The organism is Cerasibacillus terrae (assembly GCF_008039555.1).
Classification (GTDB): domain Bacteria; phylum Bacillota; class Bacilli; order Bacillales; family Amphibacillaceae; genus Cerasibacillus; species Cerasibacillus terrae.
This window is the reverse complement of record NZ_VDUW01000002.1, coordinates 57,672-115,342: the sequence shown is the minus strand read 5'-3', so window position 1 is coordinate 115,342 and position 57,671 is coordinate 57,672. Positions and strand designations below refer to the sequence as shown.

Annotated in this window: 52 protein-coding genes (2 of these 52 cut by a window edge); 24 read left to right on the top strand and 28 right to left on the bottom strand. The window is 35.7% G+C overall.

Features of this window, described 5'->3' with window-relative positions; genetic code table 11:
- The 5 genes from FHP05_RS04025 to FHP05_RS04005 form a co-directional block, all read left to right on the top strand.
- A protein-coding gene (locus FHP05_RS04025; protein ID WP_147665960.1) for a peptide ABC transporter substrate-binding protein crosses the window boundary here: on the top strand, positions 1–624 show its 3' end. Its footprint begins 1,074 nt before the window's first position; the window shows 624 of its 1,698 coding nt (coding positions 1,075–1,698); its start codon lies off the left edge, out of view; its stop codon occupies positions 622–624.
- A 136-nt stretch (positions 625–760) separates the two neighbouring features.
- Positions 761–1,696 (top strand): oligopeptide ABC transporter permease, encoded by a 936-nt coding sequence (gene opp3b, locus FHP05_RS04020; protein WP_147665959.1) that lies wholly within the window; start codon positions 761–763, stop codon positions 1,694–1,696.
- A complete protein-coding gene (gene opp3C, locus FHP05_RS04015) occupies positions 1,689–2,708 on the top strand; it encodes an oligopeptide ABC transporter permease (protein WP_147665958.1) in 1,020 nt (339 codons plus the stop codon). Before opp3b ends, opp3C begins: the two co-directional genes overlap by 8 nt.
- Before the next feature lie 18 nt (positions 2,709–2,726).
- Entirely contained in the window at positions 2,727–3,767 is a 1,041-nt protein-coding gene (locus FHP05_RS04010) for an ABC transporter ATP-binding protein (protein ID WP_147665957.1), read from the top strand.
- A 1-nt stretch (position 3,768) separates the two neighbouring features.
- Positions 3,769–4,713 (top strand): ABC transporter ATP-binding protein, encoded by a 945-nt coding sequence (locus FHP05_RS04005; protein ID WP_147665956.1) that lies wholly within the window; start codon positions 3,769–3,771, stop codon positions 4,711–4,713.
- 565 nt (positions 4,714–5,278) lie between these two features.
- Here the strand turns inward: FHP05_RS04005 and opp4C are convergent.
- From opp4C to FHP05_RS03975, 6 genes are all read right to left on the bottom strand, one after another.
- On the bottom strand, positions 5,279–6,184 hold the full coding sequence (gene opp4C / locus FHP05_RS04000) for an oligopeptide ABC transporter permease (protein WP_147665955.1): 906 nt from the start codon (positions 6,182–6,184) through the stop codon (positions 5,279–5,281).
- A gap of 11 nt (positions 6,185–6,195) precedes the next feature.
- The gene (opp4B, locus tag FHP05_RS03995) at positions 6,196–7,158 is read right to left on the bottom strand and encodes an oligopeptide ABC transporter permease (RefSeq protein WP_147665954.1); all 963 of its coding nucleotides are present in this window, start codon (positions 7,156–7,158) and stop codon (positions 6,196–6,198) included.
- Between the two features lie 57 nt (positions 7,159–7,215).
- Complete coding sequence (gene opp4A, locus FHP05_RS03990; RefSeq protein WP_230973917.1) at positions 7,216–8,946, bottom strand: oligopeptide ABC transporter substrate-binding protein; 1,731 nt, start codon at positions 8,944–8,946, stop codon at positions 7,216–7,218.
- Between the two features lie 32 nt (positions 8,947–8,978).
- Entirely contained in the window at positions 8,979–9,998 is a 1,020-nt protein-coding gene (locus FHP05_RS03985; RefSeq protein WP_147665953.1) for an ABC transporter ATP-binding protein, read from the bottom strand.
- Complete coding sequence (locus FHP05_RS03980) at positions 9,995–11,032, bottom strand: ABC transporter ATP-binding protein (RefSeq protein WP_147665952.1); 1,038 nt, start codon at positions 11,030–11,032, stop codon at positions 9,995–9,997. Before FHP05_RS03980 ends, FHP05_RS03985 begins: the two co-directional genes overlap by 4 nt.
- 323 nt (positions 11,033–11,355) lie before the next feature.
- A complete protein-coding gene (locus FHP05_RS03975; protein WP_147665951.1) occupies positions 11,356–12,879 on the bottom strand; it encodes an MFS transporter in 1,524 nt (507 codons plus the stop codon).
- Positions 12,880–13,277: 398 nt separating this feature from the next.
- Between FHP05_RS03975 and FHP05_RS03970 the strand changes: the two genes are divergently transcribed.
- Together FHP05_RS03970 and FHP05_RS03965 are read left to right on the top strand one after the other, a co-directional pair.
- Positions 13,278–14,498, top strand: coding sequence for an MFS transporter (locus FHP05_RS03970; protein WP_191126226.1), 1,221 nt, complete (start codon positions 13,278–13,280; stop codon positions 14,496–14,498).
- Positions 14,499–14,714: 216 nt separating this feature from the next.
- Positions 14,715–15,002 carry a DUF1450 domain-containing protein gene (locus FHP05_RS03965; protein WP_147666257.1) on the top strand — a complete coding sequence of 96 codons (288 nt, stop codon included), beginning with the start codon at positions 14,715–14,717 and terminating at the stop codon, positions 15,000–15,002.
- A 62-nt stretch (positions 15,003–15,064) separates the two neighbouring features.
- On the opposite strand, the gene FHP05_RS03960 is transcribed toward FHP05_RS03965, so the two are convergent.
- The 4 genes from FHP05_RS03960 to FHP05_RS03945 all read right to left on the bottom strand — a co-directional run bounded on the left by FHP05_RS03960 (position 15,065) and on the right by FHP05_RS03945 (position 19,393).
- Complete coding sequence (locus FHP05_RS03960; protein ID WP_147665950.1) at positions 15,065–15,439, bottom strand: RidA family protein; 375 nt, start codon at positions 15,437–15,439, stop codon at positions 15,065–15,067.
- 305 nt (positions 15,440–15,744) lie between these two features.
- Positions 15,745–17,763: a TRAP transporter permease gene (locus FHP05_RS03955; RefSeq protein ID WP_147665949.1), complete on the bottom strand. Its 2,019-nt coding sequence runs from the start codon at positions 17,761–17,763 to the stop codon at positions 15,745–15,747.
- Entirely contained in the window at positions 17,747–18,316 is a 570-nt protein-coding gene (locus FHP05_RS03950; RefSeq protein ID WP_230973916.1) for a DUF1850 domain-containing protein, read from the bottom strand. The genes FHP05_RS03955 and FHP05_RS03950 overlap by 17 nt, the downstream gene beginning before the upstream one ends.
- 90 nt (positions 18,317–18,406) lie before the next feature.
- Positions 18,407–19,393 (bottom strand): TAXI family TRAP transporter solute-binding subunit, encoded by a 987-nt coding sequence (locus tag FHP05_RS03945; protein WP_147665947.1) that lies wholly within the window; start codon positions 19,391–19,393, stop codon positions 18,407–18,409.
- A 260-nt stretch (positions 19,394–19,653) separates the two neighbouring features.
- On the opposite strand from FHP05_RS03945, the gene FHP05_RS03940 reads away from it, so the two are divergent.
- The gene (locus FHP05_RS03940) at positions 19,654–21,264 is read left to right on the top strand and encodes a long-chain fatty acid--CoA ligase (RefSeq protein WP_147665946.1); all 1,611 of its coding nucleotides are present in this window, start codon (positions 19,654–19,656) and stop codon (positions 21,262–21,264) included.
- 10 nt (positions 21,265–21,274) lie between these two features.
- Here the strand turns inward: FHP05_RS03940 and FHP05_RS03935 are convergent, their stop codons facing one another.
- Positions 21,275–22,330: an NAD(P)H-dependent flavin oxidoreductase gene (locus tag FHP05_RS03935; protein ID WP_147665945.1), complete on the bottom strand. Its 1,056-nt coding sequence runs from the start codon at positions 22,328–22,330 to the stop codon at positions 21,275–21,277.
- Between the two features lie 187 nt (positions 22,331–22,517).
- On the opposite strand from FHP05_RS03935, the gene FHP05_RS03930 reads away from it, so the two are divergent.
- Positions 22,518–23,786, top strand: a complete 1,269-nt coding sequence (locus FHP05_RS03930) for a hypothetical protein (RefSeq protein ID WP_147665944.1) — start codon at positions 22,518–22,520, stop codon at positions 23,784–23,786.
- Positions 23,787–23,821: 35 nt separating this feature from the next.
- Here the strand turns inward: FHP05_RS03930 and FHP05_RS03925 are convergent, their stop codons facing one another.
- The 3 genes from FHP05_RS03925 to FHP05_RS03915 all read right to left on the bottom strand — a co-directional run bounded on the left by FHP05_RS03925 (position 23,822) and on the right by FHP05_RS03915 (position 29,979).
- Positions 23,822–26,995 carry a DEAD/DEAH box helicase gene (locus FHP05_RS03925; protein ID WP_147665943.1) on the bottom strand — a complete coding sequence of 1,058 codons (3,174 nt, stop codon included), beginning with the start codon at positions 26,993–26,995 and terminating at the stop codon, positions 23,822–23,824.
- 150 nt (positions 26,996–27,145) lie between these two features.
- Positions 27,146–28,348, bottom strand: a complete 1,203-nt coding sequence (locus FHP05_RS03920; protein ID WP_147665942.1) for an MFS transporter — start codon at positions 28,346–28,348, stop codon at positions 27,146–27,148.
- Between the two features lie 1,040 nt (positions 28,349–29,388).
- Positions 29,389–29,979 (bottom strand): superoxide dismutase family protein, encoded by a 591-nt coding sequence (locus FHP05_RS03915; RefSeq protein WP_147666256.1) that lies wholly within the window; start codon positions 29,977–29,979, stop codon positions 29,389–29,391.
- 185 nt (positions 29,980–30,164) lie between these two features.
- On the opposite strand from FHP05_RS03915, the gene FHP05_RS03910 reads away from it, so the two are divergent.
- The 7 genes from FHP05_RS03910 (at position 30,165) to FHP05_RS15645 (ending at position 35,470) form a co-directional block, all read left to right on the top strand.
- The gene (locus tag FHP05_RS03910; RefSeq protein WP_147665941.1) at positions 30,165–30,899 is read left to right on the top strand and encodes a hypothetical protein; all 735 of its coding nucleotides are present in this window, start codon (positions 30,165–30,167) and stop codon (positions 30,897–30,899) included.
- A 26-nt stretch (positions 30,900–30,925) separates the two neighbouring features.
- Positions 30,926–31,327 (top strand): GntR family transcriptional regulator, encoded by a 402-nt coding sequence (locus tag FHP05_RS03905; RefSeq protein ID WP_147665940.1) that lies wholly within the window; start codon positions 30,926–30,928, stop codon positions 31,325–31,327.
- Complete coding sequence (locus FHP05_RS03900) at positions 31,324–32,172, top strand: ATP-binding cassette domain-containing protein (protein ID WP_147665939.1); 849 nt, start codon at positions 31,324–31,326, stop codon at positions 32,170–32,172. Before FHP05_RS03905 ends, FHP05_RS03900 begins: the two co-directional genes overlap by 4 nt.
- Before the next feature lie 63 nt (positions 32,173–32,235).
- Entirely contained in the window at positions 32,236–33,153 is a 918-nt protein-coding gene (locus FHP05_RS03895; RefSeq protein ID WP_147665938.1) for a M23 family metallopeptidase, read from the top strand.
- Between the two features lie 13 nt (positions 33,154–33,166).
- Positions 33,167–34,090: an ABC transporter ATP-binding protein gene (locus FHP05_RS03890; protein ID WP_147665937.1), complete on the top strand. Its 924-nt coding sequence runs from the start codon at positions 33,167–33,169 to the stop codon at positions 34,088–34,090.
- A complete protein-coding gene (locus FHP05_RS03885) occupies positions 34,083–35,318 on the top strand; it encodes an ABC transporter permease (RefSeq protein WP_147665936.1) in 1,236 nt (411 codons plus the stop codon). Before FHP05_RS03890 ends, FHP05_RS03885 begins: the two co-directional genes overlap by 8 nt.
- Before the next feature lie 17 nt (positions 35,319–35,335).
- Positions 35,336–35,470 carry a hypothetical protein gene (locus FHP05_RS15645; RefSeq protein WP_269144269.1) on the top strand — a complete coding sequence of 45 codons (135 nt, stop codon included), beginning with the start codon at positions 35,336–35,338 and terminating at the stop codon, positions 35,468–35,470.
- Between the two features lie 46 nt (positions 35,471–35,516).
- Here FHP05_RS15645 and eutH read toward each other — a convergent pair whose 3' ends face one another.
- Positions 35,517–36,599: an ethanolamine utilization protein EutH gene (gene eutH, locus FHP05_RS03880; protein ID WP_147665935.1), complete on the bottom strand. Its 1,083-nt coding sequence runs from the start codon at positions 36,597–36,599 to the stop codon at positions 35,517–35,519.
- 141 nt (positions 36,600–36,740) lie between these two features.
- Between eutH and FHP05_RS03875 the strand changes: the two genes are divergently transcribed.
- The 3 genes from FHP05_RS03875 (at position 36,741) to FHP05_RS03865 (ending at position 40,475) form a co-directional block, all read left to right on the top strand.
- Entirely contained in the window at positions 36,741–37,916 is a 1,176-nt protein-coding gene (locus tag FHP05_RS03875; protein ID WP_147665934.1) for an N-acetylmuramoyl-L-alanine amidase, read from the top strand.
- A 123-nt stretch (positions 37,917–38,039) separates the two neighbouring features.
- Positions 38,040–39,092, top strand: coding sequence for a C45 family autoproteolytic acyltransferase/hydolase (locus FHP05_RS03870; protein WP_147665933.1), 1,053 nt, complete (start codon positions 38,040–38,042; stop codon positions 39,090–39,092).
- A gap of 111 nt (positions 39,093–39,203) precedes the next feature.
- A complete protein-coding gene (locus FHP05_RS03865) occupies positions 39,204–40,475 on the top strand; it encodes a hypothetical protein (protein WP_147665932.1) in 1,272 nt (423 codons plus the stop codon).
- Positions 40,476–40,581: 106 nt separating this feature from the next.
- On the opposite strand, the gene FHP05_RS03860 is transcribed toward FHP05_RS03865, so the two are convergent.
- The 4 genes from FHP05_RS03860 to FHP05_RS03845 all read right to left on the bottom strand — a co-directional run bounded on the left by FHP05_RS03860 (position 40,582) and on the right by FHP05_RS03845 (position 45,639).
- Entirely contained in the window at positions 40,582–41,625 is a 1,044-nt protein-coding gene (locus tag FHP05_RS03860) for a ribonucleotide-diphosphate reductase subunit beta (RefSeq protein WP_147665931.1), read from the bottom strand.
- Complete coding sequence (locus FHP05_RS03855) at positions 41,606–42,040, bottom strand: flavodoxin (protein WP_191126225.1); 435 nt, start codon at positions 42,038–42,040, stop codon at positions 41,606–41,608. Before FHP05_RS03855 ends, FHP05_RS03860 begins: the two co-directional genes overlap by 20 nt.
- Positions 42,037–44,271 (bottom strand): ribonucleoside-diphosphate reductase subunit alpha, encoded by a 2,235-nt coding sequence (locus FHP05_RS03850; protein ID WP_147665929.1) that lies wholly within the window; start codon positions 44,269–44,271, stop codon positions 42,037–42,039. Before FHP05_RS03850 ends, FHP05_RS03855 begins: the two co-directional genes overlap by 4 nt.
- Before the next feature lie 447 nt (positions 44,272–44,718).
- Positions 44,719–45,639 (bottom strand): LysR family transcriptional regulator, encoded by a 921-nt coding sequence (locus tag FHP05_RS03845; protein WP_147665928.1) that lies wholly within the window; start codon positions 45,637–45,639, stop codon positions 44,719–44,721.
- A gap of 224 nt (positions 45,640–45,863) precedes the next feature.
- On the opposite strand from FHP05_RS03845, the gene gdhA reads away from it, so the two are divergent.
- Both gdhA and FHP05_RS03835 read left to right on the top strand, forming a co-directional pair.
- Positions 45,864–47,255, top strand: a complete 1,392-nt coding sequence (gene gdhA, locus FHP05_RS03840) for an NADP-specific glutamate dehydrogenase (protein WP_147665927.1) — start codon at positions 45,864–45,866, stop codon at positions 47,253–47,255.
- A 106-nt stretch (positions 47,256–47,361) separates the two neighbouring features.
- On the top strand, positions 47,362–48,081 hold the full coding sequence (locus tag FHP05_RS03835; RefSeq protein WP_147665926.1) for an NAD-dependent protein deacylase: 720 nt from the start codon (positions 47,362–47,364) through the stop codon (positions 48,079–48,081).
- Positions 48,082–48,168: 87 nt separating this feature from the next.
- On the opposite strand, the gene FHP05_RS03830 is transcribed toward FHP05_RS03835, so the two are convergent.
- The 3 genes from FHP05_RS03830 to FHP05_RS03820 all read right to left on the bottom strand — a co-directional run bounded on the left by FHP05_RS03830 (position 48,169) and on the right by FHP05_RS03820 (position 50,516).
- Positions 48,169–49,716: a PH domain-containing protein gene (locus tag FHP05_RS03830; protein WP_147665925.1), complete on the bottom strand. Its 1,548-nt coding sequence runs from the start codon at positions 49,714–49,716 to the stop codon at positions 48,169–48,171.
- Between the two features lie 2 nt (positions 49,717–49,718).
- Positions 49,719–50,210 (bottom strand): PH domain-containing protein, encoded by a 492-nt coding sequence (locus FHP05_RS03825; protein WP_147665924.1) that lies wholly within the window; start codon positions 50,208–50,210, stop codon positions 49,719–49,721.
- Between the two features lie 120 nt (positions 50,211–50,330).
- Positions 50,331–50,516 carry a hypothetical protein gene (locus FHP05_RS03820; protein ID WP_147665923.1) on the bottom strand — a complete coding sequence of 62 codons (186 nt, stop codon included), beginning with the start codon at positions 50,514–50,516 and terminating at the stop codon, positions 50,331–50,333.
- 208 nt (positions 50,517–50,724) lie between these two features.
- Between FHP05_RS03820 and FHP05_RS03815 the strand changes: the two genes are divergently transcribed.
- Positions 50,725–50,913 carry a hypothetical protein gene (locus FHP05_RS03815; protein WP_147665922.1) on the top strand — a complete coding sequence of 63 codons (189 nt, stop codon included), beginning with the start codon at positions 50,725–50,727 and terminating at the stop codon, positions 50,911–50,913.
- Between the two features lie 102 nt (positions 50,914–51,015).
- Positions 51,016–52,116 (top strand): mechanosensitive ion channel family protein, encoded by a 1,101-nt coding sequence (locus tag FHP05_RS03810; protein ID WP_147665921.1) that lies wholly within the window; start codon positions 51,016–51,018, stop codon positions 52,114–52,116.
- Positions 52,117–52,185: 69 nt separating this feature from the next.
- Here the strand turns inward: FHP05_RS03810 and FHP05_RS03805 are convergent, their stop codons facing one another.
- The 3 genes from FHP05_RS03805 to rlmN form a co-directional block, all read right to left on the bottom strand.
- Positions 52,186–52,986: a DUF4097 family beta strand repeat-containing protein gene (locus tag FHP05_RS03805; RefSeq protein WP_147665920.1), complete on the bottom strand. Its 801-nt coding sequence runs from the start codon at positions 52,984–52,986 to the stop codon at positions 52,186–52,188.
- On the bottom strand, positions 52,983–53,525 hold the full coding sequence (locus tag FHP05_RS03800; RefSeq protein ID WP_191126224.1) for a DUF1700 domain-containing protein: 543 nt from the start codon (positions 53,523–53,525) through the stop codon (positions 52,983–52,985). Before FHP05_RS03800 ends, FHP05_RS03805 begins: the two co-directional genes overlap by 4 nt.
- 378 nt (positions 53,526–53,903) lie before the next feature.
- Positions 53,904–54,980 carry a 23S rRNA (adenine(2503)-C(2))-methyltransferase RlmN gene (gene rlmN, locus FHP05_RS03795; RefSeq protein ID WP_147665918.1) on the bottom strand — a complete coding sequence of 359 codons (1,077 nt, stop codon included), beginning with the start codon at positions 54,978–54,980 and terminating at the stop codon, positions 53,904–53,906.
- Between the two features lie 216 nt (positions 54,981–55,196).
- Between rlmN and FHP05_RS03790 the strand changes: the two genes are divergently transcribed.
- Positions 55,197–56,216 (top strand): LLM class flavin-dependent oxidoreductase, encoded by a 1,020-nt coding sequence (locus FHP05_RS03790; protein WP_407923415.1) that lies wholly within the window; start codon positions 55,197–55,199, stop codon positions 56,214–56,216.
- Between the two features lie 71 nt (positions 56,217–56,287).
- On the opposite strand, the gene FHP05_RS03785 is transcribed toward FHP05_RS03790, so the two are convergent.
- The 3 genes from FHP05_RS03785 to FHP05_RS03775 form a co-directional block, all read right to left on the bottom strand.
- Complete coding sequence (locus FHP05_RS03785) at positions 56,288–56,602, bottom strand: DMT family transporter (protein WP_147665917.1); 315 nt, start codon at positions 56,600–56,602, stop codon at positions 56,288–56,290.
- Positions 56,602–56,991, bottom strand: coding sequence for a DMT family transporter (locus tag FHP05_RS03780; protein ID WP_147665916.1), 390 nt, complete (start codon positions 56,989–56,991; stop codon positions 56,602–56,604). The genes FHP05_RS03785 and FHP05_RS03780 overlap by 1 nt, the downstream gene beginning before the upstream one ends.
- A 115-nt stretch (positions 56,992–57,106) precedes the next feature.
- A protein-coding gene (locus tag FHP05_RS03775; protein ID WP_147665915.1) for a TetR family transcriptional regulator crosses the window boundary here: on the bottom strand, positions 57,107–57,671 show its 3' portion. The gene runs 20 nt beyond the window's last position; only the last 565 of its 585 coding nucleotides appear in the window; its start codon lies off the right edge, out of view; its stop codon occupies positions 57,107–57,109.

Here is a 57,671-nt window from a genome sequence, read left to right as displayed (position 1 = left end):
GTACCTGAAGGTCTTGCTAAAAACCCGGAAACAGATAAAGATTTCCGTGAAGAGAGTGGAGATTTAATCTCTTACGATGTAGAAAAAGCACAAGAATATTGGAAAAAAGGGTTAGAAGAATTGGGTGTTGAAGAGATTAAACTTGATTATCTTAGTGATGACACAGAAAACGCTAAGAAAACTGGGGAATATTTCCAAAACCAATTAGAAACAAATTTAGAAGGATTAAAAATTGAACTTACTAACGTTCCTTTTAAGGTTCGTTTAAAGAAAACAACAGATCAAGACTATGATATCGTTATGCATGGTTGGGGACCTGATTACTTGGACCCAATGACATTCCTTGACTTGTACCTTACAGATGGTACAAATAACAACACTGGTTATTCAAGTGAAGAATTTGACAAGTTAATTGACGATGCGAAAGTTAAATATGCAAATGATCCACAAAAACGTTGGGAGGCTATGCTGGAGGCTGAAAAATTATTAATTCAAGAAGATACAGTTATAGCACCAATTTATCAAAGAGGTCGCTTAGTTTTAATCAAACCGTATGTTAAGAACTTCCATGAACATTTATTTGGACCTGATTATTCTTTAAAATATGTAAAAATCGAAAAATAAATTAACGTACAAAAAAAGAATAAGTTAAAAAATTTAATTAAATTAATAGAAAGAGAGTATATATACTCTCTTTCTAGCTTTTTACATATATCTTTTTTGAATATTTATATAAATTAGTCAACAAGGAGGAAGCAAGATGGCGAAATATTTAACGCAACGAATTATTTATATGATAATCACGTTGTTTATCATTGCTTCATTGACCTTTTTTTTAATGAAATTTTTGCCAGGAACCCCTTTTCAAAATGAAGAAAAATTAACGGAAGAACAGAGAATTATTTTAGATGAAAAATATGGGTTAGATGACCCATTGCCTGTTCAATATGCAAATTATATGATAAATATCGCAAAAGGTGATTTAGGTGTTTCTTTTCAATACGATAACCAACCTGTTTCATCATTATTATTAAAACGAATCGGACCTTCACTCACCTTAGGGTTTCAAGCGATGTTTATAGGTACAATTATTGGGATTATGCTTGGTGTACTCGCAGCTCTATTCCAAAATACATGGATTGACTATGGAAGTACATTTTTAGCTGTGCTCGGAAAATCTATACCATCTTTTGTTTTTGCAGCTCTATTACAATACTATATTGGTGTAAAATTAGAATGGCTCCCTGTAGCTTCCTGGAACGGGTTCAGCTATTCAATTATGCCAACAATAGCATTAGCCATTTTCCCAATTGCAACTGCAGCCAGGTTTATGAGAACTGAATTAATTGAAGTATTTAGTTCAGACTATATTACACTTGCAAAAGCAAAAGGGAATTCTCGTACGGAAGTAGCTATCAAACATGCGATACGAAATGCGTTAATTCCGCTTATAACCGTATTGGGACCAATGGCTGTTAGTTTAATGACCGGTTCAATGGTAATAGAGCAAATTTTTTCCATTCCTGGAATTGGTGAGCAATTTGTAAAATCAATTCAAACGAATGACTTTCCAATTATAATGGGAACAACAATTTTCTTTGCTTTCCTATTAGTGGTAATCATTTTAATCGTAGATATACTATACGGTATCATTGACCCTAGAATTCGATTGGCGGGAGGGGATAAACATGAGTAATTCAACAGAAAATCTTCCCAAGGAACTTTTTGAACCTGTTTCAACTGATCATATGAATAATGAAGTAATTGCAAAGCCACAGCTTTCGTTTGCAAAAGATGCTTGGCTTCGAGTACGTAAAAACAAAGGTGCCATTATTAGTGCTGTTATTTTATTATTTATCTTTATAATGGCAATTATTGGGCCCTATCTTTCACAATATGATCCATATGCTCAAGATGTGACAAAAGCAAATCTTCCACCTAAAATACCAGTAATTGAAAACTTAGGAATATTTGACGGTACACAAGACATTAATGGTGAGAAAAGCGATATATACAAAAATAAAAATGTACAAGAATATTATTGGTTTGGCACGGACAGCCTTGGACGTGATTTGTTCTCACGTGTATGGCTTGGAACAAGAGTATCCCTATACATCGCTTTATTAGCTGCACTTATTGATATGATTATTGGTGTTGCTTATGGATTGGTTTCCGGATTTAAAGGTGGCCGAGTGGATAATGTGATGCAACGTATACTAGAAATTATTTCTGGTATTCCGAATTTAATTGTCGTTATTTTAATGTTATTAATATTAAAACCTGGAATCATGTCGATAACAATTGCAATGGTTATAACCGGTTGGATTGGTATGGCAAGGGTTGTACGGGGACAAGTTTTGAAACTGAAAGACCAAGAATATATACTGGCCTCTAAAACATTAGGTGCTAGAAACATACGATTATTAATTAAACACCTACTCCCTAACTTATCTGGAGTAATCATTATTAATACTATGTTTACGATACCTAGTGCTATATTTTTCGAAGCATTTCTTAGTTTTATCGGGATAGGTCTACAAGCTCCTGAGGCTTCCTTAGGTACACTTATCGAAGATGGTTATCAGACCTTTCAGTTCTTGCCCCATTTGATGATCATACCGTGTATTGTGATCTGTATCATACTAATATCCTTTAACTTGATTGGTGATGGAATCAGAGATGCATTTGACCCTAAAATGCGTGATTAACAGATGAGGTGAAAACAAATGGGAAAAAAAATACTTGAAGTAAACGATCTTCATATATCTTTTCATACATTTGCTGGGGAAGTTCAAGCAATCCGTGGTGTGGATTTTGATTTATATGAAGGGGAAACACTTGCAATTGTGGGTGAGTCTGGTTCAGGTAAGTCTGTAACTACAAAATCTATTATGAAGCTTCTACCTAAGCATAATTCAGAAATAAAGTCAGGTAAAATTATTTTTCAAGATAAAGATATCGTGCAAGCAACTGAGAAACAAATGCAAAAAATTCGGGGTAAAGATATATCAATGATTTTTCAAGATCCGATGACATCATTAAATCCTACCATGACAATTGGTAAACAAATTATGGAACCATTGATTAAACATGGGAATTTTAAAAAATCTGAAGCAAGAAAACAAACACTTAAATTATTAGATTTAGTCGGAATTCCTAAACCAAAGATTAGAATCAAGCAATATCCCCACCAGTTTTCCGGTGGGATGAGACAACGTGTAGTGATAGCTATAGCACTGGCATGTGCACCAAAAATTTTAATTGCTGATGAGCCTACAACTGCTTTAGACGTGACAATTCAGGGACAAATATTAGAATTAATGAAGGATTTACAACAACAAATTGAAACATCGATTATTTTTATTACGCATGATTTAGGTGTTGTAGCAAATGTTGCAGATCGTGTTGCAGTCATGTATGGTGGAAAAATTGTTGAAGTTGGAACAGTTGATGAGATTTTTTATAATCCACAACATCCTTATACATGGGGATTAATTAGCTCCATGCCTAGTTTAGATGGAATGGATGATGAACTATATGTTATTCCTGGGTCGCCTCCAGATTTATTAAAACCACCTAAAGGAGACGCCTTTGCACCGAGAAATCGTTATGCAATGCAAATTGATTTAGAAAAAGAACCACCCATGTTTAAAGTATCAGATACACATTATGCTGCTACATGGTTGTTACATCCAAATGCTCCCAAAGTAGAACCACCTCAAAACATTCAAGATAGAATGCAGAAGTTTTCAAAGGGGGCATATTGAATTGGCTGAGAAAGAAAAATTATTAGAAGTAAAGAATTTAAAACAATATTTTAATATTGGAAAATCAAATGAAGTGAAAGCTGTTAATGATATTAGTTTTGACATTTATAAGGGAGAGACATTTGGATTAGTCGGTGAATCAGGATGTGGGAAATCTACAACAGGTAGAACCATTATACGTTTATATAATGCAACAGGAGGTTCTGTTTTATATCGCGGACAAGATGTTCATGAAAAAAAGACAAAATCTGAGTTAAAGGATCTTCACCAAAAAATGCAAATGATTTACCAGGATCCTTATGCTTCACTAAACCCTCGTATGAAAGTGAATGATATCATTGCAGAAGGAATTGATATCCATGAACTTGTTAAATCGAAAAAGGAACGTAAAGATAAAGTACAAGAATTGTTAGAAACAGTTGGTCTTAATCGTGACCATGCGAACCGCTATCCACATGAATTCTCTGGTGGCCAAAGACAACGAATAGGAATTGCACGAGCACTAGCGGTAAATCCAGAATTTATAATAGCAGATGAGCCAATTTCGGCTTTAGATGTCTCGATTCAAGCACAAGTAGTTAATTTACTAAAAAAACTACAACGTGAAAAAGATTTAACATATTTATTTATTGCACATGATTTGTCAATGGTAAAATATATTAGTGATCGTATTGGTGTTATGTATCAAGGTAAGTTAGTCGAAGTGGCAACTTCAGACGATTTATACCTCAATCCAATGCATCCATATACGCAGTCATTACTGTCTGCAATCCCGTTACCAGACCCTAGTTATGAAAGAACACGCAGAAGAATATCATATGATCCTACTTCACATGGTTATGAAGAAGGAGAAGAGGTCTATATGCGTGAGGTTGCACCCAATCACTATGTTAATTGTTCAGAAAAGGAATATAAGCAATACCAATCAAACTATAATCCTAAATAGTCTAAAACCGGATAAACGTGCATACAAAGAGGAGAGGATAGAACATAACTAACTCCCTCAAAGGTTTAAAGTGGTTCCAATCATCGTTTTGATGTTTGGAACCATCTTTTTAATTGTTCTCCATTACACCTATTTTTATCGATATAAACGTAAATCCTAGTCCATTTTAACCTTTTATTTATTGTTTCTGGTATTGATTAGTATTCTCATGCACGCTTACCCCCTTAACATTATCTATTATCCCTAAATATAATTATTCTGGTTTCTTTAACACCCCTGACATTATATGGTGTTCTATAGTGTGATTATCCTATATTCACTATTCTTCCAATAATTGAGCATGTTTATCCCCATGCCTTTACAAGACTGTTGAAAATCTATTACAAGGATTACCATATTCGTAGTTTTTATTACATGATTAATAGGTATTTTTTTGGAGTGTAAAAAAACAATAATCATTATTTATATTGGTTTGTAAAAAATGCATCCAAAAAGACGGCCCTTGATTCATATCAAAAACCGCCTAATTAATTAGGTAATATGTCAGCTTTATTTCTTCATATAATTATTTTGTAGTCTTAGGATCAAAAGCATCTTTCAAGCCTTCACCTACAAAATTAATGGAAAGAATTGTTAGTGTGATACACACTGCTGGTGGTACCCAAATCCATGGCTTATTTTGCAAAACATCTGTTTGTCTTGCTTCCATTAACATATTACCCCAGCTTGGGATTTCAACTGGAACACCAATCCCAATAAAGCTAAGTCCTGCTTCTGCAACAATATATGCAGCTAAAAGTAGAGTAGCTTGTACGATAATTGTTGTCATAACATTAGGGAGTAAGTGTTTAATAATTGTCTGGGATGGTCTACATCCAATTGACCTAGCAGCTAATACATATTCATTTTCCTTTTCCGAAAGTATCTTTCCACGAACAATACGTGCTACACCACCCCATCCTAATAAGCTAAATACAATGATCAAACTCCACATCCCTGTCACTTTCCCCATACCAATAAGAATAGCATTTAACACAATTACAAATACCATAAAAGGTAATGTTAAAATAAAATCAGTAAAACGCATAAGCAAATTATCTACCCATCCACCATAGTAACCCGCAATTGATCCTACGGTAGAACCAATTAAGGTAACAAAGAACATAGAGGTTAATCCGATAGTTAATGACACTCGTCCCCCATAAAGTGTTCTTGTAAATACATCTCTACCATTTCTATCTGTTCCAAGCCAATGTTCACTGGACGGTTCTTGGTTTATATTCTGCATATCAATTCGAGTGACATCGTCTGATGTAACATAAGGTGCAATAAATGATACAAAGATAATGAATAATAAAAACCCTAAGCTAATCATGGCTAATTTTCGTTTCATAAACTTTTTACGAGCTATTGTCCAAGTGGAATCAAATTTTTGTTGTTTTTTTATATTAGTCTGTACTGTAGGTTCCATTTAAACCCTCCTTAATAACGGATCCTAGGATCCACTACACCATACAATAGATCCGCGATTAGATTCCCGAATAAAGTAAGAAACGAAAATAATAAGGTAAGCGACATAACTACTGCATAGTCCCTTGTATCAATTGCATTAATAAATAACATACCAATACCTGGATAAGTGAAAATTGTTTCGGTAATAATTGCTCCCCCAATTAGGGTTGCTAAGTCAAATCCAAAGAATGTTACAAGAGGAATAATTGAATTTCTAAGAATATGTTTATTGTATATTGCTGATTCACTAGTTCCTCTAGCTCTTGCGCTTCGAACATAATCCATCTGGCTATTTTGGACAATATCATTTCGTAAAAATTGTGTATACGATGCAGTAGAAAACAATCCTAGTGTCATGGCTGGTAAAACAACATGATGAATCCTATCCATCCAAAATTCCCATGTTCCCTGTTCAAGACCAGGAGTTATGGAGCCATTGGATGGAAACCAACCCAATTTAAAAGAAAAAAAGTAAATTGCAACAATTGCAATAATATACTGCGGTATCGCAATACCTCCATAGTTGAATGTAGCAATCACATTGTCTCCTAACGTATATGGTTTTCTACCAGAATACATTCCAAGTGTAAAAGCCAGAATATATGTAATGATTAATGACGTGATTGCTAAAAATATAGTATTGGGCAATCGCTCCAAAATTACATCCATGACAGGCTTCTTATATGTTGTAGATTTTCCCAAATCTCCCTGAGCGAGATTTGTAACCCATCTTTGATATTGTACTGGTATTGGATCATTATAACCAAGGTTCTCCCTCATCTCCTCAATATACTCCACACTAGTATTGTTTGGATCTATCTCCCCCGAAAAGGGGTCCCCTGGCATTAGTTTTGCCAGGGAAAAAACAACAATAGAGATAAGGATTAACAATGGTATCATTCCAAGTAGTCTGCGAAGTGTGTAACTAATCATGAGCATTTCTCCTCATCTGGCAATTAAATTTTGATGCATGCTTTCAGCTGATTATCTTTATTTTTCTATATACCACTCGTGGAATTCACGTGGTCCAGTAGCATCAATTGTTACACCTTGTATGTGGTTGTTAATACCATACAAATCAAGGTTCTCCCAAAGTGGTAATCCAGGAAGTTCCTCATTATAAAGCTTTTGCCAATCAATATAAACTTGTTTACGGTAATCTTGTTCAAAAGACTTTTCGCTTAGTCCTTCTTCTAGTAATTTATCAGATTCTTCATTTACCCAACGGCCATAGTTCCATTCAGATGTACTATGCCATAAGCCAGATGGGTCAGGGTCAGAACCTACACTCCATGCTCCGAAGAATACCTCTAAATTTTCATCATCATTATCTTTCATTTCATTATACGTATTAAATTCTACTAATTGACCTGTTGCAAGTTCTGTTTTAATCCCAACATCTTCCCAGTTTTGCATAATTGCTTGCGTACGACCTTCAAATGCTGCAGGTCCAGCATAATGTCCGAATTTCACAACAAATTTTTCACCATCTGGGTCTTCAACAAAGCCATCTCCATCAACATCTTTATATCCAGCTTTATCAAGCAGTTCTTTTGCCTTTTCTGGATCGTAATCATACTGTGTTAATTCAGATTCATCCGCAACAATCCAATGAACGGATGGGATTGGTGTATTCACAATTGTTGCTTTTCCATTTAAGTAAGAGTCTACAAGTGATTCACGATCTAATGCATAAAACATGGCTTGCCTTAGTTCTTTGCTCTTGAATTTATCATAATCTGCTACAGCAGTCCTGTTTTCTTTATCATAATGACCGAAACGGAATCCAATATAAGAATATCCTAAACCTTCTTGTTCCTCAATTCTGACATGATCTAATGTTTCCAATTCTTCTACATCATCTGGGCGAATTTCCATAAAATCAATTTCACCATTTTGTAATGCACCGATCGTCAATGATGGGTCAATTACTTTAATAAGAACTTCCGATAACTTAGGTTCTCCTTGCCAGTAATCATCGAAACGTTCTAGACTCACATATTCCCCTTCGACCACTTCTTTTACTTTAAAGGGACCAAAACCTACTGAATTTTCTCTCACTTCTGGTGCTGAAGATAAATCTGCTACAGGTATATCTTCTAATTCAGCTTTTGGCATTGGATTTGTCCACAGGTTCTCTAAATTATTTACTTTTGCTTCATTAAATGTGATAACTGCAGTATAGTCATCCTTCACTTCAAATCCTTTAACCGTATCTGCATCACCTTTACGGAATTCCTCCGCACCTTCGATTTCCTTTACATAATCAAAGCGAGGTCCATCATAATCAGGATGAGCTAATACCTCAATGGCAAATTGCCAATCTTCCATTGTCAATTCTTCTCCATTATGCCATTTAACTCCTTCTTTCAATTTGAAAGTAAACACTTTATTGTCTTCTGTTTCCCACTCAGCAACATGAGGAGTATACTCCATATTTTCATTCGCGGAAATCAACGAATCATGAATAAGATCATTTATTCTTGAATCAATGATACTGCCCGCAAATCCTGGTACAAATAGTCCTTCTGGAGCTGTGTCTACTGCATATGTCAACTGACCTTCCTCACTAGACGCATCAGATCCTTTTTCATCATTACTTTTTTCTTCTGTGGTATCCTTTTCTTCTTTATCCTCTCCAGAAGTATCCCCTGAGCATGCAGCCATAACAAAAACAACAGCTAAAATCAATACAAATAAAAACGAAAATTTCTTTTTCAATGAAAGTCCCCCTTTTTTAAATTTTGAATAAATTAATCATATAAAAGACATGCGACCTTATGCTTAGACCTCACCTCCTTCAATTGTGGTATTACTTTCTTACACTCCGGCATTGCTGCTGGACATCTAGTATGAAACACACAACCAGAAGGCGGATTCTGCGGGCTTGGCACATCTCCCTCTAAAATAATTCGTTCTTTTTTCTTTAACGGATCAGGTTCTGGTATTGCGGACGTCAAGGCCTTTGTATAAGGATGAAGCGGCTCTTTATAAATAGCATTATTATCTCCAACTTCAACCATATTCCCTAGATACATGACTCCAATTCTGTCACTCATATGTTTAACCACACTTAAATCGTGGGCAATAAATAAATAAGTTAATTCGAATTCAGTTTGCATTTCTTTCAATAAATTTAATACCTGTGATTGAATCGATACATCTAATGCACTAACAGGTTCATCCGCAATTACTAATTTCGGCTGTAATGCTAATGCTCGAGCTATTCCAATTCGTTGACGTTGACCACCTGAAAATTCATGTGGGTACTTATAATAATCTTCTTCACGAAGCCCTACTTTTGATAGTAATGCTTTTACCTCTGGTTCTAATTCCTTACTAGTCTGACGAGTAAAATTACGAATAGGTTCGTCTACAATACGACCTACCATCATTTTCGAATTTAATGATGCGTACGGATCTTGGAAAACCATCTGGATGTTTCTTCGGAATTTACGAAGGCTCGATCCTTTTAATTTTGTTATATCCTTGCCCTCAAATAAAATTTGTCCGTCAGTGGCATCAGTTAATCGTAAAATCGTTCTACCTGTTGTAGATTTCCCACAACCCGATTCACCTACTAAACCAAAAGTCTCCCCTCTTTTTAAGGTGATTGAAATATCATCAACAGCCTTTACATCCCCTACTTTTCTTTTAAAAAAACCTGCTGTTACTGGATAGTATTTTTTTAAGTTCTTTACTTCAAGAAGTATATTGTCCTTAGCACTTACATTACTTTTCTGCTCTTGCTCTATTTTTACCTGTTCACTCATAAACTGATTTCCTCCTTTTCTTCGCTGTAGTCACTTGGATAGCACTTTTCATAAAGGAGACATCTTGCTAAATGCTGATCACCATTTACATTTCCAAGCTGTGGTGATACCTTTTTACAGCTGTCAAAAGCTTTATGGCACCTATCAACAAATCGACATCCAACTTCAGGCATATTTGTTATGGGAGGGACGACTCCTTGAATTGTATTTAATTTATCAGTTACCTCTTCCATTCGAGGAATGCTCTTTAATAGCGCTTCTGTATATGGATGTTTTGGTTTGGTAAACAGGTCTACTACTTTTGCCTCCTCCACAATTTGCCCTGCATACATTACAATAACTCTGTCTGCTATATCGGCAACCACGCCTAAATCATGTGTTATAAGCATAATTGCCATATCTTCTTTTTCTTGAATATCTTTTAATAGCTCTAAAATTTGCGCCTGTACGGTAACATCTAAAGCAGTTGTCGGTTCATCAGCAATCAATAATTTAGGATGTAATGCGATTGCAATCGCAATCATAACACGTTGTCGCATTCCACCTGATAATTGATGTGGATATTCATCTATTATTTTTTCCGCTCTAGGGATACCAACTTCTCGTAATAATTCGATTGCTCTTTTTCTTGCATCTTTCTTATTGATATTAGAATGATTGAACAGAACTTCCTGCAACTGATACCCTATCGTAAAAACTGGATTTAGGGCGGTCATAGGCTCTTGGAAAATCATAGCGATGTCACGGCCACGTACTTTATTCATCTCTTTTTCCGTTTTTTTCGCTAAGTCTTCTCCATTAAATAAAATTTCACCATCACTAATTTTAGATATACCTTTAGGTAATAATTGCATAATTGATAACGACATGACACTTTTCCCACAACCTGATTCACCTACGACACAAACAACTTCTTTTGGTTTTACCTCTAAATTAATATCTTCTATTGCATGATGGAACTTTCCCTCAATATAAAAACCCGTATGTAATTTTTTTACTTTTAGTAAGTCTTTTTCTTGCTGTTTATATGTCAAAAGACCCTCTCCCCTTTCTGGTTGAGACTTTTCGGCCAGTTTTTTTATTTTTCAAATTGTAATACAAACGTAATATTTAGATTTCTTAAATTATATACCATTTAAATAATTTAGACAAGTGGATTTTTTAAAAACATGCAACTTTTCAAAAAATTTGGTGTAAATAGCCTTTTGTTAGCACTATATTTCTATCTTTATCGATATATGTTTTTACCTTTTTTCAATATATATCGATGAAACTTTACTATCTTCATCATTTTTACGTGTAATCAAAATACAAAAAAACCATTACTTCGCAAAACAGAATGTAATGGTTTTTGTATTTATTTTCTTTTATTTAAATATGCACCAATTATGAATGTAATGACTGCTAATATCGCAGCAGTTATAAACATTTTAGAAAATCCTGATTCTAACGTCTGCGAAATCATCTTTAAAACTTCTTGTTGCTTTGACACATCTGCTATTTTTTCTACTTGCTCCATCAGATCTCCGTAATTATTCGCATCAGCAAAAATAAACGGTAAGTTAGTCATTTCATCTAAAGTATTATTTAATTTCGTATATGCTCCTGTGATCAAACCAGCATAGAGGGTCGGAAAAAGTGCTAAACCAATTTGACGAATTAATGATAATGTCCCCAATGCCGTTCCTTGTTGCCCTTTTTGTGCACTTTCCCCTACAAGAACATTTAATGGTGCACCTAATAAAAAGCCAAGACCAATTCCCGCAAGAATACTAGCAATGAGATATGTAAAAAAACCATTTACCCAAATCGGAAATAAAATGAAACCAATAAATCCGACAACTCCAGCAATCATCAATGTTTTTCTAGCACCAATCCGATCTGTTAACACCCCACCAAGACCTGCACCAATTCCAGATGCTAATGCCATTGGGGTTAACCAATAACCAGCTTGCTCAACTGGAATATGGAGTACTTGTTGCACATATGCTGGTATAAAAATAATTCCTGCTAAAAATCCCCCAGAAAGTAAGCCAACTAATAATGTCATACGAAACAAGCGCTTTTGAATTAAAGAGTACGGAATAATGGGATCTTTCCCTTTTTCTTCTATTGATTTTTCATATTTAATTAGAATAAGAAAGGAGATTATTCCAACAATGAGATAGGGAAATACATTTTCACTGAGTAAACTAGATATCCAAGACGTACTATCAAGGTTTGTTAACCCATACATTAATGCAAGAATCCCCATGCTTAATATAATCGAACCCAACATGTCTAGGGATTCTGTTTGCGGTGCCTTTGTTTCATGTATTTTAGTAAAACCAAATACAATTAAAAAGATAACAATCGGGATATTAATTAAAAACATCCACTGCCATTGACCGGTCAATTGCAAAATGAATGCTCCCAAATTTGGTCCAATAACAGCTGAAAGTCCATGCATTCCACCGAAAACCCCGAGTGCCTTTCCTTGCTTTTCCTTTGGTAATGTAGCAAGAATATGAGAGCTTCCTATGACAAAAATACCCCCACCACCAATTGCTTGAATGAATCGAGATACTAATAAGAAGGTGAAATTTGGGCTTAATGCAACGAGTAAAGAACCAATACCGAATAGCGTAATTTCCACAAGAAATAGCTTTTTCCGCCCATATCGATCTGATAATTTCCCAATAATTGGCACACTGATTGCGATTCCGAATGTATAAATGGTTACAGACCAAGTTCCCCAAGAAGGTGAAACATGGAAAGAGTCACCAATCGTTGTTAATGCCGTACTTATAATACCGTTATCAAGACCAGACATAAATACAGCAATCGTAAATAAGATAATTGCCCACGTTTGCGAGGACTTTTTTTCCATTTCCTTTTGCATATCTTCAGCTCCAATAATTTACTAATATATTGTTAAAAATCCCGTGGGAAAATTGATAAAGTGAAACTTCAATCAGTGGGAGTTTTATTCTTCTCTCACTGACTGTAGGTTGAACGAATCGGGCCTTTACTGCCTGTTGATCCTCCACTTATCATTCCTGAGTATCTTGAATTCTTGAAGTGGAGGTCTTACAGCCAGTTAATCTGCGATAAAGTAGTATTTCCAACATATCCATTTTACAGTGTCATAAACATTTAACCAACTAATTACTTTAAAAAGATGGATATTGCCATTCATTCTTATGAGCAGATAACTTTCATTTTCTAATCCCTTCCTTATAATATATATTTAGAGTATCGAAATATATATGGAGGAAGTGTATTTTTATCAACTATCCAATGCGAGATGTTAAGCGTAATTTGGGAATTATGTGGATCGCAAACTTTTTTACTGCTGGAAGTATGACAATGGTACTACCATTCATTTCATTGTATGTAGATTCTATGGGGAATTTCTCAGATAGTTATGTACAAAGCTGGTCTGGATGGATTTTTGGAATAACCTTTGTCACAGCTTTTATTTTTTCGCCAATTTGGGGACGCTTTGGTGATGTACATGGACGAAAAAAAATATTAGTCTTTTTTGCTCTCGGGATGAGTCTGTCTGTCTTTTTAATGGGTTTTGCTACAAATGAATGGCAGCTGTTTTTCCTACGATTCTTCATGGGAATTTTCACTGGATTTGTATCAATGTCCCAAGCATTGATTGCTACACAAACTCCGACAAAAATTGCAGGAAAAGTCTTAGGGACACTCCAAACAGGTAGTATTACTGGTGCATTATTAGGTCCAATGATTGGTGGAGTTTTTGCAGATATGTTTGGCTATGCAGCCACATTTAAATGGACAGCACTTAGTTTATTATTATCTGCCATCATCGTCTCATTTGGGGTAAAAGAAATCCAAATGAAGATTACGAGTCAGGAAAAAGACTCTTATTCCAGTAAAGAAGTTATCTTACACATTGTGAAACATCCTGTGCTACTAATCGTCATACTAATGTCAGCGGTTGTTCAAATAGCACATTTCAGTATACAACCAATCCTTCCACTATATGTTGCAGAAATAAATGGTCCTGCTAATATTGCCTTTATTTCAGGTGTTACCTTTTCAGCTGCTGGACTTGGAAATTTATTAATGTCACGCAGATGGGGGAATTTAGGGGATCGTATCGGATATATGAAAATTTTAATTGTCTTGTTATTCGTTGCTGGAATAGTTTACTTACCAGGGGCCTTTGTCACAAGTATTTGGCAATTAGTTGTTTTACGGTTTTTACTTGGAATCTCTCTAGGGGGGATTGTCCCACTTCGAATTGCCTATATCAGACAAGAAGCACCATTATCGATGCAAGGTGAGGTATTGGGCTATAATACGAGCTTACGGTTTTTTGGAAATATGACAGGTCCTGCCCTTGGAGGAGTTCTTGCAGGGCTATTTGGATTCTCTGCTGTATTTTTTGTTACAAGTGGAATCCTTATTTTAGGTGGGATTATTACACTATTTGTTTGGCATAAATATGAATACGAAGGAAAACACTCTCACTCTTTTACAAGATAAACTTCATAAAAAAGGGGTGGGATATAGATAAAACGATTAGCTTAATAGATAAACAATATGTAACTTAAGGCATTAGCTTTTACAACATGTTATGATAAGTTAAATAGATACATTTAACTTAATAGATTTTTCACAGGTATGCTTGCATTTAGCTTTTCAGCTAAGGAAAACATGCTCCTACTACTTGTATAAAGTAGGGTTAAATCTTCATGATATATAAAGAACGAGGTAAATTCATTACAGAAAAGAAGTGATCGCGATGGGATAGTCATCGTTGAAGTTTGTGATGCAAATGCAATCACCTCATTAGATATAGAATCCATTCTAGAAGAGGAATTTCCAGAAGTTGCTGTATTAGTAAATGACTGCTTATCATTCTGTGGATTATGTCGCGTAAAGCCATATGCCATTGTAAATAATAAGCGGGTATTTGCTGATACACCTGAACAATGTTTAGATAAAATAAGAAAACAAATCAAAGAAGAACTTGCTAAATATGAATAATAGCAAGTTCTTCTTTTCATATATCCAATTTTTCGACAAAATTTCCTAGGAAATAGTTATAACTATTTTTTATAGGCGATAACATCCATTTCCACTAAACCATCCTTTGGTAAACGGCTTATTTCTATTGTCGCTCTTGCAGGATATGGTTCTTCTAAGTAACTTCCATAAATTTCATTAATTGTACCAAAATCATCCATGGATGTTGTATAAATAGTGAATTTAACCACTTGTGAAAAGTCACTACCTGCTTCTGAAAGGATTGCTTTTAAGTTTTCTAGCACTTGTTTCGTTTGTGCCTCTACGCCTGAAGCAAGTTCCCCAGTAGTAGGATCAATTCCTAGTTGACCAGATACAAAAATGAAATCACCTGCTTGAATGGCCTGTGAATATGGTCCAATTGCTGCTGGTGCTTTTTCTGAATGAATAGCTTTCACGAATGATTCCCCTTCCTATATTAAAAAGTACATTCCTATTATAACATGATAAATGTATTTTCTGAATGTTTACGATGGGTTATTAAGGTTTATTTATCCCCAAACTTACTCACATATTCCTGTTGTATCCCTCTTTCATTCCTACCACATCTTGATTTTTTAATAAAATGATACAAAATATGGAGTTATCCTCAATGTTATGCACATGCTGTGGATATATAAAGAAACATTAATACACATATCCACAATTAATATGCATAGACAGTAAAAAAAGATGAAGAAGTTTTTCTTCATCTTTTTAGCGTCTATGCATTCATTTTCTCTAATTGTTTTTGGTTATCTTCCTGATTATCCTGTTTATTCTTTACAACAAATTGTAAAACAAGCATGAAGATGAATGCCCCTAAACCAATAAGATCCGTATACCCTTCCGGATAAACGAGCATGAGACCAACAATCGCTACTAAAATTCTTTCGAACCAATAGAGTTTTCGGTACCAATATCCAATTAACCCGGCTCCTATAGCAATCATTCCGGTAATAGCTGTTAAAATAATCCAGAGTACGCCTTTTAATGTTGTATCAATCATTAATAATTCTGGTTGTAAAACAAACATGTACGGAATAATATACGCAGCAATTGCAAGTTTGGAAGCGTTAATTCCGGTTCGAATTGGTTCCCCACCAGATATTCCTGTTGCCGCAAAGGCTGCTAAGGCTACTGGTGGTGTAATATCGGCTACAATTCCGAAGTAAAAGACGAACATATGTGCAGCTAGAACTGGAATCGCAAACTCTATTTGATCATTTAAAGCAATAATTGCTGGTAATGCAATTGTTGATGTAATAATATAGTTCGCTGTCGTTGGTGAACCCATTCCTAATATTAAGGAAGCAATCATTGTGAAAAATAGTGTTAATAACAGTAACATTTTTGGCGATGATGTAATGGATTCAGCCATGCCAACTAAACCATTTCCTAGCTTTAAACCTAAACCTGTTTTAGTCACTACACCAACGATAATACCAGCAGCAGCTGTTGCTGCAGCAACCCCTAGTGCTGTTCTGGCACCAGATGTTAGCGCTTCAATAAATTTCCTTGGTGTAATTCGTGTCTCCTTTAAGAACAGACTGACAATAATCGTTGCTAAAATTCCATATAAAGCGGTTCGTTCAATACTAAACCCACGATATAAAAACCATATAATCGCCAAAATAGGAAGTAGTAAATGAATTTTCTTGAATACTTCCTTCTTTGGAGGAATATCCTTTTCTGGTAATCCTAATAAACCTAGTTTTTTCGCTTCTAAATGTGTCATAATCCAAATTCCTGAAAAATAAAGAATGGCAGGAATCAGTGCTGCTTTAGCAATTTCCCAGTAACCAACACCGGCAAATTCGATCATTAGAAATGCTGCAGCTCCCATAATTGGTGGCATGATTTGACCACCGGTTGAAGAGGCTGCTTCTACTGCTCCAGCGAAGTTCTTCTTATAACCAAGCCGTTTCATCAATGGTATTGTATAGGAACCTGTTGTTACCGTGTTTGCAACAGAGCTACCAGAAATAGTCCCTTGTAATGCACTAGAAAATATGGCTACTTTCGCAGGCCCACCTGTACGTCTTCCAGCAAGCGAGATGGCTAAATCATTAAAATAGTTTCCTACTCCTGTTTGAACAAGAAAAGCCCCAAATAGTAAGAATAAGAATATATATGTGGATGATACTTGTAATGGTGTACCTAAAATCCCTTCCGTTGTAAAATACATGGAATGAATTAGTTGTTCTAGATTTAACCCCCTATGGGCAAGTTCTCCTGGCATATACGGGCCAAATAAAGCATACATTAAAAAAGCTATCGCAATGATGGTAATTGGTAATCCGACAGCACGTCGTGTTGCTTCTAAGACAAGTAGAATCGCTAAGCCCCCAATGACCATTTGGGCTTCTGTAATACCACCAAATTGTTGGACAAGTGTTTCATAAAATACAGGCCAATAGCCTGTTACAATAATCGATAATAATATTAAAATATAATCATACCAGGCAACTTTTCGTTTAGAACCAGTCTTCCTAGCCGGATATAAAAAGAAGATCAACACTAACGCAAATCCTAAGTGAATGGTTCGTTGAAGATAGGCAGTTAATTGTCCGAAAGCCCCTGTGTATAATTGAAATAAGGAAAATGCGATTAAGATTCCAAAGATAACCCAAGCAACAATACCAGACAAATTCCTTGTATTTGATTCAGCATCATATTTCTGTAATAATTTTTCTTGTTCTTCTTGTGAAAGTTCTTGATGATGATCATTTTCTTTTGTCATCAATTTTCACTCCTTTCCACATATTCCATATAGATAAATCGTCTACCTTAACCGTAAAATAGTCTCCAGGGTTAAAATAATCATTAAATAATACAAGATACTCCTTATGATCGCCCCAGACAAGACGATGCTTAGATACTGTTTTTCCATTTCGCAAATGAATGGATGGAAAGATTCGCTCCATATTTTTAATATGATATTTCCCATCTTCATAAACGAATTCTTCATTACCGACAGCATTTGCAGGCATTCCTATACCATATTGTTCATAAACGGTTTCATATTGTTTTATATCGTGATTAGAACTAATTTGATATTTATCGACAACATCTGATAAATGGATGGAATGTGTATAAATAATTTGAAAGGTATCCCCTTCTTGAAGCGGTAAATATGCTTCCATTTTATCTGTGTTCTCTTTGTAAAATACAAGTGCTGTACGAAAAGGGATATGGATGGACAAGATACAGATGAATAAACAAAGAAGAATAATAATAATCCATTTTTTCATCATGTTCACCAAACTATTAGAATGTAGTAATCGTAATATCATGCAATTCAACCTAGTAATCTAATTTTATAACTTAAAAGAAAGGCCAGTGGCAAATCAGCTGGCCTTTTTCTACTACACCCTATATATTCTTTACTCCATTAAACCTTGTTCTTTAAAGTACTTTTCTGCACCCGGATGTAAATCCATACCTATTCCATCTAAAGCTGTATCTAAGGTAATTGACTTTCCTCTATCATGTGCGATTTTATCTGCATTCTCATAAAGCGCTTTCGTTAATTCATAAACAGTGTCCTCAGATAATGAATCAACTACTGCTACCATTGCTAAAACAGCTACTGTTTCAACATCTTCCTCTAATTTATATGTTCCTTCTTCAATCGTCTCGGCTGCATAGAATGGATACTTCTCAACAAGCTCATCTATTTTATCTTTAGCAATCGGTACAATTGTTACATCATTTGTGGCTGTTAAGCCTTCTACAGAACCTGTTGGTGTACCTGCTGTAATAAATGCAGCATCAATATTTCCATCTTGAATTCCACCAGTTGATTCATCAAAGTCTAGATTCTGTGCGTCAATATCATCCATTGTCATACCGTGAATTTCAAGAATTTGTTCGGCATTAATATATGTTCCAGAACCTGGAGCACCAACTGAAACAGTTTTCCCCTTCAAATCTTCAACAGATTTAATACCTGAATCTGCAGTTGTTACGATTTGAATTGCCTCCGGATAAAGTGACCCAAGTGCAAGAACATTATCCACTTTTTTGTCTTCAAAAGCATGGACTCCCTCTATTGCATAGGACAATACATCTGTTTGAACAAAAGCAAGTTCAGCACCCTTTTTTGATAACTCTACAACGTTATCAGCAGAAGCATTTGAAGATATAGCGTCTGCACTGATTCCTGCTTCATCAGAAAATACCTTTGCAATAGCTCCACCTAATGGATAGTAGGTTCCTCCTGTTCCACCGGTTAAAAATTTCATAAATTCTGGATCCTCTTTTTTATTTTTTCCAGCATCTACTTCTTTATCATTACCACCACAAGCTACTAGAACAAGTGAAACAATAAATAGCATTAGAACGGAAATTAGAATACTCCTCTTTTTCATACTTATCCCCCTTATTATTAAAATTATAAAAATTATAAGTATAAACATTTTACATAATAACTAACAGTTATGTCAAACGCTTACATGTCACAATAAACTGAAAATAATGCAATGTAAAACATGATAAGCCTTATGATGTATAGACTATAAGCATGCTTAATTACTTTTGAAAATTATAATGAAATTTCTAAAACATATTTACGGAATTTTTTTAATATACTATACTAATTGTATAAAACTAAAAGTTGAGGTGATTAAGCATGATGAACAGTCCTTTATTAGTTGGCTCTTTATTAGAACATGCAGAAAAATTTTTTCCAAAGAAAAAAGTAATTTCTCAAACCCATGATAAAATCCATCAATTTTCCTATCGTGAAATTGGAAAACGAACAAGACGACTCATGAGTGTATTAGAACGTCTCGGAATTCAAAAAGGAGACCGTGTCGGTACACTTGCTTGGAATCATCATCGCCATTTGGAAGTATATTTTGCTGCCCCCGGAACTGGTGCTGTCTTACATACAATAAATTTCCGTCTGTCACCAGAGCATATTATTTACATTATCAACCATGCAGAAGATAAAGTACTCTTTATTGATGAAGATGTTTTACCTCTTGTTGAAAAAATAAAAGATCATTTACATTCTGTGGAAGCTTTTATTATTATGACAGACAAAGATACACTACCAGATTCAAATCTTTCTCCTCTGTACTCCTATGAAGAACTCCTACATTCTGGGGATCCATCACATTCATTTCACCGAGAACTTAATGAAAATGACCCTGCGGGGATGTGCTACACTTCTGCTACAACCGGAAAGCCAAAAGGGGTGATTTATTCTCACCGTGGAATTGTTCTACATTGTCTTGCGCTCGGTTTAGCAGATACAGCAGCACTCTCTGAGTCTGATATCGTTATGCCTGTTGTCCCACAATTTCATGTTAATGCGTGGGGAGCACCTTTTGCTAGTACATGGTTTGGGGCAACTCAAGTTATGCCTGGGCCTCGCTTTACCCCAAAGAGACTTGCCAAATTCATTGAAACCTATCAAGTTACGGTGTCTTTAGGAGTACCAACCATTTGGTTAGGATTAGCACAAGAATTACTACAAAATCAATATGATACTTCTAGTTTACGAGGTGTTTTATGTGGAGGTGCTGCTGCTCCACTCGGTTTAATTCAAACATTTGAAGAAAAATTAGGAGTCCCTTTTTACCATGCTTATGGGGCAACTGAAACAACTCCACTTGTGACATACTCTAGGTTAAAAAGCTATCAACAAAACATAACAAAAGAAGAAAAACTACAGCAACGTGCAAGACAAGGTATTCTTGTACCAGGATTAGAAATGAAAATCATCGATGATAAAGGAGATATTCCTTGGGATGATGAAGCAATGGGAGAGCTCCTCGTACGTGGACCATGGATTGCCGATGGATATTATAAAGATGACCGAAGTAAAGAAGCCTTTTCTGATGGTTGGTTCCATACGGGAGATGTTGTGAAAGTGGATGAAGAAGGAACAATTCAAATCGTTGACCGTACGAATGATTTAATTAAAAGTGGTGGAGAATGGATCTCCTCCGTTGATTTAGAAAATCAATTAATGGCTCATGAAGCAGTATATGAAGCAAGCGTTGTCGCTGTTCCCAATGTCCAATGGCAAGAACGTCCAATTGCATGTGTCGTATTGAAAGAAGGTAAAGAGGTTACAAAAGAGGAATTACTTGATTATTTAAAACCACATTTTGCGAAGTTTTGGCTCCCTGATGATATTATATTTATGGATGAAATACCAAAAACATCAGTAGGAAAATTTCTAAAACGAGCATTACGTGAGAAATTAAAAGAACATTATCAATCAAAGTAGGGGTGAATCCCTACTTTGATTTTTCTTTATCAGGAAACAAATCGGTAATGATTTCAGACACCGTTTCTTCCTTTTTTAATTTCCCAACACCAATACCTGCCCATAAAGATTGATAATTACTATTTTCTTGTTCTTTAGCATATGTACGAATATCCTTCGTTAATGCATTCTGGATAGGAAATGGTTGAATAGGTGTCCTCCATTGATTGATCTGTTGTATCATCTCGTTTTGAATGGCTCTTGCTGGACGACCAGAGAAAACCTTTGTAATTACTGTATCCTCTGATGTTGCCTGTATCAATGCCTTACGATATGCTTTATTTGTTCCTGCTTCTTTCGCTAGCAAAAATCTAGTTCCAATTTGAACAGCACTGACACCCATTTCTTGTAATGCTTTAACTTGACTTCTAGCATAAATGCCACCTGCAGCAATAATTGGTACCGAAAACTTTGTTAGAAACTGCCTTACTAAAGACAGTAATTCAATATTACAGCCTTCTGGATATTTCCTTATATCAAATGTACCACGATGTCCTCCTGCTTCTGTTCCTTGTGCGACAATGGCATCATATCCAGCCTGAACAAGCTGTTCACCTTCTGACACATTCGTAGCCATACCAATCACTATAATGTTTTTATCCTTTAATTTTTTAATAATAGATGTAGGTAATACTCCGAAAGCAGTACTTACGATTGGAATATTTTCTTCTATAATCACATCAATTTTTGCTTCTAAATGGTCTGTAACAATAACTTGGGATTTGCCATGATCCATTCCTAATTCTTGTCTAATTTGGTTTAGGTGCTTTTGTGTAGCAAATATTTCATCACTTTGGGCTGCTAAATCGGCGGCAAATAAATTTACAGCAAAAGGTTGATTCGTTTGTTCTTTTACTTCCTTAATGATGTGTTTTAATGTTTTGTCATCCATATAACCAGCACCGATTGTGCCTAATCCGCCCTGTTCAGCTACTGTACTGACGAGATCTGCTGTGGTTATCCCACCCGCCATTCCTGCCTGTATAATTGGATATTTTATTTTTAATAAATCCATTAATTTTGTCATTTTGCACTTTCACCCTTTCCCTCTTTATTGTAACACAGTTTTTTTACACTTTTTCGACAATATACCTCTTGACAATATTAAGAAAATTCAATAGAATATTCTTAATTCTATTATATTTCTGTTAAAAAATGTGAATTCAACAACTCATATAAAAGAATTATATGAAACGAAATGGAGGGAACATGTTATGAGTGTTAAGATTGCTGCATTTGGAAGAAAGGAGAATATAAAACGACTTAAGCAGTATACAAAAGAAAATAAACAAATAGAAATCATACCACAAATTTATAACAAAGTAACCGAAATTATAGATCTAATGAATCATGTGTATCAATGTGATGTGTATTTGTTTACAGAAGCATACCCATATTTATATGTAAAGGATAAAATCCAGAAAAACCTTCCAATTATTACTGTTCCCTATGATGAGTACATGGTATTAACATCCTTTTTCCACCTTTTAAAAGAAACTAATCGCCCTTTAGGACGACTATCGATTGATGTACTCAATCAACAACAAGTAAACAAAGTACTTACAGATTTACGTATGGATGCAAATAGTGTTTATGTGATTGATTATAAATCTGGTGTACCCATCGATACCATTGTTTCCTTCCACTACAATCTATGGAAAGAAGGAAAAGTCGATTATATTTTAACAACTATTCACGATGTTTCTAAACAATTAACAAAACTGGGAGTACCTAATAAACGCATTCATGTACCAATAATTAATATGAAACAAGCAATTGAAAAGTGTACTTCCATGGTACAATTTAACCAAGATAAAACTGCCCAGGTAGTTGCTTGCTATGTCCGAGTTCGTAAAACCGATATACATAATATAGATACATTACAACAACAATGCGAAAAACTGCAAGCAATCCTGAAACTATTTGCCCAAAAGACACATTCATCAGTTGTTCGCCTAAAACAAAATAAATTTGTTTTATTCGGGACAAAAGAAATGCTAACATATGTTACAAATAATTACCGCCACTTTCCTTTGCTAGAAAGAATCAATGAAATGATACAAATACCTGTTGATATTGGCTTTGGGCTTGGACTAAATGCAGAACAAGCTGAAAAACATGCGAACCTAGCAATTGATGTGTGTGCCAAATCTCCACAAACAAGTTGCTATTTAATCAATGACTCCCAAGAAACAATTGGACCGATTGGTGTGAAGAAACATCTCGATCCAGCTAAACTTTATCAGGCATTAATCCACCGGGCACGACTAAATAATGAAACATCCTATCATTTTATTGATTTTATTACATTAAGAAATAATGAACCCTTCTCTTCTCATGATGTCGCCGATTACTACCGAGTTACCAAACGCAGCGCGGAGCGTACTATTAATAAATTACTTGGAGGAAAAGTCATTAAAGTAGTCGGAGAAGAGAAACCATATACACGAGGAAGACCAAGGAAACTATATAAAGTAGAGTAAAAAAACAGGTACCACTTTGTCTGGCACCTGTTTTTTTACGACATACTTAATAGCTCACGAATATCTTTCTCACTCAAGCTTGATAGCATGGTTTCTCCAGGTTGAATTACTTTATCAATCAATTCTCGTTTCTTTTGCTGTAATTCATAAATTTTTTCTTCAATCGTACCTTCTGCAATAAGGCGAATGACTTGGACTGTGTTTTTCTGACCAAAGCGATGGGCCCTACCTGTTGCTTGGTCTTCCACCGCTGGATTCCACCATAAATCATATAAAATAACGGTATCTGCACCAGTTAGATTTAAGCCTGTTCCACCAGCTTTCAGCGAAATTAGAAAGACACTCTTCTCTCCATTATTAAATCGTTCACTCATTTCCACCCGTTCTTTAGAAGGAGTTTGCCCATGTAAATAAAAATAAGCAATTTCTTCTTTCTCTAACACCTTGGCAATCATTTCATGCATACTTGTAAATTGGGAAAATATCAACATCCGCTTCCCATTTTCAATGGCACTACGAACGGTTTGCATCAACTGTTCTAACTTCCCTGACTTTCCGGTATAATTTTCAATAAATAATGCTGGATGACAACAAAGCTGACGTAATCTTGTCAAGCCTGCCAAGATTTTCATACGATTTTGTTGAAAACTATTTTCTTTTAACGTTTGTGCTGTTTCTTTTTGTAATTGTTGTAAATAAGCAATATAGAGTTCTTTTTGTTCTTTCGTTAATTCAGATACATAAACAGATTCAATTTTTTCAGGTAGCTCTTTTAATACATCCGATTTTAATCGTCGTAAAATAAATGGCTTTGTTAAAGTGGCTATTTTATCGTGCTCTAATTGGCGAAACGTTTTCCTATTTGGCATAAGGCCTGGTAATACAACTTGGAAAATTGCCCATAATTCATCAATTGAGTTTTCAATTGGTGTGCCACTTAACGCGAATTTACGATTTGCTTGAATCTCCCGCATTGCTTTCGATGTTTTCGTTGCATAGTTTTTAATATATTGTGCTTCATCAAGAATAAGCACATGAAAAGAAAGCTCACGATAATGTGCTATATCTTGGCGTAGGGTCGCATAAGAAGTAATCCATACATCTATATTGTCTGCTTTCTCCATTCTTTCATGGCGTTCTCTTGGATTTCCGGTTAACACGGTTACAGATAAAGATGGTGCAAACTTTGCTAGTTCATTTTTCCAATTATATACAACAGAAGATGGAACAACAATAAGATGTGGTTTATCACTTGGCTCTGATACAAGATAGGCAATACTTTGTAATGTCTTCCCTAACCCCATATCATCTGCTAGAATTCCACCTAAATGATATTCACTTAATGATTTAAACCATTGGAAACCAGCCATCTGATAGTTCCTTAAATTAGCATGTAATTGATCAGGCACTTCATATACTTGCTGTTCTGGTGTTTTCAAATGCTGTAGTAATTTACGAAAGGAAGTATCATATATTTTATTTGTTTCAATTAATTCATCAACTTGGATACCCCGATAGACGGGCATTTTAATATTTCCATCTTGCATATCTGTTTCTTTAATATTTAAATCGGAGAAAAACTGTTGAATCGACGAAAACTCTTCCCCTTCTAGAGACATTAATTTACCTGTTTGCATACGATAATAGCGTTTCTTTTCTATCACTGCTTGTAAGATATGCTGGATTTCTCCATCATCTACTCCATCTAATTCAAAGCCAATTTCTAATAAATTCGTACTTGATTCTACACGAACATTTGTATCTGGACGGATATCTTGTTCCATCATCATACTCCGAAGCTCAGATGTTAAAAACAACTCCACATAATCATCAAGCACAGGTAACATATGATAAAGGAAATCATATAATTCCGCCTCATTTGGCTCAATATACAATTCCCTTCCATTATAATGAAAGTCTGAATGTTCGATGAGTTGCATAATTTTCTGTTCTTTATGCACATCTCGCACAATGATGGTGTCTTTTTCTGCTGTCTGTCCGAATGGGTCCACCGTCTCATTGCCATAATGATACTCCAAGTTTCCGAGAATCATTCCTTCTTTTATTTCTAAAAACAGCTTGGCAACTAGTGGTACTTGCACAATTCCTGAAGCTACTTTTTCTGAAATATCCACCTGGCCAATTTTTTCTAAAGATGGAAGGACCTCTGAGATAAATGTATCTGCCTGTTCTTTCGCAATTGGCAGTTTTTCATTGGTATTCCAGTAATACATGATTACATTGACAATTGGCACTTGATCTTTTTGAAGGATATAAAAAACGGTATTATCTTTTAACAAATCGTAGTCTGGTAAAAACTTCAAATGGGACACATCATCAATATGAAGAATTAACTCATCGTTCTCCCCTTCTGTTAATGCATACGAAAATGGGAGTTCCCCTTGCTTTATGACTACCTCACCCATGTAATTAGATTGATGCTTTTGCATTAAAAAATTGCGTTCCATCAACATCGTAAATAATTCTTCCGTGATGAGTGGAGGAATTAGGGTATAACGCCTTTCATCTACATCCCCTCTATAAAATTCATCCCTTCCATAAATACGACTATTTTGAATAATGTCATATAATTTCCGGAAAACTTCTAGATCCTTTGATAATATATAATGTTGTTCAGGAGAATAGGTGAATGTTTTGGTAAAGAAATATTCTTGATTGGTTAGAACTGCTCTTAGAAAATTTTCCATATCTTTTACAACGTATAAACGTTTCGGTCCTGCCTTCATTTCAATACCAAGCTTGTTTCCGTAGATAATATGACAGTAATATTCGATATAAATTGGAATTTTATTTTGGATTATTTCTATTGGGCTTTCTTGTTGTTGAAGGGAGGTTATAGCCCGAATAAATTGATTTGTTTCCGTAAATTGATATGCAGGCTGTGTATTCTGTTTCCGTGATTCTCTATCCTGGATGCCAAGTAATACAGCAGCAATATGCTTGCACGGACCGTATGCTGCATGTGCCGGGCAATCACAATAAACCCGGACTGGCTCTTTTGGTGCCTTTTTCAAATCCACTTCTACTAAATAGGTTTCATTTTTGCCAGCAACAATCGCTGTCCAAACGCCATAATTTAAATCATAGGAAAGATCATGTACTCTGTTTTGTTTATAATATGTTAAACCACGTTCATATACATAAGAAGGAAATAGGTCTTTTATATTCACATCTTTTATTTTGTTCAAGATAATCCCTCTTTCTATACACACTAAAACATGTGTGAGCACTAACAATTCATACAGGATAATAGATTCAAATCCTACTCTCCATCATAAAGATAATTCATGATTTTATCAACGAATCAGTTAATAGAAGTTTCAGTAAAGCAATAAATTTTATGATACGTTTCTTTTCGCCCAAATCAACATAAAAACATAATATAACATAGCGATCATAACAGATCCCGCTGCTGTAAAGTATATAACATGATAACCATAATTAAATGCCAATTGACCGAAAACCATTGCACCAACACCTACCCCTAAATCAAAGAAGGAGAAAAAGGTTGCATTTGCCATTCCTTTTCGATTTGCTTCCGCCTCTTCCACTGCCCAAGCCTGTAATGCTGGTTGGACACTACCGAATCCAAAACCATATATAGCCGCCGCAAACCATAAAGTGAATGTATTTGGTAACCACGCTAAAAGCAATAAAGCAATAAATATAAGTATGGTACCTGGTAAAAATACATATAGATGTCCTTTTAAATCATATATTCTTCCAGAAAACAGTCGGGAAAACATAAGAAACAAAGCATAGATAAGAAAATAGCCCTCAATTCCAGAAACACCTTTTTGAGTAGCATATAATGGTAGAAATGCAGCAATTCCTCCAAAAGAAACCGTTATGAAAAATAATAGAATGGATGGATTTAAGGCCGTTTTTTCAAATACATCAAATTTCATCGGTACTGCTTTTTCTGGTGCTTTCTCAACTTTCTTATATCGGATATTAAAAGCAAGTATGAGTGCAATTGCCCCGCAAGCTGCTGTTATTAAAAATAATTGTTTGAAAGAAATAATTCCTGCTAGTGTTAATCCAAGCGAAGGCCCTAATGCCAGTGCCAGGTTTCCGGATAAGCCGAAGTAACCCATTCCTTCCCCACGGCGTTTTGGAGGGATTAAATCGGTTGCGATAGTTCCAGTTGCAGTAGAAGCAAAACCAAAACCAATTCCTTGAACAAGCCGCATCACCAATAAAATTCCAATCGATGTAATAAAAGCAAAAGAACCAAGGGAGAAAATAAAAATGGATAATCCAGTTAAATAAACAAATTTCCTTCCCTTTGATTCCAATGCATGACCAGCGTATGGTCGAAAAATTAGCGCTGAAAATGTAAATATTCCAACAATAACCCCAATCATTTGATCACTACCACCAAGCTCTTTTACAAATAAAGGGATGGTCGGTAATGTCATTTGAAATCCTAAAAACACAAAAAAGTTTGCAATACATATTAAAATAAAGTCTCGTGTCCAAATTTTATCGGACTCAAGGCTTACTTCCGCTTTTGTTTTTTCTTTTGATGAAGTAACCATATGGATACCCCCTTTCCTTCGCATTGCGAAGTATACTAATTATACATGAGTTCACGATTAGTGTGAACACTTTTGATTAATTTTAGAAAGGGATGCCCACTGGATACTCAATCATGATTGGAAAGGGAGATTTTCGAATCAAAAATAGACGAGCGACCATGCGTAAGGCACATCTGCATAAAGTCTTAGTAGATTGAGCAGATGACGAAGGCCCACGTTACCCTCCTCATTTTTTCAGGTCACGCGGCGGATCCCCTGCGTTACCAATTTTGACGAATCTCTCGTTTCCGGGCTCGCGGCGGATTCCCACGTTACCAGTTTTGGCGTATTTCTTGTTTTCGGGCATGCGGCAGCATCCAGCGTTACCGATTTTGACGGATTCCCTATTTTCGGGCACGCGGCAGCATCCAGCGTTACCGATTTTGACGGATTCCCTGTTTTCGGGCACGCGGCAGCTTTCCCGCGTTACCGATTTTGACGGATTCCCTGTTTTCGGGCACGCGGCAGCATCCAGCGTTACCGATTTTGACGGATTCCCTGTTTTCGGGCACGCGGCGACACCCAGCGTTACCAATTTTGACGGATTCCCTGTTTTCGGGCACGCGGCAGCATCCAGCGTTACCGGTTTTGACGAATCTCTCGTTTCCGGGCTCGCGGCGGATCCCCTGCGTTACCAATTTTGACGAATCTCTCGTTTCCGGGCTCGCGGCGGATTCCCTGCGTTACCGATTTTGGCGGATTCCCTGATTTCGGGCATGCGGCGGATTCCAGCGTTACCGGTTTTGGCGTATCTCTTGTTTTCGGGCACGCGGCAGCATCCAGCGTTACCGATTTTGGCGGATTCCCTGATTTCGGGCACGCGGCAGCATCCAGCGTTACCGGTTTTGACGAATCTCTCGTTTCCGGGCTCGCGGCGGATCCCCTGCGTTACCAATTTTGACGAATCTCTCGTTTCCGGGCACGCGGCAGCATTCACTTCTTATCATCGCCAAAATAATAAAAGTCCCGTTATACAATTCTTATATATAACGGGAGATTCATTATTTATTCGTAATTACACCACAAGCAATACGGTCACCTGCATCACCAGATGGCTGTGAATGGTAATCATCAGCACCTGAATGAATCATTAGAGAAGTTCCGCTTTCTTGCAGTAGAGAGTTTTCTTTTCCTGTTTCTAATGTCACCATATCAGCAAAGACCTCGGCTTTAACTGTTCCATCATCACGTACAATAATATTCGGGAGATCACCAGCATGTGGACCTTCTGGATGATCAAATCCATGCTTGGAATTAGTTGGATTAAAATGACCTCCAGCTGACTCAAATGTAGGTGGCTCACAAATTCCTTTTTCATGAATATGGAAACCATGTACACCAGGTGGTAAATTAGATGCGTCTAAAGTAATCAAAACCCCGTTTACCATTTGAGTTAAGATGGCTTCACCTATTGTTTCGCCTTCCGTATTTTGTAATGTTACTTCTTTGATTAATTCTTCCTTCGCTTCTTTCGCTTCTTTCGATGCTAATGTTTCCACTCCAGGGTTTTCTTGGTCCTGATGATTTTCCTGTTCCGTATTCATTTGACAAGCAACAAGAAGATTCATTAATAAAAGAAATATCAGCGGCATCTTGAATTTCTTTTGTTTCACATATATCCCTCCATTATTTTTTCCCTTCTATTGTTAACAGAAAGGAGTAGGAATAAACATCAGGGTTTTTCTAAAAAGATACTTGACATTTCTCCCTATTTACTTATACTGTATATAAACATATACACAGTATAACAGTATTAAAATGAGGAGGTTATTTAATAATGAAAGAGTGGAAACAAGCATATTCACTAACGAAATTAGAATTACGGCATTCCCCTTACACCTTTATTACACTGCTTATCTTCTATACAGTAATTACTAGTTCTTTAATCATGATTTTTACAACATATATGGAGAGTGGATTTGTTGGCTTTGATATTTTTTTCCTTTTTTTATTTTTATTTTCACCTGCATGGTCAAGGATAAAGGAGTTTCAATTTCAACGGATCAATTCAGATGTATACATGGTTCCGTTCGTTCATCTATGTCAACAATTACCGATTTCTTTAAATACCATCATTAACAATCGATTTATCTTATATTTTATCCAAGCTTTTCCGATTCAGTTATTATCACTTTCAAGTTTTTATTTCTTCATCCCTGAACTACAGTCTCAAGTTAATCCACTCGAATATATAGCCTTTATGGTGTTTTGGTTATCTTTCGGTATCTATGCAGGTTTTGTCTCGCCCGCTTCTGATATAGGTCTGGAAATGAAAGCTACGGAAAAGAAAGGATTGCAAGCATTATATTTTATCGCCTTTTTTGCTATTGTCATCGCCCTATTTACAGGTTTCCATCTAATCTTTAAGCATGGATTTGTTTACTGGACGCTTAAACTCGCTATAGCACAACCGGTATTAGTCATTCTTATCTCCATTCTATTGGCATGGTTAGGGATTATTTACTGGAAGAGAAAAATGAGGAAAACACTACGCACAATCGATTACTTTTAATGTGACAAGAAAATGAGGGAAAGGTCATGCATCTACCTATTACATTATCTAGGGATTCAAAGGAACCGATTTATCACCAAATTGAAAACCAATTGAAAGCATTGATTGCGGGTGGAAGTCTTCCAGCTGGTACATTGTTACCATCCATTAGGAAGCTTTCCAAACAACTAGAAGTCAGTGTTATTACAACAAGAAGAGCTTATCAAAACTTAGAAATACATGGCTATATTGAAACAGAACAAGGCAAAGGAACCTTTGTTGCTGAGGTTGATCAACATTTAAAAGCAGAAGTAAAAAAAGCATCTGTTCTCCAAGTATTCCATGATGCCATTGATACAGCACTTCAATATGATTACACCTTAGAAGAGATAGAGGAAATTTTTCAAAAGATCTTAGAAGAAAAACATAGAAAGGAGAATAATGAATGAATCCGATTGTAGAAATCATAGCATTAGAAAAGCAAATGGATACGTTTCACCTAGGACCACTTGACGCCAAAATATACCCCGGAACAATCACAACATTAATTGGGAATAATAACACCGGCAAAAGTACGATTCTAAAAATCATGATGAATTTAGTAAAAGCAGATAAGGGAAATGTTAAACTTTTTTCCACAGCAACTAACGGGTTAGATGAAAATTGGAAAAGAAAAGTAGCCTATTTCCCTCAAAAAGCGATTGGCTATGATCCATTTACTGGTAATACACTGAAAGACATGAGTTCCAATTGTTATTCAAATTGGGACGAAGAGCTTTTTCAACATATCGTACAAATTTTTCATATTCCATTAGATAAAAAATATAGTAAATTATCACCTGGGGCACAACAGAAGTTAAGGATTGCTTTAACACTACCTAGAGATACTCAACTCCTTTTACTAGATGAACCGACAGCATTTATGGATATTCCAGCAAAAATGCTACTCACCGATTTATTAGTGGATTGGATGGAAGAGGATAATCGATCGATTATAATTTCTAGTCATCAAATTGAAGAAATTAAGAAACTTTCCGATTACTTATTCGTATTACATAACGGGAAGTATATCGGTACCTTCGAAAAAGAATCTTTGACGGAAAACTATTTCCGGTATTGGCTTACAAAAAAAGCTTCAGATATCACGATTCCTGGGAAGATTTCACTTCAAGGGCGAGAGTTAATTTCGAATCATCCAGAAGAAACAGAACAATTCCTTTTACATCATGACATATCTTGGCTTGATAGAAAGGCATTAGATTTAGAAGAAATCATTCATTTGTTCTTAAAATAACGAAAGCAAGGACATACTTTCTGTTGGATAGATTCAGATGAATTACGCGAAAGGAGGTTGGACGTGGCATTTACGGATTATCTTAGTTTATTTCTTTTTCATATAGTTATGCCCCTTTTCTTTATCATATCATTGGGCATGGCTTCTTTTAAAAACAAATTCGACTGGCTTTTACAACTGTTCGTAACTTCTTTATATGTTGGTATCTTCTTTTTTATCGGTAGCTGGGATATATTAAATTATTATTTACGATATATATGGATTGTATTACTCCTTATTGCAATAATCATATCTTGGATAAAAATAAAGGAATACCCGTTTTTCTCCACATTAGATGGAGAAGGGAAATTCTCCATTGGCGTAAATCTAGTAATTATCATTATTTTTATAATTGCTGGCTCTTCTCTGTTAAATATTTTTACAAAACCTGATCAAGCAATGGAAATTGATTTCCCATTAAAAAATGGAACATACCATATTGGGCAAGGTGGAAATACAACACTACTTAACTACCACTATGCATATGATGTACAAAAGTATGCATTTGATATTGTGGAGTTAAATTCCTTTGGTTCCAGGTCTAAGGGGATTTATCCAAAAGACCTTGAAAAGTATACGATTTACGGGGAGTCACTATATAGTCCATGCGATGCAAAGGTTGTGGAAGTAAGAGATGAATTACCCGATCTAACCCCACCTGAGATGGATAGTAAACAACCTATGGGAAATTATATCGGACTAACTTGTAAGGGATATGAGGAAACAACGGTTTATCTTGCCCATATGAAGGAAGACAGTATTCTCGTAAGTACTGGTGATGAAATTCAAACAGGCGAAATAATCGGGATGGTAGGAAACTCTGGTAACACATCAGAACCACATCTACATATCCACGCCGAAATTGAAGGAAAAGGGGTGCCGATTCGTTTTGATAATAAATGGCTTTATCGTAACAAATTAGTAAGGAAAACAAAAGGATAGAAAGGATGTTTTTATGGAAAATGTATTGTCCATTCAAGGATTGGAAAAATCATTTAAAGACAAACAAGTTTTAAAAGGAATTTCCTTTGAAGTTAAAAAAGGCGAAATCATGGCTATTTTAGGGCCAAATGGTGCTGGGAAATCAACAACCATTCGTAATATCATGGGAATTATGTATCCAGATGAAGGGAAAGTTATTTTTCATAACCATACAGATATTCCGCGTCATAAAATTGGTTACCTGCCAGAAGAACGAGGATTATATAAAAATGTAAAAGTAATGGATATGCTCCTATACTTAGCCGATTTAAAAGATTATCCCAAAGAAAAGGCGAAAGAGCGCATCATGTACTATTTGGATAAATTCGATTTAAATGGGAAAGAAAATACAAATTTAGAGGAGCTTTCTAAAGGGATGAATCAGAAGGTACAATTCATCTCCTCTATTCTACACGAACCAGAGCTATTAATCTTAGATGAGCCTTTTTCTGGTCTAGATCCAGTTAGTCAGGATGTCTTTAAAGATGAAATTCGTAATCTTGCCAACAAAGGAACAGCGATTCTTTTATCCTCTCATCAAATGAATTTAGTAGAAGAAATCTGTGACCGATTGTTTATGATGCAAGAAGGGCAAAAAATCATCTATGGTTCATTAGATGAGGTAAAAACAGAGTATGCCAATTTCAAGTGTACCATTCGCGGGAAAAATAAATTAGATGATTTAAAAGCTATTTCTGAAGTTCAGCGTGTCGAACAATCAGAAGATGTCTCTGTTTTATATTTAGAAAAAGATGTTGTCCCAATCCAATGGTTTAAAACCTTGCCAGATCATTTAAACATTCATGAATTAACGATGGACCGTATTTCTTTACACGAAATATTTGTAGATATTGCCAGTGGAAAAATAAATCAGGAAGCAGGTGAACTCCATGCGTAATGCAATGAAAGTAGCCAAATGGGAAATCAAGAAGAATTTAAAAAACAAATCATATTTAATCGGACTTTTTATTACACCAATCATTATCTTAGTATTTGGAATTATTGGTTCTTTAATTGGTGAAAGTGCAGAAGAGGAAGCATTGGTAAATGTCATGATCCAAGATGAACTAGGTGTTTATGAAGCGATCGAAGAAATGGCAGAAGTGCATGATTTAGGCTGGACAATAAATCGAACTGACCTTTCCGAAGATGAAGCAAAGAAAGAAATTAAAGACACCGAAGAAACTGCCTATCTATTTATTAACCAAAAGGCATTGGATAATGGTGCTATCCCTGTTTATATGAGTGAAGATTTGGATGAACAATTTACAATGCAATTACAAGCAATCGAACCACCAATCAAAGCATTACAAATGGAGAGTATAGGATTATCTGAAGAACAATTAACTAAAGTAGCCTCCCCGATTGTTTTTGCTGAACAATCTGTTTCAGATAAAGATGACGAAAAAGATAAGGGTGAAAACCAAGCAGAAAAAGATCCACTTGAACGGATTATCCCTGGAGTTTTCGCTGGAATTATCCTTTTCTCCATTGTGATTGCCGGAATGTATATTTTCCAAAGTGCATCACAGGAGAAAAAAGATAAGATTGCCGAAATTATCTTATCATCCATTACCCCGAATGAATTGATGCAGGGTAAAATCATTGGTTATTTTGTCTTAGGAATCCTTCAAGCTGTTGTACTTCTTGCCTTTGCTGTTCCGATGGCATTGTGGAAAACAGATATTCCAGTTCTCGAATATATATTCGTTCCAGAAACATTAATACTTGTTTTAATTGCAGTTTTAGGATATTTACTATTTGCTGCTTTATTTGTTGGAATCGGTGCTACAATGGCAGATGTGTCAACAACTGGGAATTTCCAAGGATTAGTCATGATGTTACCATTTCTACCATTTATGTTTGCGACACCTGTGTTTATGGACCCTACTGGTATTGTTGCAAAAGTTGGTACCTACTTCCCATTCACAACACCAGGAGTTCTCTTGATGCGCTTGATCGCCATGGAAGAATGGCCTTGGATGGAAATCGGAATTGCTTTTGTAGTATTGATTGTAAGCATCCTCATTATGATGAAATTAGCTGGAAAAATCTTTAAGGTTGGTATTTTAATGTATGGGAAAAATGCGACACCTAAGGAAATTTGGAAATGGCTATGGGCTTAAGATTTGAGGGTTAAAGTATGAATAAGTTAGAAAAACAGAAACGAAAAGAAGATAGAGGCTTTATCATTGATACATTGATGTCAACTCCTGAACTAATCATTCTTCCATTTCGTTTGTTATTTCGCGGAATCAGTAGTGTTTTTAAATATTAATGATAGAATAAAAGACGCCGACTGGAAAATCCAGTTTCGGCGTCTTTTATGTAGTTGATGTTGTACGAAAAGTTAGCGTTGCCAAGAAAATCGCGGCTATCCCCCCGACAAGCTTTCCAACAATCATCGAAAAGACCATTTCCTTTTCTACCCCTGCAACAAATCCTAAGTGACTCCCAAGGACAAATGCAGCACTTACAGCAAAGGCAACATTGATTACTTTCCCTTTTGGGTCCATATCTTTTAAAATTGAAAGCATTGGAATACTATGCGCAAGTGATGCGACAAGCCCTGCTGTTGCAGTATGATCAATTCCAAGTAATTTTCCTATTTGTGCTAATGGCTTTTTTAACACCTTTTGAATAAAAGCAACCATCGGAAATGCTCCTGCTAAAAAGATAACAATCTGCCCCACAATTTGAATTCCTTCACTTAATGGAGTCATATTTGGAATGATTGTTATATCTGTTAATGTTTCGATAATGGCTAATGTAAGACCAATAATGGCAATGATTTCAACTCCCTTTCCGAACCAAGTGAAGCCAGCAATCATTTTTTGTGGATATTTCCAGAGTCCAAAGCCAATAAGAACAGAAAAGAAAATCGTAGGAATAAGATTCATCACAATCATCGATATACTTAATCCACCAACTAATCCCCCTACTAAGCTACCAATTGGAACGGTTATCATCCCAATTAAAATCCCTTTAGCAAAAAAGGGCTGGTCTTCCTTTTTAATCATGCCCAATGCTACAGGTATCGTAAAAACAATGGTTGCCCCCATTGTTGTCCCTAAAAAGACATACGAGAATATTCCTGCCTCTTCCGTTAAAGCCATCTCTTTTGCAAGTGCATAACCACCCATATCAATCGCAAGAATTGTGTTTGCAAATGTCGCTGGATCTGCCCCAACAATTTGATAAATTGGCGCAATAATTGGGGTTAAAATATTCGCAATGACAGGGGCTAAAGAAATGATTCCAACCATTGCCAGTGTCAATGGTCCCATCGCTAAAAATCCTTCAGTGAAGCGTTCACCTAACCCTAATTTATTTCCAACTATTTTATCTATTGCACCAATAATTAAAAAGAAAATGACAATGTAAATAATGATATCGTTAATACCCATCATACTTTCTCCATTTCTACTTTTACTCTATTATATAAGATTCACACAAAGTGGGAAACTGATTCTATCTTTTATGTATATAATCCTTCCCTCCTGTTAACACTGTTTACAAGATTGATAGTTTTATAGGGAGGAATTACTATGAAAAATCTTCGAATATTTACATTTATTACTTGTATATTAGCGCTTATTTTTATATTTTTGCCTCTTTCAAAAGTAACGGCATCTGAAGGGGATTTGTATATAGTCAATACTACTGAATTAAACATGAGGATAGCCCCCTCTAATGAGGCAAAGATTGTAGGACAATTAGAATACGGAAGTAAATTAACAGTTTTTGCGGAGGATGATGGTTGGGGAAAGACGTTTTTTGAAGGAGAAAAGGTTTGGGTTGCAATCGAATTTCTGCAACCTTTGGAAGAAAAAGCAGAAGAAGTTGAAGAACAAAATCAAGATGAAACAGAAACCGAACAAGTTGAGGAAAATACAGAAAACAAAGAACGCGAAGTAAAAGACAAGTCAGATAAGCAAACAGAAAACAAGGAACAACATAATCACCCTAGTCATTCTTTGGAAATTGAACCTGACGTAGTAGATCAAGAAAAGGATAAGAACAATGAACCTGATGCAAGAGAAGAGGTAGCCAATGACAAAAATATACCAACACATACACACGAAACTCGGGAAAAAGTAAAGCAGAAGAAAGAGTTACCCCCCGTAAAAACGATGAAACCAACACCTGTTAAAATTTCAAAACATGCACTTTCTATCATGGATTCTTTAGCAAACTTTGAAATTGTCATTGATGCAGGACATGGTGGAAAAGACGCAGGAACAATTCAAGACGGTATTTTAGAAAAAGATCTAACACTTTCAACCGCAAAAAAGGTAGCTAACCACTTAAAAGAAGCGGGGGCATCTGTTACCATGACACGGACAAATGATTCATTTATACCTCTTTCGAAACGGGTCCATATCAGTGAAAGAATGAATGCAGATGCCTTTATTAGTATTCACTTTGATTCCTTTTCAAATGCATCTGTTAAAGGATTAACATCCCATTATTCCCATAATAATCAATCAAAAAAACTAGCACAATTCATTCAAAATTCTCTAACAAAGCGAATAGATATGAAAAATCGTGGAGTACGCCATTCCAATTTTTTTGTATTACGGGAAAATAGCCAAAAAGCGGTTTTATTAGAATTAGGGTTTATGAGCAATTCGTCTGATTGGGAAGAGATTCGTTCTGTAAATTTCCAAGATAAGGTTGCTACAGCAGTTGTCGATGGGCTTTATGATTATTTTTATCAATGATATGAATTAATAAAACTTTAAGATAGGATTTTTTCCTTGATAAGTTACCTTTCAAGCTCGTGTCTTTCATGTTTCTATTTGTTCAAGTACACTCTTAGTAGAACTTGAAATGAGGGAAATATGATGAAACAAGTTTACAGTGATATCATTCAGTTTAGAGGGACACATTTTGATTTTGGTTATAAGCAAGGTGAGTTACTACGGGATTCCTTTATTCTACCAAATCGAAGAAAGCAGTGGAAAAGTCAATATAAACGCCATTTTATAGTGGATTTGCCAAAAGTAAAATATATGTTTCTAACATTTGCACCCACCATTTGGGAGGAACTTCGAGGACTTGCTACAGCACTTCATTATGATATGGAGACTACCATTCGTGAATTTGGTGGGTATTATTTAGAATACGGACAAAGTGGTTGCTCGATTTTTACAAATGCAGATTATATGATGCGTAATTATGATAATGCACCTGCTTCTTATGAAGGAAGATATGTACTATTCCAACCAACAGATGGTGGATATGCCACGATTGGACCATCTATGCAAATTACCGGTCGTACCGATGGAATGAATGAAAAAGGCCTTACAATGGGGTATAACTTTACCAATCGTGTGAAGTCAAATGATGGTTTCGTATGTAATATGATTGGCAGAATTATTTTACAAACATGTGCCACTATTGATGATGCAGTTAATTTATTAGAACAAATTCCCCATCGGCATGCTTTTAGCTATGTGTTATTAGACAAAAGCAGGGATTCTGTGATTGTTGAAGCATCTTCACGACAAGTTAAAGTTCGACAATCCTCTATTTGCACCAATCATTTTAAAATCTTAACAGAAGAAAATCGAAGCCGTTTACATGATTCATTAAAACGAGAACAGGCTTTGAAGAGAAGCCAACCACAAGTAACAGACGAATACGCTGCTTTTCAATTATTAAACAGTTCAACACATGGTGTCTATTCAAATAAATATGGAGCCTGGGCTGGAACATTGCATACAGCAGGGTACTTTCCTAATGAAATGTCCACTTGGTTCGCACTCGGCGGTGATCGAAAGCCATTGATCCTTTCTTTTGAAAATTGGTTAGAAGGAAATGACCTTCCTATTAAACAAATCAAAGGATGGATTGACTCTAAAGAGGTATTTGTCAATATGGAGGAAATATTCTAACAAGCTATCTACTTTAGATAGTTTGTTTTATTTTCTATTAATTTTAGTTAGCGAAAGAATTTACTTGAAGTGAAATGTTATACTAAGGAAAATAGGAAACGAGGTGTCTGAGTGGATAAAGAATTGCAACAACTGGTCGATGAAACACAAAAAAAATTTGGTTTAAAAAACTATTATTTGGGTCGCTCACATCTACACAGAGAGAAAAGCCATTGTAGAGAGACATTATATTACTTTTCCATGGAATGGTTCCCAAATCAGTTTAAAAATTGGGATAAAGAAGATGAAAACCCGAAAGGAACTGCATCCATCGAGATAGATTTACATACAAAGTCTTTACGTAGTATTATTTTTGTTGGTGGCATCACATATGCAGAAAATGAATCTGTATTCCCTACATATGATTTAGAAAGTGTCATTGAATGGGTTGAGGAACAAACGGGACTTATGTGGGGAAGACAATTTCAGCTTGTCCATGAAAAGAAGGACAATTTTCTATTTCGCGGTGTTGTTGATAACGTACCTATCTATCCGAGCGCTACTATTGAGGTGAAGTTTAATCAGGCAAGAGAGTTTAGTTTCTATTCTATGATTGGAGATTTGCCAAAGGAGAATGAAGTACAGTGGGAACCATTTTCCCTAGTTCCTGAGACTTTGGAACCCGTTTTGAAGGATCAAATTACGTTGATAGAACTACCCCATTTGGAGAATAAGAAATGGAACGCTGTTTATGCTGTTGAGGAAGTTTTTATTACCAATGATAAAACAAAAACAATTCCATATGATATTTTTCAACGATATGGTGAAAAGGTTGAGGTTAATAAAGTAATGGAATGGGAGGAACCACTTCAGGATGAATTTGTTGGAAAACCGTTATTTGTTTTTGAAGAGGTAAGTATGGAACAGGCTCAAACAAAAGAAGACCACCCTGATTTCTTACCAATTACAAAAAGCGAAGCAAAAGCAGCTATCCAAGAGACGCGTGATTTATTGCGTCGTGAATATCCGAATGATTCTGGTAAGTGGATGTTAAAGACAATACTACGTGAAGAAGGCTATATCGTATCCCTCTTGAAACCTATACATAGCGAACGAAAGGTTTTTGGGGATAAATTAAAAATTGCAATGAATCGAGATACATTGCAAACAGTAAATTATATTGACTCCAGTATTTTACTTACTGAATTGAAAGACTATGAAAAGGTAAATGAAATAAATATTTCTGAAAAGGAAGCATTTGAAAAGCTCCGCAAGTATATCAAAGTGACTCCAACATATGTATATGATCCTTCAGTAGAAAGATACCGCTTATGCGGAAAAATAGATAGTGATTATGGAGTACATGCAACAACCGGGAAAGTAGTCCATTTAGATGAACTTTAATCCATGGAGTTAAGTAATTCTAGCCGGGGTTGTGCGTTCAACCGCCGGAGATGTGTGTTCCAATAATTTTAAAAAAAGAACTCCAGTTTTAAAACTGGAGTTCTTCTTATAAATCGTCAAATCCATTTAAATCACTTGTTTTCGTATAGTTTCTTGCCTTTTGTTCAAAGAAGTCTGTTTTCGTTCCATCGAAATTATCCACATAAGCGCGAATCCATTTCATTGGGTTGTCCACATGTTCTGGATAGATTTCGCTAAGTCCCATCATACGAAGCATCTTATTCGCACGGTATTTTACATAGCCAGCCATTTCCTCTAGATCAATACCTTCAATATCTTTCAACACATATTCAGACCATTCAGTTTCTAATTCAACTGAAGTGCGGAATTGCTCATATACCCAGTCAATGAGTTCTGGATTATTTAGTTCTGGATTTTCTGCTAATGTAGCACGGAATAATTCAGAAATAAAGCGGCCATGCTCTAATTCATCTCGGTTAATATAGCTAATCATGGTAGATGTTCCAACCATCTTATTATTTCTCGCTAAATTATAGAAGAATGCAAATCCGGAATAGAAGAATAATCCTTCTAACAGAGCAGTATATACCATCGTCTTTAAGATATTCTCGACTGTTGGTTCCTTTGCAAAGTTATTATAGTACTCCATAATGTTAGCATTACGCTTCAATAAAACAGGGTCTTTCCGTCCAAAGTTAAAGGATTCATTTTGCTGATCTAATGAGACAACAGAAGATAATACATAGGAATAACTTTCATTATGCACTGCTTCTTGTTGCGCAATAACAGCCATAATAGATTGTACAGATGGATCTGTTGCATATAAAGAAATTAATAATGCAATTCTAGTTTGTGGCCCATCTAGTGTTGATAAGAGACCGATAATTTTCAAATAAGCATCTTGTTCTGCTTTAGATAAGAATGGGAACTGTTTCACATCACTACCCATATTAATTTCATCTGCTTGCCAGTAATTTCCTACTAAACGCTTATACATTTTGTACCAATGTGGATAAGCAATATCATTCCAATTTAATATCCCACTTGATTCTCCACCGAATAAACCGGTTGATTTATTTGGATTACGTGGTTCTAATGTTTTCGCCTTCTCAAGCAAAACTTTTGGCATCTTGTAAAACTCCTTCCACCCATTGTTCCACTAATACTTCTTGTGACCCTCTTGGGGATTGTTCAATTTTCAAACCTTCCCATTTACTGTGGTAAAATTTTGCTAACCGATCAACAGCTCTACAAAACAAATCATCGCCACCAAATTGAGTGTCTCCAGATCCGAAAACAGCGACATTGTCTGGTTTATAACCAACTTCAAGTATAAAGTCCTTCATATCATCTGGTGTGCTACCAATATCCCAAGTAAATGTACCGAAAAAAAGATAATCATAGAGGGAGACATCGACTGGGGGATCTATCCCAATCGAATGCATCTCCACATCCATTCCGTCTTCTACCAGCTTCTCTTCGATGATTTCAGCAACTTCTTCCGTATTTCCACTATACGATAGATATGCTATAAGAGCTCTCATGAATGACACCACTCACATTCCTCGATATCTGTTGAAGTTGAACGAACATAATAGGTTGTCTTTAATCCTTGCTTCCAAGCACGCATGTGTAAGTCTAATAGGACAGATGCACGAATCGTATTTGGTACATAGAAATTAAATGAGATTCCTTGGTCAATGTGTTTTTGTCGCGCTGCATTTTGCTCCACAGACCAACGTTGGTCCACAATATAAGCAGAGCGACGATACACATCATATGTCTCCGGTGTTAGATCTGGTGCTGTATACGGTATTTTGAAGTCTTTCTTTTCTTCATAATAAAACGGCTGAAAGACTGGATCAATACTTGCTGTTGAGTTCGCAATGATTGATGTAGATGAGTTTGGCGCAACAGCCATTAAGTAACCATTTCGAATTCCATGTTCTTTCACTTCTTGTTTTAAATTTGACCATTTCTCATCTGTATAACCGCGTATATCAAAGTATTCTCCTGTACTCCAACGGCTTCCCTCATAAGATTTATAAGCACCTTTTTCTTTACTTAACTCCATGCTAGCCTGAATTGTTAAATAAGCGATTTTTTCATATAATTCATCAGCATATTGAACAGCTTCTTCTGTTTCCCACTTTATACCTTTTAATGCTAAAAGGTGATGCCAACCAAATGTACCTAAGCCAATTGCACGATATTTCTGATTGGTTAGTGTTGTTTGTTTAATAGGTAATGTATTAATATCAATTACATTATCAAGCATTCGTACTTGGATGCGAATCAGGCGTTCTAATACCCCACTTGGAACTGCTCTTCCTAAGTTGATTGAGCTTAAATTACAAACAACGAAATCACCTGTTTTATATTTCTTAACAATGATATCTTCATCTTCTACATATTCTTCGATAAACTGGGTTGGTGACTGATTTTGGGTGATTTCTGTACATAAATTTGTACAGTAAATCATTCCTTTATGTGGGTTATTGTTCAAACGGTTTACTTCATCCCGGTAAAACATAAACGGTGTTCCTGTTTCTAATTGGGAAATCATAATCCGTTTCATAATATCAATGGCTGGTACCTTTTTCTTGCGTAAGTTCTCATTCGCGATACATTCTTTATATTTCTCGCGCCACTGGCCATCGCCTTTTTCTTCATCATAATAATCTTCTAGAGAGTATCCCATCACTTGACGAACCTCATGTGGATCGAATAAATACCAATCCCCACGGTTTTCTACTTGTTCCATAAATAAATCCGGAATACAAACACCAGGGAAAATATCATGTGCTCGCATTCTTTCGTCTCCATTATTCAATTTCAAGTCTAAGAATGGTTCAATATCAATATGCCAAGCATCTAGATAAACAGCAATAGCCCCTTTTCTCGTACCAAGTTGGTCCACACTAACAGCTGTATTATTTAATTGTTTGATCCATGGAACAACTCCACTGGACATACCTTTAAATCCTTTGATTGCACTACCACGGCCACGAACTTTCCCCATATAAACACCAATGCCGCCACCGTTTTTAGATAGTTTTGCAACATCTGTATTTGTGTCATAAATTCCTTGCAAACTATCCTCCACTGTATCAATAAAACAACTAGATAATTGTCCATGCGTTTTTCCAGCATTATTCATAGTTGGTGTTGCAACCGTCATATAGAGATTGCTAAGTGCCCAATACGTCTCTTTGACTAGTTCTGCTCGCTTCTCTTTTGGCTCATCTTGCATTAAATGCATTGCAATAATCATCCAACGTTCCTGTGGCAGTTCATATGTGTTTTTCTCATGATCAACTGCAAGATAACGAGTTGCCAATGTATAAATTGATAGATATGTAAACAAACGATCTCGCTCAGGCTGTATATGTTCGCCAAAATGAGCTATTTCAGCTGGAGTATACTTTTCTATCAATGCTTTCGTGTAAATTCCTTTATCAATAAGGATCTGAATCAATTCATGAAAGTCACCATAACGTAATGCAGTTTCGTACCCACGGTTTTCAGCTGCTTTTCTGTATAAATCATATAAATAAATTCGAGCTGCTACATATGTCCAATCAGGATTTGCCTCATCAATATTTTCTAGTGCGTTTTTTACTAATGTCTCCGCAATAAAACTTGGCGTAGAATCTTCTTTAATCGCTCGTAATGACTTTTCGAGATAATTTTCTATATCTACCTTCAGGCCCTCCACTGCTTGGTTAACCCAAAGATTAACGATTGACTCATTTTTTTGAAGCGTTTTTGTCATGAACAGATCCTCCTTGAGAAATTTATTTACTATTTGTTACATAATATTTATCTAAAAATAACTATCAACTATTTTCACATCAAAAAACGCCCACTCTTAGTTAAAAAGGAGTCTCTTCTTTGTCTCTCTTTCTAAGAAGTGAAACGTCTTTATGAAAATAAGACAGTATAGTTTGTAAAAAAGTATGTAAAATGGTATATTTGTTTTCAGCTATTCCTCTACCATTCCTACTTTTCCCACTCATTATCTTTCATTTTTTATTTTCTTTTTAATAGACGAAAAACACTATATATGGTATTTACAACCTGTTTTTCATCTATATATTGAGTATTAAGCGTAACATAAATCATAAAATATTACAACTAGTTTTATAGACGCAACGATTAAAATTATCCATCATTTTTAGCATTAATACAAGTAGCACACATTTCTAGCATTCTTACTTTTCTATATGGACAAATTTTGATGCTGAAATCTTTCTAATCTACCAAAGAATTTCTTCGCAAACTCATAAAATAATTCTTCAGCTGGTAATAAACCCCTTTCTGTAGGAGTGATCATTCCTACTGTACGTTGGACATGCGGTTTTCTAATATCCACCTTTGAAAAACTTTTTGGCATCTGATTAACCAACGTTATTTCTGGAATCAGTGTGACACCTAAGCCAGCTGACACCAATCCCTTGATCGTTCCAATATCTTGCCCTTCAAAAGATACTTCTGGTTGAAAGCCAAGTTGTTTACAGGCATTAGTAACCATATCTCGTAAAATATACCCTTTTGGAAAAAGGACAAACGGATCATTTCTTAATTGATCCAATGTGATTGATTCTTCTTGAGCAAGTCGATGTGTATACGGTACCAAGGCAATGATTTTTTCATGAAATAAAATCGTTCCTTTAATTCGCTCGTTTTTCGTTGGAACTGGCCCAAGTAAAGCAATGTTCATTTCACCCTGGATAATTCGCTTTTCCAACTCATAATGGGAGGCTTGATACAGGCGAAATGTCACATGTGGATATTTCTTTCGAAAGGCTGATATCACGGTAGGTAAAATAAGTGATGCTAAACTACTTGTAAAGCCGACATGCACTACCCCACGCTCTGGATCCATCTGTTCTTTAACCACTTGCTCAGCATAATCAAACGCATGCATCGCACGCTCGATATGTTTTAAAAAGACATGCCCAACTTGGGTCAATTTCACATTTCTTCCCTCTCGGATAAACAAGTGAACCCCTAATTCTTCTTCTAATTTAAAAATTTGTCTACTAACGGCAGACTGTGCAACATGTAATGCGTCTGCTGCTTCTGTCACATGTTCACGTTTAGCGACTTCAATAAAATATTTCAATTGACGTAATTCCATTTTCCTCACTCCTTTTCTCATTATCTCATATCGGCATTAATTATATCTATTTTTTATATTGATTCGATAGATCAATTTCGATAAAATAGATATATACGAAATTATCAGTATCTCACTCATTAATTTGTGAATAAATGATCATAGTTATGTTCATGAATATACATGTTAACTGCCAGAAATAGCAGTGCCAGTGTTTTATAAATCGCTTTAAAGGAAGGTGGACGATGACGGTGACAAAGAAGTCAAAATTGTCAATGCAAAAAGTGGAAGAACAAGTGAATAAATATATGGACCGTGTCTTTCAACATATGATTAGTCGTGATCCATATGAAAAGGAATTTCACCAAGCTGTCAGAGATTTATTTGTATCTATTCGACCAGTCCTTATGAGAAATACAGATTATATGAAATTCAACATTTTAGAACGACTTGTTGAGCCTGAACGACTTATAACATTCAGTATTCCGTGGATGGATGACAAAGGTACTGTCCAAGTTAATCGAGGGTTTCGAGTCCAATTTAATAGTGCGCTCGGGCCATATAAAGGCGGGCTACGCTTTCATCCATCTGTGAATTCAAGCATTGTTAAGTTCCTAGGATTTGAACAAACATTTAAAAACGCCCTAACCAACCAGCCTATTGGCGGTGGTAAAGGTGGTTCTGATTTTAATCCAAAGGGCAAATCAGATGCAGAAATTATGCGATTTTGTCAAAGCTTTATGACAGAACTTCATAAATATATTGGTCCAGATACGGATGTACCTGCAGGGGATATCGGTGTTGGAGCGAAAGAAATTGGTTATCTATTTGGACAGTACAAAAAGCTTCGTGGAAGATATGAAGCAGGAGTTTTGACCGGAAAAGGACTCCACTATGGTGGTAGTATTGGCCGAAAAGAAGCGACAGGATACGGTGCTATTTATTTTGTGAATGAAATGTTAAAAGATATGGGAGAAACATTCCAAGATAAAACAATGGTTGTCTCTGGTTCTGGTAATGTATCCATCCACACCATGGAAAAAGCAATGGAGATGGGTGCCACTGTTGTCGCTTGCAGTGACTCTAATGGTTATATTTATGACGAAAACGGCATTGATTTACAGACAGTGAAACAATTAAAAGAAATTGAGAAACGAAGAATACAGGATTATGTGGAATACCATCCACATGCTATTTATGAAGAAAACTGTTCCCATATTTGGAAAGTTCCTTGTAATATTGCTATGCCATGTGCAACACAAAATGAAATTGATGAAGAAGAAGCTAAGGAACTAGTTGAAAATGAAGTTATGCTTGTTGCAGAAGGAGCAAATATGCCATCTACAACAGCTGCTGTCTCTGTATTTCTTTATCATGATGTCGCGTTTGCACCAGCTAAAGCGGTTAATGCTGGTGGAGTTGCAGTATCTGCTTTAGAAATGGGGCAAAACAGTTCCCGTATTGCTTGGTCATTTGAACAGGTCGATGAAAAATTACAGGAAATTATGAAAGATATCTATCGAAACTGTGTTGATTCCGCTAAAAAATACCATAAACCAGGAAATTTAATTGTAGGTGCAAATATTGCCGGTTTCACAAAAGTGGCCGATACCATGATTGATTTAGGTGTTGTTTAAGTAAAAAACCTTATCACTCGTTAACAGCGAGTTTAGATAAGGTTTTTCTTTTCTTAGAAATTTAACAGTTGTTCATGTACCATAGATATGATAAGGGGTGAATAGAATGAATGATATCGCACATTTAATTCAATCATCTAAACGGACAATTATTTTCACTGGTGCGGGAATGTCAACAGAAAGTGGCTTACCAGATTTTCGCTCAGCAAAGGATGGGCTTTGGGAAAAATTCAACCCGAATGAACTAGCAAATGTCCATGCCTTAGAACATAATAGAGATGAATTTATTGACTTCTATCGCTACCGATTACAAGAGTTAAAAAAATACCAACCCCATGACGGGCACTTTATTTTAGCTGAATGGGAAAAGCGTGGTCTGATTCATGGAATCATTACGCAAAATGTCGATGGTTTTCATCATGATGCAGGTAATAGAAATGTGATGGAACTACATGGAACATTTCGCTCTTTTCATTGCCATACATGTAGCAAAGAATATGATGCCGATCTTTTCTTTAGTGGAAAAAACCATTGTGATAAATGTAATGGTACCATCCGTCCTGGAATCGTCCTTTTCGGCGAAGCATTGCCTGAAGAAGCATTTATAAGAGCAGAAAAGGAAACAAATGATGCCGATTTATTTATTGTACTAGGCTCATCACTAACCGTAAGCCCTGCCAATATGTTTCCCATGCTTGCAAAAGAAAATAACGCGAAATTGATCATCGTTAACCACGACCAAACCCCATTAGATTCTATCGCAAACTATATTATCCAAGACAAATCCATTAAACAGACATTAACAGAGTGGAATGAATTACTCTAACAGTTTAAAATAAAAAGAAGCTCAGTGATTCCATCTTAAGATGGACTACTGAACTTCTTTTTACATTTACTGGGGTTATGTCCCAGCCTACTCTGTAGTAATCTCCTTACTCCGTTCATGATACCAATGAATAAATTCATTACTTGCATCCACTGGAATGTCTTGCATTTCCTCATGATGAACTGGATTTGTGCGGTTAACCGTTTTGATTGTTGCTACACCGAATTTCCGCTGTAGGAAAGATTGCTCTACTTCTATCTCAATCACCTTTTTCCGCTTCGTAATAAAGGTTTCGGACCATAGCCCACCAACTTTAAGTTGGATGAATCCATCATTTATGAGATAACGGGAATTTTTAAAACGTAACGCGCGCATCGCATATGTCGAAATTAATAAAATAATAACTACATAAATCCATGTTGAACTCCATCCAAAGATGACTGGTTTCCACCAAAAAAGAATCCCAGTAATAATAAGCCAAACAAACGGAAAGCGTAGCAATTTAACATATAATGCTTGCTTTGGTAGTTTATTCATTCGATTCTCTACTTGGAAACCTGGTAATAATTCCTCAATCAAACCAAACGCACGATTTGTCGGAAGAAATGGATATAATGTATTAATTTCTTCTCCGTCATCATCATCATTAACCGCACTAACCAGTTTTACTTCCGTCAGTTTTAACAACTTTTTAAATGGGTTTTGGTTTAGTTGAATTCCTTGCACATTTTCTTTACGAATAGAAAAAGACTGTTCACTCAATGTCCCACGCTTAATATAGATTCTTTCGTGATCTGAAGCTATTTCGTACTTTCCATATTTTAGGAATGTACGAGTGATCCCGAAACCAACAGCAATAACAAGAAACAAAATAATAACCGTACCAATCAAGATCCATGAATCAGCAATAAACACATATACTTCTTCTACATCCATTTTCCAATTAAAGATATCTTCTGCATTATTAATAATCGTTGCGATAATTGGAATCAATGCTAGGAAACTAAGTGATAGAAAGGATGCCTTCAATAAATCCTTCCGTGAAGGGCGAAAATGAACCGTCCTTTCACTTGTTTCTAACTGCATATACGCATCTGACATATCTCCTGATAGAATACGTGATTGTTTTTCCAATGCTTGCTCATGAATGGGACATGCATCTCCTATTTTCACTTGGGCCGATTCTTTCCGAAGGGTTAGTACTTGGTTTTCTATTTTCTCTGCTTCTTCTTTTTTCACTGCTTCTAATTTCACAGAAGCATCCTCATCTGTTGCACTTGTTACAAGTGTTAAAGATGTTACGGAAAATGGTTTAAAATACCAAGGTGTACTAGTTTGCACATTTTGAACCCGTTCTAGTGGAATACTATTGCTTTTCTTTTTAAATACTCCTTTAGAAATATGAATAGAACGGGTTTTTAATTCGTATTTCGTGCTCCACCACTGAAGAATCATCTGAATGAAGCTTATGATTACAAATAAAGCAAACGCCCATCTCCCATAAAAGGCAATGGTCGATTCCTTATCAGAGATAAAAAACAAATAAATAATAATAACAAAGCTACCTTTTATGAAAGAAATAATTGAAGCAAGAATTTTTAACGGATGTAAGCGTTTCATTTCAGTGTCTGTCATGATTATTCCACTTCCTTAATTTTAGCATGATGGGCAATTTGATCACGCAGAAGAAAGGCTTCTTCTTCAGAAAGTGCTGGTATTTCATGTGACGACCCCATGGAGCCAATTTCAATGGTATATAATCCATATTTACGTAAAATCGGTCCTTGTTCAGCAGACACATATTGAATTTTTGTCATTGGAATAACGGTATGTTTTCGATTGAATATGCCGTATTTCAAGCGAACATATTCTTCATCCATGCCATAACGCCAATATTTATATAATAAACTTGGTTCAAAAAACACCGACCAAATAGAGAAAAGCGGTGCTACCCCTAATAAAATCCAAAGAATAGTAATAATCCACTGGAACCAATCAAAATAAATTCCTGCCCAAAGTAATGCTCCAATGATAATAATTCCTATGACATCTGTAATGAGATTACTTAAACGCCATACCTTAATAGCTTGTTTTGATATTCTACTTGTTGGTTCATAAATTGACTCCATGCGTATCCACCCTATCTGCAAAAGCTTGTTTGTTTAAAGTATCTATTAACATATACGATTTTTTTCTTGAAAAGTTTCATATAAAAAAAGAGAACGCTCTATTGCATTCTCTCCAAATACCTATAGAATAACAAAGAAATAACTCCCGAAAGAAATAATGTAGATAACAAAACAAATAGCAGCTATTTTAAGCAGTTTTCCAAAATGGAGACTTCCAGAAAAGCCATGTTTAATAAAGTGTGCAGTAAATAAAATCATGGATGACGCAAGTGAAAGAATACTGATAATCAATAATATTTTTCCCATTTGTTTGTTCCTTTCATTACTAACGATTATAAATCCTTATCATTAGCTTACTAAAATAATATGTATCTTGCCATGATATCTTGGCATCAGTCAGGATTTTCTTGCAGGGCTTTTTTGCTATTTGCACTTCCTTTTAGATAAAAGTAGTAATCTTTTCCTGCATCTCTTCATAAAGATGATAAGGTGAGGAAAATGAAGGAGGAAAACAATGCATATTGAGTATGATGTGTATAAGGATTTGGCACAGGAACGCATGGAACGATTGAAAAAAGAGGTAAGGGACTATCAGGCAACTTCCAAAAAAAGGACACGGAGTTTTTTTAGAAGGAAGAAACAACATATTTTCCCTAGTCTATCAAAGATACGAATGAAACGAAATTTAAAGATAAATCAATAACTTGTTCGTATTTTTTATCCACCTTAATGAAAAAACAGTGGACGATAATCCCATCTATATTATATCCTATGTATAAGACTTTTTTAGATGGGAGATGTGTAAATGACTTGGGAAACATTCCTATCCAATAAACATTTAATCAAACTCGGAATTGCAATTGGGATCTTTCTACTGTTTCTCGTGTTTCGAAAACTGTTTGCCAAATATATTTATTCCTTTTTATTAAGAATTAGCAAAAAAGCACCAAATGACTTTTTTGCTTATATATTTGAAGCCTTTAAAAAACCACTACAATGGTTGTTCATCATTATCGGATTATACGTAGCAATTAGGTATTATCCATATTTAAACCATAAAAATGAGACATTCAGCCAACTTATTAGTGCATCCATTATTGTACTAATCACATGGGGATTCTTTAACTTAACATCTAATTCCAGCCTTTTATTTCGCAAAATAAATGAGAAAACAAGTATACAAATTGATGAAATATTAATTCCGCTCTTATCAAGGGCATTACAATTTATTGTCCTTGCCATTAGTGCCAGTGTTATTTTACAAGAATTCGGTTATAAAATTGATGGATTTGTCGCTGGTCTTGGTTTAGGTGGGCTTGCCTTTTCATTGGCAGCAAAAGATGCCTTAGCAAATCTATTTGGTGGAATTGTCATTATTACGGAAAAACCTTTCACCATTAATGATTGGATCATGACGCCAAGTGTGGAGGGAACGGTGGAAGATATTTCTTTTCGTAGTACAAAAATACGTACCTTTGCACAAGCCGTTGTTACGGTTCCAAACGCCACTTTAGCAAATGAGGCTATTACCAATTGGAGTAAGATGGGTAAAAGACAGATTACTTTCACGATTCGTGTCACCTATGATAATCCGATTACCAATATAGAAAAAGTGGTACAACGAATAGAGGACTTACTGAAAAGCCATCCAGAAATCCATCCAGAAACCATCTTCGTTTCTGTTGATGAATATAAGGAAAATGGAATCGATATCTTCCTTTACTTCTTCACGAAAACAACAGATTGGGGCGAGTATTTACGTATTCGTGAAGAAATTAATTTGCGGATTTTACAAATTTTGGATGAAGAGGAGATTGAAATCGCTATTCCTAGCAGACGCCTATTCATGGAGTCGCCATCCGATGATAAAAACCCATCCACATTGTCAGAGCGGCAAGAATCCTAATTATCACCTTACAATGGAATGGAGCGTTTAAAAAAGATCGAGTCCTAGAACTCGATCTTTTTTAATGATTCATCTCGTATAAACATCGATTTTTCCAACATCTGTTTTCATGTCTACCATATATTCCGCATTTCGGTTGATATAATTTCCGCTCTCTCCAAATATTCGAATACTCCCCACATCTGAATACCCTTGAAAGCTTACATTATCCGGAATCCGAGAGAGTTGTACGGAAATTTTCCCAACATCTGAAGTAAGCTGAATATCATTTGTAATCTCCATAAGTTTTAATGTCATATTTCCGACATCACTTTTGGCTGTAATCACCCCAGTAACATCATCTAATTGAATATTCCCAACATCCGATTCAACAATCAATTCCTCTGTTTGGACATCGGTCATTTCAATATTCGATACATCTGATTTGACATAGAACTTATCTGCATGGACAGATGAAATAAGAGTATTACCTACTTCATTTTCCACCGAAATATTGGAAAAGATTTTATCAGGTAAATATATTTTTACGGTTAGTTTATTTAGAAAGTCAAAAAAGGAAAAGAATTTAAGGAAAAAGGGTTCTTTTGTATCAACATCTACCATTAAAGTCGATTCATCCTGTTGCAGATGAACACGATGAGAGTGATTCCGTAGATTCCCCTCCCAAACGACCTCCATATCTTTAGAATCAGATGGATGAAGCTCAATATTCGCTATATTGCTATCTACAATTAATTGGTCAATCTCTTCTCCGGAAAATGTTTCCCGTCCTTCTGTATCTGTTTGCATTAAATCTGCCCCTGTCATGAAAATACCAACAATACCGATGACAATCATGAGAACGGCTAGTAATTGGGTTATCCTTCTCATCTGGTTTCACCTCTTCCAACACGGACATTCCAGTCAATATACCTTTTTATTAGTGTAGGAAGGTTTTGGATAAATTGAAGTAGCAGTGGTAGTAAAAGAATACCGATACCGGATAAGATTAAAGAAAAGAAGAATTCAAACCAATGCCCCGTACCTAATATCATTTTTAAAAGTGTTATAACTGGTGAGATAACGGATACACCTAGAGCAAAGGTAATTCCAATCAGCGCACCAAAAATGCCTAAAGCAGGTCCTAAAACGAAAATAAGATTAAAGAAAATAAGTGCAAAACCTACAATTACATTTCTTAATGAATTTGTTGTCGTTTCGTTAGAAGAAGAATGGTGATAATTATTCTGTATATTTTGTGCAATTTCATGGGGATTACCTAGTTGTTTTATAGTAGCTTCTTCGGAAAACCCATTCTCTTTTGTCTCTATGAAATAGTCATCATAATCCTGAATAATTTCTTCAATCTCGTTAGGATCTAATCCTCTTAATTCAAGTTGTAATTGTTTTAAAAACAAATCCTTATTCATCATTGCACTCCTTTTTGGAAAATTCCTACTTTAACTATATGGGAACAACCCCGATATTACAACGATTTTTGAAAAATAAAATGAAAATACTCCAAGAATAAAATGAAACTTCTATCAGTGGGAGTTTTCTTCATGTTAGTTGAAGAAGCGGACCTTTACTGGCTGTTGGTCCTCCACTTATACTTCTTGAGTATATCGAATTCTTGAAGTGGAGGTCTTACAGCCAGTTAATCTGCGATAAAAGATGCTGGAACAAAACTCTTTTAAAATGAATAAAACGCATGAAATCTAAATTTTTAAATCTAGATTTCATGCGTTTTTTATTTTCATGTTTTAAACCGAAAACCAGTTATTATCACTTGTGTCCCAGCATCTTCTTTAAGATCTACCACAGCTCGGGGGCTGTTTTTTTATTTGTTTACTGCGAAGCTGACCACAGGCAGCATCAATATCTGCCCCATTTTCCCAACGGACACCACTTTGGATGCCATGCTTCTTTAATGTTTCGTAAAATGCTTGAATGGTCTCCGTCTTACTGCGCTGATATTCACTATGCTCATCCACTGGATTGTATGGAATTAAATTAACATATGCCAAATGGCGATGGTCTTTTAATAGAGCAGCTAATTGTAATGCTTCTGTTTCATGGTCATTTACATCACGAAGCATAATATATTCATACGTAATTCGTCGATTTGTCTTTTTTAAATAGTAATGAATCGCATCCATTAATTTCTCTATATTGAATGCTCGATTGATTTTCATAATTCGCGTTCTGAGTTCATTATTCGGTGCATGTAAGGAAATAGCAAGATTCACTTGAGAATCTAAATCAGCGAATTCATATATTTTATGCGCTAATCCACTTGTTGATACAGTAATATGGCGGGCACCGATAGATAGACCTTGCTGATCATTAACAACGGTTAAGAAATCAATAAGATTATCGAAATTATCAAATGGCTCACCAATTCCCATCACCACAATATGGCTCACACGTTCTTCTTTCCCTTGTGCATCCAAATGTGCTTGTACTTTCATAATTTGTTCCACAATTTCACCTGCAGTTAAATCACGGCTTTTCTTTAATAAACCACTTGCACAGAAGGAACAACCAATATTACAACCAACCTGTGTCGTGACACAAACCGATAACCCATAAGGAAACCGCATCAGTACAGTTTCAATTAAGTTACCATCAGACAGCTTGAATAAAAATTTAATCGTTCCATCTTTGGATTCTTGCTTCACTTCCTCTTCTAGCGTATGAAGAAAGAAATTTTCTTCCAATAAAGCGATACACTCCTTATTCACATTACGCATATCTGAAAAACTCTTTACACGTTTCTTATACAGCCAATCCCATACTTGCTGCGTTCGGAATTTTTTCTCACCATGTTCAACAAGCCACACTTGTAATTGTTCATATGTCATACCATAAATGGATTTTTTCATGTTCAAGAAAACCTCTCTTTTCTATATAGCTGTTTACGAAATTAAAATTAACCTCATTTATATAATACCTTTCTATCGTACCAAAATTCCATGTGAACTTAAAATTTCAAATTTCTCAATGTATCATTATACCATATCAAAAGCAGTATACTTGTCGGAAGAGAATTTCTCCTCCATAATTATCGTTATAATCATTTATTTGAGGGGGTAGTTCTCTTGACAATAAGAAACTCATCACATACAAAAACATTTAATGAAATTCCATTATCGATTCTTGATTTGGCACCAATTAAAGAGGGAAGTACAGCAAAAGAATCATTTCAACATACAGAGGATTTAGCCCAACATGCAGAAAAATGGGGCTATCATCGTTACTGGCTAGCAGAGCATCACAGTATGCCTGGAATAGCAAGTGCGGCAACATCTGTTCTTATTGGACATGTTGCTGGAAAGACAAACCATATGCGGGTTGGTTCAGGTGGTGTTATGTTACCAAACCATGCATCCCTAGTCATCGCAGAACAATTCGGTACACTAGAATCATTGTACCCAGGACGAATTGATCTAGGATTAGGCCGAGCACCTGGCTCAGACCAAATGACTGCTTTTGCTTTACGTCGTGATTTAAAACAACGTGTAGAAGAATTTCCGAAACAAGTAGAAGAGTTACAAGCATATTTCGAAGGCACAGGAATTGTCCATGCATACCCAGGAGAAGGGCTAGATATCCCTATTTGGCTACTCGGATCCAGTGGATTTAGTGCTCGTCTTGCTGCTGAAAAAGGCCTACCATTTTCCTTTGCAAGCCATTTCGCACCAGATTATACACTACAAGCATTAAAGCTTTATCGGGATAATTTCAAACCTTCTAATACTTTGCAAAAGCCTTATGCCATGCTTGGCGTCAATGTCGTCGTAAGTGATACCGATGAAAAAGCAAAATATCTAGCAACATCATTACAACAACAATTTTTAAGCTTGCGTAGGGGAACACCAGGAAAGTTACAAGCACCTGTTGAAGATATGGAAGAAATTTGGACATTATCTGAAAAAGCCGCAATTGAAAAGACACTCCAATCCGGTACAACCATCGTTGGTAGTAAGGAAACTGTAAAACGCGGTTTAGAGGACTTCATAAAGAAAACAAATGCAGACGAATTAATTATTCATTCACAAATATATGAGCACAAAGAAAGACTTCGCTCCTATGAAATAATTGCTGAAATGATGGACTGATTGAGGAAGATATCGGGATTTCAGCTCAATACACAGAAATGGCACCTCATCATATTGAGGTGCCATTTTTCTTATGATAATGCTTTTAAGCCGACAACTCCGGCGATGATAAGGATTAAACTCCCAATACGTGACCAACTTTTTGAATCCCCAAAAAAGAACATATTAATAAGAACTGCTCCAGCTGTTCCTAATCCCGTGAATACAGCATAGGCAATACTCACTGGTAAGTATTTAAAAGATAAATAAATCAATGCAAACGATAAACCTAAACCACCGAAGTAAAGGATACCGTTCTTTAGGTTTCGTTTTTGGCTAAATAAATTTAAGCCCCAAACACCGACTAATTCCGCAGAAGCAGCTAATAAAACAAATATCCAACCCATTATTGATGTGCGCCTCCTTCTACATGGTGTACATGACTTTCTTCTTTTTCTGCTTGATCATCAGCTAATTTCAAGCCGACAACACCTACAACAATCATGAAAATACAAATTATTTTCGCCATGCTCATATGTTCTCCGAATAAATACACGTCCATTAAAAAGGTTCCAATTGTACCAACCCCAGCAAACACAGCGTATACCGTTCCACCTGGTAAACCTTCCACAGCTTTTGCTAAAAAGTGCAAATCAAGGATAATAAATGACACTATAAAAATCCAATGCCACCACGCTGATGCCGTATTAAATCCAAAAATCCACACTAATTCGAAAAAACTTGTCAATGCTACATAAATCCAATACTTTCCTTTACTACCTTCTGCTTTCTTCAAGTAAATTCACTCCTTTAAAATACACCTTAAATCGAGTTTATATTATTGACTGACTCTCAGTCATTAATCTTTTAAAAAATTGTCCGGATCTCCAGACATGTAATTTCATAAAAAACTATTCTTTCTCTTTTAATCCCAAAGCATGTTCCGCAAATTCAAGTACCTCTTCTTTCTTACATATTGCCGTATCCGAATTACCATGCGAATAAAGGTATGTCTGTTCTGCTGCTGATTCAATCAAACCTATTAATAAAATTGCTGTCTGTTCAGGATGTATGCTTTTTCGAATCACACCTTCTTTTTGCGCTTTTTCTAAAAAGCGGCTCATCCAATCATAGTACGGTTCATAAATTGCTTCCCATTCTTGTAAATACTCCGTAGAAGCAAGACCAGCATATATTAATGCAAAAATTTCTCTGTAATCTTGTGTTATTCGGAATACAACGTGAATAACTTGCTTTAATTGCTCCGAAAAAGATGCTTGTTGTTCAATGGATTGTTTTACTTCCGCTAAAATTTTTTCTACCATAACTTCAGCAATTGACGGCATTACCGCAAGTTTCGAAGGGAAATATAAATAAAACGTCCCTTGTGCAATGCCTGCTTTTTTTACAATATCAGATACCTTTGTTTGATCAATCCCTTTTTCCGAAAAAATATCAATTGCGGCATGAATGATT

Coding starts and splice junctions, on each gene's coding strand:
- FHP05_RS03920 (WP_147665942.1), bottom strand. CDS start 28,348: ATGGTTACTTCATCAAAAGAAAAAACAAAAGCGGAAGTAAGCCTTGAG.
- FHP05_RS03970 (WP_191126226.1), top strand. CDS start 13,278: ATGCGAGATGTTAAGCGTAATTTGGGAATTATGTGGATCGCAAACTTT.
- FHP05_RS03850 (WP_147665929.1), bottom strand. CDS start 44,271: ATGACAAAAACGCTTCAAAAAAATGAGTCAATCGTTAATCTTTGGGTT.
- FHP05_RS03860 (WP_147665931.1), bottom strand. CDS start 41,625: ATGCCAAAAGTTTTGCTTGAGAAGGCGAAAACATTAGAACCACGTAAT.
- FHP05_RS03820 (WP_147665923.1), bottom strand. CDS start 50,516: ATGGGAAAAATATTATTGATTATCAGTATTCTTTCACTTGCGTCATCC.
- FHP05_RS03950 (WP_230973916.1), bottom strand. CDS start 18,316: ATGATATTACGATTACTACATTCTAATAGTTTGGTGAACATGATGAAA.
- FHP05_RS03870 (WP_147665933.1), top strand. CDS start 38,040: ATGAAACAAGTTTACAGTGATATCATTCAGTTTAGAGGGACACATTTT.
- eutH (WP_147665935.1), bottom strand. CDS start 36,599: ATGGGTATTAACGATATCATTATTTACATTGTCATTTTCTTTTTAATT.
- FHP05_RS03875 (WP_147665934.1), top strand. CDS start 36,741: ATGAAAAATCTTCGAATATTTACATTTATTACTTGTATATTAGCGCTT.
- FHP05_RS03805 (WP_147665920.1), bottom strand. CDS start 52,986: ATGAGAAGGATAACCCAATTACTAGCCGTTCTCATGATTGTCATCGGT.
- opp3b (WP_147665959.1), top strand. CDS start 761: ATGGCGAAATATTTAACGCAACGAATTATTTATATGATAATCACGTTG.
- FHP05_RS03930 (WP_147665944.1), top strand. CDS start 22,518: ATGAGTGTTAAGATTGCTGCATTTGGAAGAAAGGAGAATATAAAACGA.
- FHP05_RS03845 (WP_147665928.1), bottom strand. CDS start 45,639: ATGGAATTACGTCAATTGAAATATTTTATTGAAGTCGCTAAACGTGAA.
- FHP05_RS03985 (WP_147665953.1), bottom strand. CDS start 9,998: ATGAGTGAACAGGTAAAAATAGAGCAAGAGCAGAAAAGTAATGTAAGT.
- FHP05_RS03975 (WP_147665951.1), bottom strand. CDS start 12,879: ATGCAAAAGGAAATGGAAAAAAAGTCCTCGCAAACGTGGGCAATTATC.
- FHP05_RS04010 (WP_147665957.1), top strand. CDS start 2,727: ATGGGAAAAAAAATACTTGAAGTAAACGATCTTCATATATCTTTTCAT.
- FHP05_RS03915 (WP_147666256.1), bottom strand. CDS start 29,979: ATGCCGCTGATATTTCTTTTATTAATGAATCTTCTTGTTGCTTGTCAA.
- FHP05_RS03905 (WP_147665940.1), top strand. CDS start 30,926: ATGCATCTACCTATTACATTATCTAGGGATTCAAAGGAACCGATTTAT.
- gdhA (WP_147665927.1), top strand. CDS start 45,864: ATGACGGTGACAAAGAAGTCAAAATTGTCAATGCAAAAAGTGGAAGAA.
- FHP05_RS03900 (WP_147665939.1), top strand. CDS start 31,324: ATGAATCCGATTGTAGAAATCATAGCATTAGAAAAGCAAATGGATACG.
- FHP05_RS03910 (WP_147665941.1), top strand. CDS start 30,165: ATGAAAGAGTGGAAACAAGCATATTCACTAACGAAATTAGAATTACGG.
- FHP05_RS15645 (WP_269144269.1), top strand. CDS start 35,336: ATGAATAAGTTAGAAAAACAGAAACGAAAAGAAGATAGAGGCTTTATC.
- FHP05_RS03955 (WP_147665949.1), bottom strand. CDS start 17,763: ATGACAAAAGAAAATGATCATCATCAAGAACTTTCACAAGAAGAACAA.
- FHP05_RS03935 (WP_147665945.1), bottom strand. CDS start 22,330: ATGACAAAATTAATGGATTTATTAAAAATAAAATATCCAATTATACAG.
- opp4C (WP_147665955.1), bottom strand. CDS start 6,184: ATGGAACCTACAGTACAGACTAATATAAAAAAACAACAAAAATTTGAT.
- FHP05_RS03785 (WP_147665917.1), bottom strand. CDS start 56,602: ATGGGTTGGATATTTGTTTTATTAGCTGCTTCTGCGGAATTAGTCGGT.
- FHP05_RS03890 (WP_147665937.1), top strand. CDS start 33,167: ATGGAAAATGTATTGTCCATTCAAGGATTGGAAAAATCATTTAAAGAC.
- FHP05_RS03800 (WP_191126224.1), bottom strand. CDS start 53,525: ATGAATAAGGATTTGTTTTTAAAACAATTACAACTTGAATTAAGAGGA.
- FHP05_RS03835 (WP_147665926.1), top strand. CDS start 47,362: ATGAATGATATCGCACATTTAATTCAATCATCTAAACGGACAATTATT.
- FHP05_RS03815 (WP_147665922.1), top strand. CDS start 50,725: ATGCATATTGAGTATGATGTGTATAAGGATTTGGCACAGGAACGCATG.
- FHP05_RS03945 (WP_147665947.1), bottom strand. CDS start 19,393: ATGAAAAAGAGGAGTATTCTAATTTCCGTTCTAATGCTATTTATTGTT.
- FHP05_RS03825 (WP_147665924.1), bottom strand. CDS start 50,210: ATGGAGTCAATTTATGAACCAACAAGTAGAATATCAAAACAAGCTATT.
- FHP05_RS03810 (WP_147665921.1), top strand. CDS start 51,016: ATGACTTGGGAAACATTCCTATCCAATAAACATTTAATCAAACTCGGA.
- rlmN (WP_147665918.1), bottom strand. CDS start 54,980: ATGAAAAAATCCATTTATGGTATGACATATGAACAATTACAAGTGTGG.
- FHP05_RS03855 (WP_191126225.1), bottom strand. CDS start 42,040: ATGAGAGCTCTTATAGCATATCTATCGTATAGTGGAAATACGGAAGAA.
- FHP05_RS03940 (WP_147665946.1), top strand. CDS start 19,654: ATGATGAACAGTCCTTTATTAGTTGGCTCTTTATTAGAACATGCAGAA.
- opp4B (WP_147665954.1), bottom strand. CDS start 7,158: ATGATTAGTTACACACTTCGCAGACTACTTGGAATGATACCATTGTTA.
- opp3C (WP_147665958.1), top strand. CDS start 1,689: ATGAGTAATTCAACAGAAAATCTTCCCAAGGAACTTTTTGAACCTGTT.
- FHP05_RS03830 (WP_147665925.1), bottom strand. CDS start 49,716: ATGACAGACACTGAAATGAAACGCTTACATCCGTTAAAAATTCTTGCT.
- FHP05_RS03885 (WP_147665936.1), top strand. CDS start 34,083: ATGCGTAATGCAATGAAAGTAGCCAAATGGGAAATCAAGAAGAATTTA.